The following is a 49,917-nucleotide window of genomic DNA, read 5'->3' on the forward strand; positions in this document are numbered from 1 at the left end:
ATCCAACCCCCGCAACCACCAACTAGTTGAAAACATTGAAGATCATAGCCTCGCTGCTTCCAGCGGGGCTTTTTGCGTTCGCAACTGTAAGCATATGGGAAGCAAAATAGCGGCGGACTGGTCCGTCGTGTGGGGGGCGGCGGGGGCGGCTCGATGGATATAGTTTTTGGTCTTCATGCCGACGCAGGCGCATGGCCGGATCATGGGGGGACCGGGGCGAGTGCCGCCGGAGCGCCGGTGGTGGGGCCTAACGGACTCATTGGAATTCTGGAGACAGCCCGTGGCTTAGGCTCTCCTTCGCCACCCAGCGTAGTCCGCATTGCGGCCTTTCAAGCCGCCCTCGAGCAGCTAAGTAGTGGTCCCCGCTTTTGGGATAAGTCGCTCCATGTGGACGGCTGGGCCACCGCTCGCACTCTCTTGGGTTGGCGAGACGAACTGGTGGATGCCGGCTGGAGTTCTGACGGCAACTGGGTCGAGCATCGGTTGGCAGACCTTGCTGCGGTCGACGCGGCCGCTACGGAACTGCTGCCCGGCCTAACGGATCGCGTTGCTGCGGTGGTAGCGGATCTCGGCGAGTCGCCTGCTTTGCCCATTCAGCGTATTCGGCTCATTGATGCACGTGAGGTCCATTCGGCTGGCTGGCGGAAATTACTCGCCCGCTTGGAGGCTTGTGGCGTTGTGGTTGAGCAGCTCTCGCCAGAACCTGCAGCACGGACAGACACTGCACTTAGGCGATTACAACGTTGGATGACCAGCGGCCAGCCGATCGACGGCGAACCGGACGGAAGTATCACAGTCGCCAGATCAGCAAGCGCGGCGCTCGCGGCCGAGATTACTAGTCCTGAAAGATTGCAGGGAAGTCGTGCATTGAGCGAATGCCTGCAACTGGCCGTTAACAGAGACGTCCGAACGTAGGTGGGAAGCGAAAATTGACCTTGTCGAGCCTAGGCCAGGCGGAGGTTTGAGCGCGAGGGCTGGACCGTCCATTCGCCGCGTTGGACATGAGCACTATCGCTCCTGGAAAATTTGAGCCAGATCAGGGCATGACCTATTCGCCCTTATCCGCGCCGCGCCCCTTGTTCTTGGTGGCAGCCTGTCTCGCTCTGGCCGGATGCGGCGCAACGCTGAGAGATGCCGAGCGTCCGCTTGATGCGCAGGACCGCTTCTTCGCGGCGCTCGCCAGCCATTGCGGCAAGGCCTATGCTGGCAGGCTGGTGTCCGGCGATGCAGCCGATGCGGCCATGCAGGGGCGGCGAATGGTGATGCATATTCGCGAATGCAGCGACACGCGTATCGCCGTACCGTTTCACATACAGCAAGCCGATGGAGAGTGGGACCGTTCGCGCACGTGGTTGATCACGCGCACGGCGGACTTGGATGAAGCGGGGTTGCGGCTGAAGCACGATCACCGGCATGCGGATGGGACGCATGACACGGTGACAATGTATGGCGGCGACACGACCGCAGACGGCACGGCTTCGGCGCAGGATTTCCCAGTGGATGCGGAGAGCATCGCCCTTTTCCGGGCCAATGACCTGACCGCTTCGGTCACGAATGTCTGGCGCGTGGAAGTCGATCCCACCGGCACCGAAGATGCGGAATTTGCCTATCAGTTGAGCCGCGCCGATCGCCTGTTTCGGATCGAATTCGACCTTACCCGCCCCGTGCCGCCGCCTCCGGCGCCATGGGGCTGGGAACAGTAGCCGAACCTTTGGCAGCGCGCGGACCAGAATATGCCTTATCAATGCCGCTTGCCGCTCTGCCCTTCAGCGTGTATTATTGTCATAACACAGCCGGAGAGATGACATGCGTGTAGCCCTTATTCTTTCTTCGTCATTGGCTTCGTCCCTGGCGCTTGGCGCCTGTAACGTGAGTGAAGGACCGGAAGCCATGGCGGCCGGATCCGGCGAGGCGAGCGAGCGCAGCTATTCCGTCGGGCAGTTCGAAGGCGTGTCGCTGTCCGGATCGCAGAATGTGGTCGTGACTGTCGGCGAGGCAACGTCCGTCCGCGCCGAAGGAGGCACACAGGCCCTTGACCGGCTTGAAATCACCGTCGAGGACGGTAGGCTCAAGATCGGTCAGAAAAAGAACGGCAACTGGGCTTTCTCACTTGGCCGCAATCTGCCGCCGACAACGATCTATGTATCCACTCCGACGCTGAATTCGGCGGAAATCGGCGGGTCGGGCGAAATCAGCATCGATCGTGTCGAGGGCGGTGAGTTTACAGGATCGATCGGCGGCTCAGGTGACATGAAAATCGCTTCTCTGCGTGTCACCAATGCGGGCTTCTCCATCGCAGGATCGGGCGGGATCAGCGCTGCGGGGGCTGCCGAAACATCGGACATTTCCGTGGCGGGTTCGGGGGATATCGACCTGTCCGGGCTGGAGACGGAGGACACTTCCATTGCGATCGTCGGTTCGGGAGATGTCAGGGCCAATGCTCGCCGCACCGCCAGCGTGTCGATCATGGGATCTGGCGATGCTCACATTACCGGCACGGCGCAATGCACGGTGAAGAAGAGCGGATCGGGCGACGTGCGCTGCGGGGCATGAGCATCTGAAGCGGTGGATTGCCGCTGTCTCCTCCAGGCCGACGCGGACTTGATCAGAGATGTTTTCCAATGCCGTCTGCGCTCCGGTTCAGGCGTGCGAAAGCAGTGGCAGCGGATTTGCCGCTTCGCAGTTTTGCATCAGGATAGGAAAACCGATGAAGACAATTTTCGTGCTGGCAGCGCTGGGCGCCGCTTTCTCCGCCACGCCCGCCCTGGCCCAGAGCACGGCGCCCGGCGGCCTCTATGTCGGCGTTCTCGCCGGATATGACGGCATCGAGGTCGAATCAGCCGATGGAGCGGTCAGCGCGGACGCCAGTTCTGCCGTATATGGCATCAACGCCGGATACGATCTGAGCCTCGGTGGCGCGTTTGTGGGTGTCGAGGGTGAATACAGCAAGAGCGGCGGCTCCACCGAATTTCCTGACAGCTTTGCCGGTGCCCGCGACGGGCTAGAAGCGGACGGGCAGTATTATATCGGCGCGCGCGCCGGTTTTGCCCTGACGCCCGGCATCGCCGCTTACGGCAAGTTCGGTTACACGGCGCTGGATACGACGGCGTTCACCTCCTCCGGCTCGCTCGGCGAGTTGGAAGGGAATGCGAATGGCCTCCGCTATGGCGGCGGTGTTCAGGTCCAGCTGCCCGGTCCGCTTGAGGGCAGGGTGGAATATCGCCGTTCCAGCTACGAAGATGTCGGCGACGGCACCTTCGGCGACGCGACGACCGATCAGGTGGTCGCGGGCCTCGCTTTCCGCTTCTGAGCCGGGGGGGAGCCGCATTGCGCAATGCGGCTCCCCTCCAATTGGCCGATCAGCTGGCCCGATCGCCCCAACATTCGATATTGTCCCGCCGCTCGACGCGGATCGGCAGGCGCGGGTCTGTCAGTGCCGCAAGGCCATGTTCGGCAAAAAGCGCAGCAGCCGAAGGGTCCCCCGATGCTGCGTCGACGAGCCTCTGCCACAGGAAGAAGGTGTAGGGCTGGACGCCTCCGCGATAGGAGGCACCGCGGAACGAGGTATCGACCTCGCCGATGATGCGCTGGTGCGGTTTTGCCGTGACCGGCTGCCCCACCTCCGCAGCGCCGCTGGCTACATGGTCCTGCAGCATGGCGAGGCGATCGGTCAGGTCAGGGACGATCTCCTCGCCAATCTGCCGCAGCAGCGGCGACAGCGTGGCAGGCACTGCATCATCCGGCAGAAACCCCGCCTGCGCGTCCGCATATTCGACCATATCGAGATCGGGCGCATGCATCCGTTCGACCCAGCGGAACACCTTCGGCGCGCTGCGCTGCATGATGGCGAGCGGAACCGGATCGCGGCCCAGATGCGCGAAGAGCGGGCCGAATAGCGAAAAATCGCCGACCGAAGGCTGATAGCCGAGCAGATAAGGGTACTCGGCGAAATGCGCCTCCAGCCCTTCTAGCAGATCGGCATAGCTTGCTTCGATAAGCGGGATCGTCGCGGCATCGACGCCGAGCATCGGCAGATAGGACTGCATCCGCGCCATCGTCTTGCGCTGACGTTCCGGATCGCTGCCGGCGCCGAACGCATCGGTGAGAAATTTCTCCTGGTCCGCGAAATACGACCAGCGGTAATGCATCGCGTGGCGGGAAAGCCCGACGACGGAATAGAGTTCGAACAGAAGCGCCACGGCGCGCTGCCTAGGCCCGTCGGGATAGGCGCTGAGGCGAACCCCGTCACGTTCAAAGCGGTCGATGATGTCCACCGTGTCCTGGACTACTTCGCCCGTCTCGAACTCGGCGACGGGGATAATCGCGCGCCCGATCCGGGGCATTACATGGCTTGCGAAATGGTCATCGGTAGGAGGGCGCTCCCGATAGGTGATCCCCTGCTTGCGCAGATAGGCACGCACCTTTCCGGTATAGAGCGAATGCGGCAGTCCGTAGAGGGTGATCGGGGGTTCCATCCCCGCAGGCTAGCGAAGATGAAACCCGCATTCAACTCGGCCGGCGAAGCTCAGCGCAAAGCTGCTGCACCCGGTCCGCTGCGGTCACCATCTGCCGAGGCGGGGCGGATTTCCAGCGGCTCCAGGCGCCAGACCTCGCCCATGCCTGCGGTCTTGTTCGTGAGCAGGTAGATCGCTCCGTCCGGCCCCTGTTCGACTTCGCGGATACGCGTGTTGAAGGGGATGAACTCGGTTCCGACGACCCGTCCGTTCTCCATGTCGACACGTTCCAGACCGCCTGCGGACAGGGCCCCGAAGAAGATGTCGCCGCGCCATTCGGGAAACATGTCGCCGGTATAGACGATCATGCCCGATGGGGAGCGTACCGGACTCCAATGATGTACGGCATCCTCGAATTGCGGGAATTCGGTGGGGTCGGGTATCTCCACACCATCGTAATTGATGCCCCAGCTGACCACGGGCCATCCGTAATTCGCGCCGCGCTCGATCACGTTGAGTTCGTCACCGCCGAGCGGCCCCATTTCGACCACCCACAGTTGCCCTGTTTCGGGATGGATGGCCGCAGATTCGATGTTGCGGTGGCCGTAGGACCAGATCGCACCTTCGGTACCGGCTTGCCCGACGAATGGATTGTCGGAAGGGATCGAGCCGTCGTCATTCAGCCGCACGACAGCGCCCAGCGTATTCGACAGATCCTGCGCCGGGCCGAATTGGAAACGTTCTCCCAGGGCAAGGAACACCTTTCCATCCGGTGCGAAGGCGATGCGGTTGCCGAAATGGTTGGGGCCGACCAGCTTCGGTTCCTGCCGCCAGATCACCTCGAAATTCTCGATCTGGTCGCTCACCAGCCTGCCACGCCCGAGCGCCGTTCCCGCCTCGCCGCCATTGCCGGGTTCGGCGAAGGAGAGATAGACCATCTGGTTGCGCGCGAAATCGGGATGCAGCGCCACGTCCATCAATCCGCCTTGGCCTTGCGCAAAAACGGTGGGGGTGCCCTGAACCGGTTTGGAAACGGTGCCGTCCTGCGACACGATCACGAGATTGCCCGGTAGTTCGGTGACGAGCATCCGCCCGTCCGGAAGAAAGGTCATGCCCCAAGGCGTGTCGAGTTCATCGGCCACTTCCTGCGCGGACACGACCACCTCTTCGGTTGCCACGGATTCGACTTGGCTGCGCGGCTGGGCGAAACCTGCGGACCCCACCAGCAGCAGCGAAAGGCCGAGGCTCGCCTTGGCGGTACCGGCGATCAGGGTGGCGTGAGTCTTCATGTCGTTCTCCTTGGCTCCTGTGGATTGAACCGGGCGCGCGATTTTCCGTTCCATTCAGCCGCCGTAAAGGACCAGTTCGTCCGCTTTCCGCAGAAAACAGGCGATGAACAATGAACCGCTCGGCCCCTTGTGCATTGGAGGAATGCACCAAGGAGTAATCATGAAACTGGCTATCAACGGGACCACTCGCACCTTCGACGGGGATCCCCGTACGACATTGCTCGATTTCCTGCGTCGCGATTGCGACCTGACCGGCACCAAGAAGGGCTGCGATCATGGGCAATGCGGTGCCTGCACGGTGCTGGTGAACGGACAGCGCATCAACAGCTGCCTGACGCTGACCGTCATGCACGAGGATGACGAGATCACGACGATTGAGGGCCTCGGCACGCCGCAGGACATGCACCCGCTGCAGTCGGCCTTCGTCGATCACGACGGTTATCAATGCGGCTATTGCACCCCGGGCCAGATCTGTTCGGCGAAAGCGATGCTGGACGAGGCAAAGGCCGGATGGCCCAGCGTCGTCACGGAAGATCTGACTGCCGAGATCGATCTGTCGGGTGACGAGATACGCGAACGGATGAGCGGCAATCTGTGCCGCTGTGGTGCCTACTCCAACATCATCGACGCGATCACCGATGTGAAGGAGGCCGCGCGATGAGACCTTTCGATTACCAGCGGCCCGATGGGCTGGACCATGCCGCCTTGCTGGAACGCGATGGCGGTGCGCTGATCGCCGGCGGCACCAACCTGCTCGACCTGATGAAATTGCAGGTGGAAACGCCGGACACGCTTGTCGACATCAATCGCATCGGCCTGGACGAACTTGAGCCGACGGACGATGGCGGCATTCGCATCGGTGCGCTGGTGTCGAACAGCGTCTGCGCCGCCGACCCGAGGATCAGGGCCGACTGGCCGGTTCTTTCCCGCGCCATCCTGTCGGGGGCCAGCGGGCAGCTGCGCAACAAGGCCACGACGGGGGGCAATCTGTGCCAGCGGACCCGCTGTTATTATTTCATGAACATCGACATGCCCTGCAACAAGCGAGAACCCGGCACCGGGTGCAGCGCGCTGAACGGCCGCAATCGCATCCATGCCGTGCTGGGTGCAAACGAGAATTGCATTGCGACCTATCCCGGCGACATGGCGGTCGCGATGTATGCGCTGGACGCGACGGTCGAGATTGCTGGGCCGGACAAGGCTTCGCGCAGCGTCAAAATTCGCGATTTCCATCGCCTGCCGGGCGACATGCCGCAGAGGGACAATGTTCTCGAGCCGGGCGAAGTCATCACCGGCGTGACCCTGCCTGCACCGGTTGGCGGCACGCAATTGTACCGGAAGGTGCGCGAGCGATCATCCTATGCCTTTGCGCTGGTTTCCATCGCGGCGGTCATCCGCATGGAGGAGGGCGCGATTTCCCATGCCAGCCTCGCCTTCGGCAGCATGGCGCATAAGCCCTGGCACGACCCGCGCATCGATGCGGCATTGACCGGCGCCAAGCCCAGCGACGCGCTGTTCGACAAGGTCGCCGACCTGCTGCTGGAAAATGCGGAAGGCTATGGCGAGAACGATTTCAAGATACCGCTGGCGCGGCGCACGGTGAAGGCCGTGCTGCGCGAAGCGACGGGAGCATCGACATGAGCAAGAGCATCACTCTCGACCAGCCGGATCAGCGAAACCTCCTCGACCGCATGGCGCAGGGCACCATCGGCAAGCCGGTGAACCGGCTGGAAGGGCCGGACAAGGTCAGCGGCGTCGCCACCTATGCCGCCGAATTCTCCGCGCCCGGTGCAGCCAATGGCGTGCTGGTCACGTCCACGATCAGCAAGGGCGAGGTTGCTTTGATCGACGAAGCCTCGGTGATGGGCATGCCGGGCGTTCTGGCCGTCATATCCGACCAGCGGATGATTGCCCGGCCTGCTCAGGGCGGTGCCGGCGAAGCGCCGGTGCAGCAAGTAAAGCAGATCGATTATTGGGGACAGCCGGTGGCCGTCGTGGTGGCCGAAACTTTCGAGCAGGCACGCGATGCGGCCAAGCGGCTGAAGATCACCTATAATGCCGACGATATGAGCGATGTGGTCCTCAACCCCGAAGATGCCGATAGCTGGGAAGAAGGACCCGGCACCGAAACCGTGGAGCAGGGTGCCTTGCCGCAGGCCATGTCCGAAGCGGCTTACTCCGTCGATGCGACCTACACGACCGAAGGGCACAACAGCGCGCCCATGGAGCCGCATGCCGCGCTTGCCGAATGGGATGGCACGAAGCTGACCGTTCACGCCAGCCTGCAGATGTTGAACTACAATATCGACGAACTGGCCGATTCCATGGGGCTCGATGCGGAGAACGTGCACCTGCTGTCACCCTATGTCGGCGGCGGTTTCGGGTCCAAGCTGGGCATCAGCCCCGATGTCGCGGCGGCGTCCGTTGCAGCGATGCAACTGGGCCGTCCGGTGCGGGTCGTCCTGTCGCGCCAGCAGGTTTTTCAGAGTGTCATCCGGCGGACGGAGACCACACAGCGAGTGCGGCTTGCCGCCGATGCCGACGGGCGCTTGCAAGGCTTCGGGCACGAGGCGAAAGTCACGAATCTGCCGGAAGAGGAATTTGCCGAACCCGTCACACAGGCTAGTGCTTTCCTCTACCCAGGACAGGATCGGGTCTTGAAAGTCGAGATGGGGCGTATTCACCGCATGACCGCTGGCTCCGTGCGCGCGCCAGGCGAAGCAGTGGGCATGCAGGCACTGGAAGCGGCGATGGACGAACTTGCCGAAGAAAGCGGCATCGGCCCTGTCGAACTGCGCCTGCGCAACATTCCCGAACGCCACCCTTCCGACGATGTGCCTTACAGTTCGCGCAGGCTGGCCGAATGCCTGAAGGCGGGGGCGGAAGCCTTTGGCTGGGACGATAAGGACCGCAAACCCGCACAGCGCCGCGAAGGCGAATGGTGGATCGGCACCGGCATGGCGACGGCAGCCCGCATCCACAATCTGTCCAAGGCAGAAGCGTCCGTCACTCTGATGGAGGACGGCACGGCCGTGGTCGCCACCGACATGACCGATATCGGCACCGGCACCTACACCATCCTCGGCCAGATCGCGGGCGAGATGCTTGGGCTGGAACCCAGCGACGTACTGGTCCGGCTGGGCGATTCCGATCTTGCAAGGGGCCCGGGATCGGGCGGTAGCTGGGGCGCTGCATCCAGCGGTTCGGCTGTGCAGATTGCCTGCGAGGCCATCCGCGAGGAACTCTGCGACATGCTCGGCTGCGAAGACGAGGATCTGACGCTGAAAGACGGCTTCGCCATTCACAACAACAAGCGCCAGTCGCTGCCGGAACTCCTGAACGGCAGGAGCATCGAAAAGCTGGGCAAGCTTAAGCCAGGTGAAACAGAAGATGATTTCGCGCAGGCGTCCTACGGGGCATTCTTCACCGAAGTCGCCGTCAACGCCTATACGGGCGAAACCCGCATCCGCCGCATGAGCGGGGCATTCGGCATCGGCCGGGTTCTGAACGAAAAAACCGCGAAGTCGCAATGCATGGGCGGCATGGTATGGTGCATCGGCAGCGCTCTGATGGAGGACATGATGTTCGACCACCGGGACGGCCATCTCGCCAATTGCGACCTTGCGGAATATCACGTGCCGGTGAACCGCGACGTGCCGCATCTCGACGTCATCATGGTCGAGGAACGCGACCCCGCCGCCAGCCCGCTTCAGGCGAAGGGTGTTGGCGAACTCGGTATCTGCGGCGGCGCGGGCGCCATCTGCAACGCGATCTACAATGCCTGCGGTGTGCGGCTGCGCAGCTTTCCGATGACACCGGACAAGCTTATCGACCACCTTCCCGAGATCTGAGCAGGCGGGCCGCGCGGGCCAGATCGTCCTGCGTGTCCACGTCGATCAGCATATCGGGCGGCGGTTCCACCAGGGTCAGGTCGTTCCTGCCCGCAAGCAGCGCCGTGGCTCCGTGGTCGCCAGCCAGTTCGAGAAGGTCAGGATAGAGCGAAGCCGGCAGCAGCGCGGGAACCCCCGGTCTGTCCGGCGGATAGCGCGTGGCAGCAGGCGGCACGCTGACGATCAGCTTCATGAGAAAACCGGGCGAGAGCAGCGGCATGTCTGCAAGCACGACCAGCAGCGCCGGAAAACCTCGTGCAGATGCGATCTGGGCAGCGAGAGCGAGCGAACTGCCTAGCCCGCTTTGCGCCCTCTCGTTGACAACCTTCTCCCACTCGGAGGCTGCAGCCGCAAACGTCGGTGTCTCTTCCGGGATGATGATAATGCCGGGCGCGATCCCGGCATCTCCTATTGCAGACAGGACATGCGCTCCGACCGGCTTTCCCGCGCATGTCGCATCCAGTTTTCCGCCTCCGAAACGGCTCGCCCGACCTGCAGCCAGAACGACGGCCAGGAAATTATCCCGCATCGGCAGCCCGGTCGTGCAGGCATTCGTAGTCGGCGATCACATCGGCAAGCACCGACAGGGCGAGTACCTGCGGATCGCGCGCCTTCGGAATGAGGCCGATGGGGCTGCGAACCCGCGCGATCTGGTCCGAAGAAAGGCCCGCCCTCTCCAATCCCGTGCGCCGGGCCTCACGCGCATCCGCGCCGCCCTGCGCACCGATGTAATGAGCAGGCGTTGCGACAGCCCATTCGAGGATCGGCAGTTCCCATTCGTGGTCGTGAAACAGCAGGATAATGGCCGTCTGGGCATCGGCGGAGAGGTTCGTCGGCGTGCGGCCAAGGGACAGTCCCGATGCAGGATCGTCCTTGCGAAAGCTGATGCAATCAATGTCTGACGCGGCGGCAAGGGTGACGAGAGCGTCGACTTCCGGTCCATGTCCGAAGATGAGCAGCCGGGGTGAGGGCATATAGTGCCGCCGGTCGAGCAGGCCTGCGCGCGGGACCGGCAAGCGCAGCGTCGCGCCTTGTCGCGCCTCCAGCAGCGCGACCGCCTGACGCAATTCGGCACGATCGGGTGTCGGATCGATCAGGATGTCGAGGCCGCTGCCGCAGGGGAGGCGAAAATCGATGATATCGGACCCGCTGCCGTAAAGTTGCACTGCGGGCTGACCGTCAGCGCGCGCGCGCGCCATGCGGGTGACGAGTTCCTGTTCGAGGCATCCGTCCGACAGGCTGCCGACGACATCCCCTTGTGCCGTAATCGCCAACTGTGCGCCCAATCGCCGAGAGAAGCTGCCCTCGATGCCGACGATGGTGCAGAGGCCCGCGCCATCTTCGCAAGCGGCCCGAAGGGCAGCGTGATCGTCCAATCCGCCGTTCAGGCCAGCGCTCGCATCAGGCCGGCTTTCGGCAAGAGAAACAGGCATGGCGGGGCGAACACTTTCTACGGAAAAGCCGGGCAGCGGCGAGATGCCTCCATATCGGCATGAACCTTTCTATCGCAAGGCGTTGGAACCGCCTGCCTGCCGGTCTTTGCGCGTCAGTCCGCAATCCGCTCGATGATGATCGCCGGTGCCATCCCGCCCGCTGCGCACATGGTGACCAGCCCGTATCGCTTTTCCTGCCGCTCAAGTTCGTCCAGCATGGTGCCGATCAGGATGGAACCCGTCGCGCCGATCGGGTGGCCCATGGCGATGGAGCCGCCATTCACATTCACCTTGTCCCAGTCCAGCCCCAGGTCGCGCACGAACTTCGCCGCGACCACGGCGAAGGCCTCGTTGATCTCGAAAAGATCGATATCGTCGATAGTCAGGCTCGCTTTTTCCAGCACCTTGCGCGCAGCGGGCACGGGTGCATTCAGCATGAGCGTCGGATCGTCACCCATGTTGGCGGTCGCGACGATACGCGCGCGGGGCCTCAGCCCGTGCTTGTCGGCATAGGCTTTCGAGGTGACCAGCACGGCAGCTGCGCCATCCACCACGCCGGAGGAATTGCCCGCGTGGTGGAAGTGTCCAATTTCCAGATCGGGATATTTCTGATTCACGAGCTTGCGGAAAGTCGTGCCTTTCTCGTCCAGCGGCATGTCGGCGATTTTTGCGAAGCTCGGCTGCAGTTCTGCCAAGCCTTCGCGCGTTGTTTCCGGGCGGGGAAATTCCTCCTTGCCCAGGATCACGCTGCCATCATCCGCCAGCACTGGCACCACGCTGCGCGCGAAGCGATCTTCGCGGATCGCGCGGTCGGCACGCTGCTGGCTGCGATAGCCGACCTCGTCCAGTTCCTCGCGCGTGAAACCTTCCATGCTGGCGATGGCGTCGCCGCAGACGCCCTGATGCGACTGCGGGTGCACTTCGCGCAGGCGGTCGTTGCCCGATCCCATGCCGAGCGGCGCGATGCCGGCCTGCATCTCTTCCTGCATCATCTGCGTGGTCAGGCTCATCATCTCGGTTCCGCCGGCGATGACGCAATCTTCCATCCCGCTCATCACCTGCGCCGCGGCGAAAGCGACCGTGGTGATGCCGCCGCCGCAGAACCGGTCTAGCGTCGTGCCCGAACTGGTGATGTCGAATCCTGCGTCCAGCGCCGCCATCCGGCCAAGATCCCCGCCCTGTTTGCCCTTCTGGGTGGAGGTCGACCAGATCACGTCATCGACGGTCCTGGTGTCGAGATCGTTGCGGGTGCGAATGGCCTTCAGCACCGTGGCGGCCAGATGTTGCGGATGGCTGGCGGCAAGCGAACCCTTGCCTACCTTGCCGATGCCGCGGGGCGTACGAACTGCGTCGATGATATAGGCTTCGGCCATATTCATATCCTCATTGCGCGCAAAATTGCTTTTTCGCGAAAATTATTGACGGCACTCTATGGCTTGGCCAGCATCGGTTGCAAATGAAAATGCAGGTGGCCGCTCGGACGGCCCCGCGGAACATGGAGAGAATGCATGAGCGAAGAACTGATGACCCGCGTGGAAGACGGCGTGCTGATCATGACGATCAACCGGCCCGAAGCGAAGAATGCCATGAACAAGGCGACGTCCGAAGCGATCGCAGCGGCGCTCGACCGGCTCGACTCCGATGACGAACTGCGCGTCGGCATCCTGACCGGCGCGGGCGGCACATTTTGTTCGGGCATGGATCTGAAAGGCTTTCTTCGCGGCGAAACGCCGTTTGTCGAAGGGCGGGGCTTCGGCGGATTGACGGAGCGCAAGCCGGTGAAGCCGCTGATCGCCGCAGTGGAAGGCTATGCGCTGGCGGGCGGGCTGGAACTGATGATCGCCTGCGACCTGGTGGTGGCGCATGAAGGTGCGAAATTCGGCATTCCCGAGGCGAAGCGGGGGTTGGCGGCTGCAGCGGGCGGGCTGATGGTGCTGCCCGATCTTATTCCGCACAAGGTCGCGATGGAGATGGCGCTGACCGGCGAATTCATCGATGCGGCACGGGCGCATGACCTTGGCCTGATCAATCGCGTGGTCACGGGCAGCGTCATGGATGGTGCGATGAAACTGGCGCGCAGCATCGCCGCCAACGGTCCGCTTGCCGTGCGCGTTTCCAAGCAGATCATCGAGGATTCACGCGGCTGGCCGCGCGCCGAACGATACAAGGAGCAGGCGAAGCTGCTGCCGCAGGTCTTCATGTCGGAAGACGCGCGCGAAGGGGCCAGCGCCTTCGCCGAAAAACGCGCTCCCAACTGGAAGGGCAAGTAATGGCCGGTCCGCTTTCCGGCATCACCATCGTCGAATTCGCCGGGATCGGGCCGGGCCCGTTCTGCGGCATGATGCTGGCGGATCACGGGGCCGAAGTCATCCGCATCGACCGCGCAGATGGCCGACGTGGTGGGACGACTCCGGCCAACACGAAGGACGTGCTGGCGCGGGGGCGGCGCTCCATCGCGCTCAATCTGAAGAGCGAGAAGGGCGTCGACTTGGCCCGCAACCTGTGCGGGAAGGCGGACGGCATTATCGAAGGTTTCCGGCCCGGCGTGATGGAGCGGTTGGGCCTCGGACCAGAGGTGCTGCTCGCCCACAATCCCAAGCTGGTTTACGGCAGAATGACGGGCTGGGGCCAGACCGGCCCTTACGCACAAGCCGCCGGACATGACATCAACTACATCGCGCTGGCAGGCGCTCTGCATCATTTCGGTCGGGCAGGCGAAAAGCCGACCCCGCCGATCAACATGGTCGGCGATTTCGGCGGAGGCGGCATGATGCTGGCCTTCGGCATGGTGTCGGCGTTGCTGCATGTGGCGAACGGCGGCGAAGGGCAGGTGATCGACGCCGCGATGACCGACGGCACGGCCGTGCTGATGGGCATGATCCAGGGCATGCGCAACATGGGCGTGTGGAGCGACGAACGCGGCGCGAACATGCTCGACACCGGCGCGCATTATTACGACACCTATGAAACGGCTGACGGCAAATATATCTCTATCGGTTCAATCGAGCCGCAATTCTACGCCGAGCTGCGCCGTCTGGCGGGGCTGGAAGAAGATGCCGAGTTCGACCGGCAGATGGATCGTTCCGCTTGGAGCAGTCTGGCGGGGAAGCTGGCTGATGTGTTCCGCGGCAAGACGCGCGATGAATGGTGCGCGATCATGGAACATAGCGATGTCTGCTTCGCGCCGGTGCTCAGCCTGGCAGAAGCGCCGGAGCACCCGCACAACAAGACGCGCGGTACATTCGTCGAGATCGGCGGCAGCTTGCAGCCCGCACCTGCGCCGCGCTTTGACCAGACGCAGAGCGTAGTGCCAAAGCCCGCCGTCGAATCCGGCCATGACACCGACGCCATCCTTTACGAACTCGGCTTCGACGCCGACGCTTGCACCGAACTGCGCGGCGCTGGCGCCATCGCCTGAACCGCCAAGCGCCTGAACAGGACCGAAACCAATGATGCTCGATACAAGTACCCGCACCGCCTATAACGAAGACCACGCAATGTTCCGCGACACCGTTCGCAAGGTCTTCGAACAGCACATGATTCCGTATCTCGCCCGGCATGAGGAAGAGGGGATCGTCGGACGCGAGGCATGGAAGGCGCTGGGCGATGCGGGCATGTTGTGCCCGACCATTTCCGAGGAGAACGGCGGGTTGGGCCTCGACTTCGGCTACAATGCCGTCATCGCCGAGGAACTGTCCTACATCGGCAGCAGCGCAGGGTTCACGCTGCAGAACGATATCACCTGCAATTATTTCGAACGGCTCGGCACGGACGAGCAGAAGGAAAGATACCTGCCGGGGATGATCACCGGCGATGTCATCACGGCCATCGCGATGACCGAACCCGGCACCGGGTCGGATCTGCAGGGCATCACCACCACCGCCCGCAAGGATGGCGATCACTACATCGTCAACGGCTCCAAGACCTACATCACCAACGGTCAGAATGCCGATGTCGTCATCGTCGTCGCCAAGACCGACCCGGCGCAAGGAGCGAAAGGCACCTCGCTGATCCTGGTCGACGCAGGCACGGAAGGGTTTGAGCGCGGGCGCAATCTCGACAAGATCGGCCAGCATTCCGCCGATACGTCCGAATTGTTCTTCAACGATGTGCGTGTGCCGCAATCGAATCTGCTGGGGCAGGAAGGACGCGGCTTCGTGCATCTCATGGAGGAACTGCCGCAGGAACGGCTTTCCATCGCGATCGGCTGCCAGGCCGGGGCCCAGCGCGCCTTTGACGAGGCGGTCGCCTTCACCAAGGATCGCAAGGCGTTCGGCGGCACGGTGTTCGAATTCCAGAACACGAAATTCACGCTGGCGGGGCTGGCGGCCGAATTGCAGGTCGGCTGGGCGCATATCGACTGGGCGCTGAAACGCCACATCGCGGGCGACCTGACCACGGCGGAGGCGTCATCGGCCAAGCTGTGGCACACCGAATTGCAGGGCCGCGTCTGCGATGCGGCGCTGCAATTGCATGGCGGTGCGGGCTACATGAACGAATATCTGATCGCCCGGCTATGGCGCGACGCCCGCGTCACCCGCATCTTCGGCGGCACCAGCGAGATCATGAAGGAAGTGATCTCGCGCAGCCTGTGACGCCCTGCGCAGCGCGGCCGGTCACGGGGCGATAAAGGCGGATATCTCCGCCACGAACTCCTCGAACCGGTCGTGATGTACCCAGTGCCCGGCCCTTTCGTAGCTGGTGAGCGAGACATTCTCGCCGAAATGCTTCATCCGCCCGTCCTTTTCGGGGTTCGAAGCCCAGCTGTCGTCGCCATAGATCAGGCGGGTAGGGCAGGCGATGCGGCCCCATAACTCGCGGTTCTGGTCGGGTGTGAAATCGTCCGGCGGCCAGGCATGCAGATGCGGGTCGAACTTCCAGCTATAGGTGCCGTCCTCATTATGCAGCACCGCGTGGCGGGTCAGGTGACAGGCCTGGTCGCGGCTGAGATAGCTGTTCGCCTCGTGCATGCGCTCCAGCGCTTCCTCAAAGCTGTCATATTTGCGGATGGAGCGGGCGCTTGCCTCACGCTTCTTGTCGAACCATTCGCGCCAATGTTCGTGAAACGGCTTCTGCGCCATTTCCTCCAAACGCCTGGGGCTGGGGCCGAGCCCTTCAATGGCGACCAGGCGGCGAACCTTGTTCGGGTAAAGCCCGGCGTAGCGCAGCGCGATATTGCCGCCCAGCGAATGGGCGACGATGGTGACCGGCGCGATATCGAGCTGGTGGATCAGCTGCGCCAGATCGTAGACGTAGCCGACCGTAGGGTAATAGCCGCTTTCGTTCCAGCCGCTGTCGCCATGGCCGCGCAAATCCGGGCAGATGACGTGCCAGTCGCCACGCAGGCGTTCCGCCGTCCAGTCCCAGCTGCGGCAATGGTCCCGCCCGCCATGCAGCAGGATCAGCGGCGGTGCGCCCGCATTGCCCCAATCGGCATAATGCAGGCGCGTGCGCTGCGACATGAAGCTCTGCGATGTCGGCCCGATCAGTTCCAAACCCTTAATCCCCTCTGCTGCGCCATTCCGCTTGCACATAGGTTTCAATTCGATACCAGTACAACGTAACAATAATCGACAGGAGAGAAACCGCCATGCCCGTTATCGATATTCCCGAGCCCGATTTCATGGCGGATGAGGAAATCGCAATCTTCCGCGATGCTGTCGGCAGGTTCTTCGAACAGAAGGCACCGGAAAAGCGGGTGCTGAAATGGCGCGAGGACGGCCAGGTCGAACGGGAATTCTGGCGCGAAGCGGGGGAAGCGGGCATTCTGGGCGTCTCCGTGCCCGAGGAATATGGTGGCCACGGGGGCGATTTCCGGCACGACATGGTGGTGGTGGACCAGATCGGCCACAAGGGCGTCGAAGGCTTCGCCGCCAGCCTGCACAATGTCATTATCCTGCCCTACGTCGTGCGTCATGGCACGGAAGAGCAGAAGCAGCGGTGGCTGCCCCGGCTGGTTTCGGGCGAGCTGGTTTCCGCCATCGCGATGACCGAACCCGGTGTCGGATCGGATCTGCAGAACATCACGACCACCGCGTTAAAGGATGGCAACGGCTATCGCCTGAACGGCTCGAAAACCTTCATTTCCAACGGTCAGATCGCCGATTTCCTCGTCGTCGTGGCCAAGACCAATCCCGACGAGGGTGCGAAGGGCATATCGCTGCTGTGTCTGGAAACCGAAGGGCTTGAAGGGTTCGAGCGCGGCAAGAAGCTCGACAAGATCGGGCTGGATGCGCAGGATACGTCCGAACTGTTCTTCGACGATGTTTTCGTGCCGGCAGACAATGTCCTCGGCGGCGAGGAGGGGCGCGGATTCTATCAGCTGATGGGCGAATTGCCGCAGGAACGCCTGCTGATCGCCATGGGCGCGATGGCGACGATCGAGCGCGCGCTGGATGTGACGGCGGAATATGTCAAACAGCGCAAGGCCTTCGGCAAGACGATCTGGGATTTCCAGAACACCCAGTTCACCCTTGCCGACCTGAAGGCGCGGGGCACGGCGGCCAAGGTCTTCATCAACGATTGCGTCGCGAAGCTGCTGGACGGCAAACTGGACGTCACCACGGCCAGCATCGCAAAATACTGGCTGACCGAATTGCAGGGCGAAACGGTCGACAAATGCCTGCAGCTGCACGGCGGCTGGGGCTATATCAACGACTACCCTATTGCCCGGATGTTCCGTGACAGCCGCATCAGCCGTATCTATGGCGGATCGAACGAGATCATGAAGATGCTGATCGCGCGCTCCATCTGAGCGCGCGTGGCAACGGAAATAGAGGCGATTATGGCGGGCAGGTTTTTCGACCAATGGCAGATCGGGCAGCGGATCGAACATGAGATCCGCCGGACTGTCACCGAAACTGACAATCTGCTGTTCACCACCATGACTCACAACCCGCAGCCCCTGCATCTGGATGCAGAGGCTGCGGGCGCCAGCGAATTCGGGCAGATCCTGGTGAACGGCACTTTCACCTTCGCCCTGATGGTGGGCCTCAGCGTCGGCGACACGACGCTGGGCACGCTGGTCGCCAATCTTGGCTATGACGCGCTGACGATGCCGAAGCCGGTGTTCATCGGCGACACGATGCGGGCGACCAGTGAAGTGACGGCTCTGCGGGAATCGAAATCGCGGCCAGGTGCAGGTATCGTCACCTTCACCCATGAACTGCTGAACCAGCGGGACGAAGTGGTGTGCCGTTGCACCCGTTCTGCCCTGCTGAAGAAGGCGCCCGCTGACAGCTAGAGCCGCGCTAGAAATCGGGAAGGCGCTGGGTGGCGAAGCCCCATCCGGCGAGTCCCTTGGACGCGGCGCGGTCGGTGAGCCGCTTGGCATCTCCGATCGTGAAGACATTCGCAGCCTCGAGCTTCTTCAGCTCGCCCCATGACACGGGCACGGCCACCGGCGCGCCTTCGCGGGCGCGGGCCGAATAGGGCACCACGGCGGTCGCGCCGCGCTGGTTGCGCAGCCAGTCGATGAAGATCTTACCCTTGCGCTTGGCCTTGCTCATGGTGGCGGTGAAGCGGTCCGGCTCGGCCACGGATAACGCTTCGGCGAAACGGCGCGAGAAATCCTTGTGCGTATCCCAATCGTGCCCGCCAGCGTCTGCGCCCGGGTTGTCGAGCGGCACGATGACATGCACGCCCTTGCCGCCCGAGAGCATGGCGAAGCTGGTCAGGCCGATATCGGCCAGCTGGTCGTGAATGTCCTTCGCGGCCGATTTGACGTCAGCGAAATCGAGGCCTTCGTCGGGGTCGAGGTCGAAGATCATCCGGTCGGGCGCTTCTACCGCCGTCGAAGGGGCGTCCCAGCCGTGGAATTCGATGCTGCCCATCTGCACGCATTGCAGGATACCGGGCGCATCCTCGAGGTAGAGATAATCCTCGGTTCCGCCGTTCTTCTCGCGAATGGGAACATGATGCACATGCTCGCCAAACGATCCACTGTCATGTTTCTGGAAGAAGCACTTCTTTCCCCGGCCCTGCGGGCACCGCACCAGGCTGACGGGGCGCCTGGCTGCGAAGGGCAGCATGAGGGGAGCGATGGCGGCATAGTAATCCGCTAGTTCGCCTTTGGTCTGGCCGCTTTCGGGAAAGATGACGCGGTCGCGATTGGAGATGACGATCTCTTCCTCGGCGGCAGGCGCTTCTACGGCGCGCTCCGCCTTGACCTCCGCCGCTTCCTTGTCCTCTCGCAGGCCGAGGAACGAGCCGTGCCGAATGTTCCCATCGGCAGTGAATTCGGCGAAGCCTACTTCGGCCACGAGGCGCGGGGTCAGCCAGGTCACGCCGCGCTTCTGCGCCTTGTCAGCCTCGACCGTGGGCGTCTTGCGTTCCAGGCGGCGCATCTTGCCCGCGAGCATCTCCAGATCGTCCGCCGTGTACCCCGTGCCGACGCGCCCCCTGTAGACCAGTTCGTCGCCTTCGTGCTGCGCCATCACCAGCGAGGCGAAAGGGCGCCCCTTCGCGCTGGACTTCGTGTATCCAACGATAACGAATTCCTGCCGCCGGGTGCATTTCACTTTCACCCATGCCTTGCTGCGAGCGTGCCGATATTTGGCGTCGATCTTCTTGGAGATGATGCCTTCCTGCCCGGCGTCGCACATGGTCTTGAGTAGCTTCTCGCCCGCACCGATGACATGTTCGGCCACATGCAGGGGCGGGGCGGCCTCGGCCAGCAACGCCTCCAGCCTTTCCTTGCGTTCGATATTCGGCTCGTCCGCCAGATCCTGGCCATCTACCTCCAACAGGTCGAAGGCGTGGAAGGAAAGCGCGTCCTCTGCGGTTTGCGAGCCGTGTCCACGCTTCAGGACCGATTGCAGGGCCGAGAAATCGGGATTGCCATAGGGTCCATAGGCGACGATCTCGCCGTCGATCAGGCAGGGCGGGAGACCGAGAGCGGCGAATTCATCCACCAGCGGAGCGAATTTGTCGGTCCAGTCCTTGCCGCTGCGGGTGAAAATTGTGACCTTGTCACCGGCGATCGCCACCATGGCGCGGTAGCCGTCGAATTTGATCTCGTGCATCCAGCCATTGCTGGCGGGCACATTGTCGACCAGCGTCGCGAGTTGCGGCTTGCGGAACTCCGGCGGCTTGCCGGACTTTGCCGCGGTTTTCTTCCTCACGCCCCTGTTTGCGGATTTCGCAGGCGCTTTGGCCTTCATCTTTGCGGCGACATTGTCCACCTCCTTGCCGCTGGCGATTTCGGCCATTGTCCGTCCGGTCGAGATACTGGTCAGACCATGCTGGACCAGTCCGTCACCCGCTTCGGCGAATTCGTCTTGCAACTTGCGCAGCAGCCAGTTTTCACGCTTCTCGTTACCCCGTGGCTTGAGGCGGATCAGCAGCCATTCGCCCTTCATCCTTTCACCATCAAGGGTGAAATGCAGGTGACCGTCTTCGAGGTCGCTCGCCTTCTTGCCCTTGATCGGCGCCCAATGGCCACGGTCCCACAGCATCACCGTGCCGCCGCCATATTCGGCCTTGGGAATGGTGCCTTCGAATGTCGCATAGGCAAGCGGATGGTCTTCGGTACGCACCGCCAGCCGCTTGATGTCGGGATCGGGCGAGGGGCCCTTGGTCACGGCCCAGCTTTTCAGCACACCGTCCACTTCCAGCCGCAAATCCCAGTGAAGGCGGGTCGCATCATGTTTCTGTACCATGAAGATGTTGCCGCTTTTACTGCTCTCCACCTTGCCTGCTGGTTCGGCGGTCAGCTTGAAGTCGCGCTTGGCGTCGTAAGTGCCTAGCGACCCTCTGCTGGCAGAGGATTTCTTCGCCACCTCAAGCGCTCCTCTTCTTTGTCGCCGGTTTTCGGGCAGGCTTGTCGGCCTTCTCCTCGCTTACCGATTTCTTCAGCGCCGCCATCAGGTCGATGACGTTGCCGCCAGTTTCACCGGCAGGCTCCTCGACATCCACGATGCGCGCCTTGCCGCCTTTCGCCTTGGCCTTGCGGTCGATCAGCTTGCGCAGGGCTTCGGTGTAATGATCTTCGAAGGCATCCGCCTCGAACGGTGCGCTTCGCTGATCGATCAGGGTTGTCGCCAGATCCAGCAGGTCCTTCTTCGGTTTGGCTTCGGGTATCTCTTCGAAGAAGGTCTGACCCGCGCGGACCTCGTCGGCATAGCGCAAGACCTCCAGCAACAATCCCTTGCCGCAGGGCTTCAGCGCGACCAGCTTCTCGCTCCCGCGCACGGATAGCTGACCGAGTGCTACCTTCTTCGCCTTGCGCAAGGCTTCGCGCAGGACGATGAAAGCTTCCTCCGCCAGATTGTCGGACGGGACTACGTAGTAAGGTTTCTCGAAATAGAGCGGGTCGATTTCGCAGGCATCGACGAATTGCACGAGTTCCAGCGTCTTGCGGCTCTCGATCTTGACCGAGTCGAAATCCTCATCGTCAAGCAGGACGTAATTGCCCTTCGAAATCTCGTACCCCTTGATGATCTCTTCCCGGTCGACGGGGCCAATGCCTTCGACGGTCTTTTCATAGGAGATGCGCTTGCCCGAAGGTTCGTGAATCTGATTGAAGCGTAAGCGGGCGCCGGATTTCGTGGCGCTGTAAATTTCCACGGGAATCGAAACCAGCGCCAGCCTGATCTGCCCCTGCCAATATGCCCTTGCGGCCATGTGTCTGTCTCCCGATGATATTTCGGCATCCTGCCTCATCTGAAACAGCGTTTGCCGCAGCATTTGGTTTCAGCGCGCCAACAGGGCCGAAGTACCTCACGGCGAGGTGCGTGTTATCTTGCCATTCACCCGGCACGACCTACATATCCTCAGGTACGAAAGGATCATGCTTCGATGAGCGATAACAAGGAACCGCAGGACCCGAATGCCGGCGGGCCGAATCCCTGGGTGAAGAGCCTGATGGTATGGGGCGGCATATTCCTCGCCCTGTTGCTGGTCGTGTCGATGTTCGGCGGGGCCGGGCAGAATGCGGGCACGCAGATCCGCTATTCCGATTTCCGCGATCAGGTCGCGGCGGGTCAGGTGCAGGAAGTGCAAATCGCCCCCGACAAGATCACCGGTGAGCTCCGCAATGGCGAGGCGTTCACGACCGTGCCGGTGGCAGGCGATTCCGACCTGACGCAATTGCTGGATGAAAACGACGTCGAATATTCAGGGCAAGCTCAGGAGCAGATGAATTTGCTGCTCGCGATATTGCTGAATTCGCTTCCCTTCATTCTGATCATCGGCATCGCCTTCTTTGCCCTGCGTCAGGTGCAGAAGGGCGGCGGCGCCGGCGGAGCGATGGGCTTTGGCAAATCCAAGGCCAAGATGCTGACCGAAAAGCAGGGCCGCGTAACCTTTGCCGACGTCGCCGGTATCGACGAAGCGCGCGAGGAACTGGAAGAAATCGTCGAATTCCTGAAGGATCCCTCGCGCTTTTCCAAGCTGGGCGGCCAGATTCCGAAGGGCGCGCTGCTGGTCGGCAGCCCCGGTACCGGCAAGACCTTGCTCGCCCGCGCCATTGCGGGTGAGGCAGGTGTGCCGTTCTTCACCATTTCGGGCTCCGACTTCGTCGAAATGTTCGTCGGCGTCGGTGCATCGCGTGTGCGCGACATGTTCGAACAGGCGAAGAAGAACGCGCCCTGCATCCTCTTCATCGACGAAATCGACGCCGTTGGCCGCAGCCGTGGCCATGGCATGGGCAATTCCAACGACGAGCGCGAGCAGACGCTGAACCAGCTGCTGGTGGAAATGGATGGTTTCGAGGCCAATGAAGGCATCATCATCATCGCCGCGACCAACCGGCCCGACGTGCTCGACCCCGCTCTGCTGCGTCCCGGCCGTTTCGACCGCCAGGTCGTGGTGCCGGTGCCCGATATCGAAGGCCGCGAGAAGATTCTCGACGTTCACATGGCGAAGGTGCCGCTGGCACCCGACGTCAATGGCCGCACCATCGCGCGCGGTACGCCCGGTTTCTCGGGTGCGGATCTTGCCAATCTGGTGAACGAGGCTGCCCTGCTGGCCGCCCGCCGCAACAAGCGGCTGGTCGCGATGCAGGAATTCGAGGACGCCAAGGACAAGGTCATGATGGGCAGCGAACGCCGTTCCATGGTCATGACCGAGGACGAGAAGAAAATGACCGCCTATCACGAGGCGGGTCACGCCCTTGTCAGCATCAACGAGGAAGCTTCGGACCCCATCCACAAGGCCACCATCATCCCGCGTGGCGGCGCTTTGGGCATGGTCATGCGCCTGCCGGAGCGCGACAATTACTCCTACCACCGCGACAAGATGCACGCCAATCTGGCTGTCGCCATGGGCGGCCGCGTGGCGGAGGAGCTGATCTTCGGATATAACAAGGTCAGTTCCGGTGCGTCCTCCGACATTCAATACGCCACCGACCTCGCCCGCAACATGGTGACGAAGTGGGGCATGTCGGACAAGCTGGGGCCGCTGCAATATGAGCATAGCCAGGAAGGCTATCTCGGCATGGGCCAGACCAGCCGCACGATGGGCTCGGACGAAACCAACAAGCTGATCGATTCCGAGATTCGCGAACTGGTTGAAGGGGCGCACAAGCGTGCCACCGATCTGCTAACGGATCAGGAAGACAAGCTGCATCTGCTGGCACAGGCGATGCTCGAATATGAGACGCTGACCGGGCAGGAAATCGACCAGCTGCTTGAAACCGGCGAAATCGATCGGCCGGATGAACCCAAGGGTCCGCGTCAGGTGCGGCCTGTACGCGGTTCCGCCATTCCCAAATCGGGCAAGCGGTTCGGCGGTGCGGGAGGCGCAGCGCCGCAGGGCGCTTAATTGTGGGCCTCCAAATCGGCGATAGAACGGCCCCGGCGATGCAAATCTCCGGGGTCTTTTCTTTGCCCAACACGCATCAGCGGAGCGGGAACAGTCCGTGAACACAGGGGTTGTATGGACAAAGGAGAATTGCGATGAGTTCCACCACGCCGAGCGAGAACCCGAAGTCCGATCCGGTGTCCAATGCGGAGAAAAACCCCGACAACTGGACCACCGGTGACGAGAAGATGACCGGCGCACAGGCCAGCTATCTGAAAACCTTATGCGAGGAAGCCGGGCAGCCTGAGAAATATGATAATGAATTGTCGAAAGCCGACGCTTCGAAGATGATTGATGCGCTTCAGGAAGAGACCGGGCGAGGCCAGTAGGCCTGTCGTAAACTGTTTTGAGTAGCAGATACGAAAAAGGCCGCTCTTCCAAAGGAGGAGCGGCCTTTCCTGTCAGGACAAAAGATATTAGCCCTCGTAATCGGATCCGACAGAGGTCGAGCGTGCCGGCGCAGATGCGGTGATCCGCAGCGCTTCGGCGGACTGGCTCAGCGAACCGATTTCGTCGGCTTCATCCTCGTCATCGGGCAAGATGCGCTGCAGGCCCGTAATAACGCTTTCGTTCAGTTCCTTCGGCTTCACGGTCTGTTCGGCGATTTCGCGAAGCGCCACGACCGGGTTCTTGTCCCGATCACGGTCGAGGGTCAGTTCGGCACCGCCGGAAATCTCCCGCGCGCGCTGGGCTGCCAGCAGCACGAGATCGAAACGGTTGGGGATCTTGTCGACACAATCTTCGACGGTAACGCGCGCCATATGGCACTCCAGATAACGGATATTTCGAGAAAGTCCGCGACCTATTCGGAAGACCCGCGAAAGTCAACAAATTTACCGAGGCTTGCAGGACCACGCCAGCCGGTCCAGAGGTGATCCGCATGACGGGGCAGAACATTCACGCGGCGGACGACCGGGAGGCGGAAGCGGCAGGCACGGCCTATCGCGATCCGGAGCCTTTCGCCCTGACAGCGCAGGGGCATGAACTGACCTTCTACCCCGGCGGGCAGGGCCGCCTGGATTGCCTGATCCGCCTGATCGACGAAGCCCGGCAGTCGATCCGCATGTGCTTCTACATATTCGCCGAAGACGACACGGGCCGCCTGGTGCGCGAGGCACTCACCCGCGCGGCTGCACGCGGCGTGCGCTGCACGCTGGTAGTGGATTGCTTCGGGTCCGAAGCCGAAGAGGATTTCTTCAAGCCCTTCACTGCGGCAGGTGGCACGCAATGCAAGTTCAGCTCGCGATGGACGCATCGCTATTTGATACGCAATCACCAGAAGATCGTGGTGGTGGACGATCAGACCGGCATGATCGGCGGCTTCAACATACAGGATGATTATTTCGCCCTGCCGCAGGAAAATGGCTGGAGCGACCTTGGCATCGTCATCGAAGGTCCTGTTGTCACCGATCTGGTGACATGGTTCGACAAGCTGGCCGCGTGGACTGAAGACCCGCAGGCCAAATGGCAGGCCATACGGCGGATCATCAAGGGCTGGGAGCCGGGCGACGGGCCTGTTCGCCTGCTGGTCGGCGGGCCGACCAAGGGTCTTTCGAGTTGGGCCGCCATTGTCGGGCGGGACCTTGCCTGCAGCCGCAGACTCGACATGGCCATGGCCTATTTTTCGCCGCCCAAGCGGCTGCTGCGGCGTGTTGGACGGATCGCCAGGGACGGTGAGGCGCGCCTCGTGCTCGCCGGAAAGTCGGACAATGCCGCGACCATAGGCGCGACGCGGCTGTTGAATTCCTATCTGCTGAAAAAAGACGCCCAAATCTGGGAGTTCGATGCCTGTAAATTGCATACCAAGCTGATCGTGCTGGACGATGCCGTCTATATCGGCAGCGCGAATTTCGACATGCGCAGCCTGTATCTCAATCTGGAGTTGATGCTACGGATAGAGGATGCCTCCCTGGCCGCCAGGATGCGTGAGTTTGTCGAATGGCAGATGAAGGGCGCACGGAAAATCACGCCGAAACTGCATGCGGAGCGCGCGACTGTGTGGAACCGCTTTCGCTGGGGCCTCAGCTGGCTGCTGGTCTCGGTTCTGGATTACACGGTATCAAGACGGCTGAACCTCGGCCTCTGACGCATAAGACAGGCTCACTCGTAGGAACTGTCGTATTCGCCTTCCGCCAGATCGGAGAATTTGGTGTAACGCGGTTCAAATTTCAGGCGCACCTTGCCGGTCGAACCGTGGCGCTGCTTCGCCACGATAAGCTCCGCCAGGCCGAAGACCCGCTCCATGTCCGCCGCCCATGCCGCGTGGGCATCATGCGTCGCCATGTCATCGCCTTCCACAGGACGTTTCGGTTCGCGTGAGCCGACGTAGTAATCCTCGCGGAACACGAACCACACCATGTCGGCGTCCTGCTCGATCGATCCTGATTCGCGCAGATCCGACAGCATCGGCCGCTTGTCGTCCCGCTGTTCCACGGCGCGCGACAATTGCGACAGGGCGATCACCGGAAGTTCGAGTTCCTTTGCCAGAGTTTTCAGGCCCCGGCTGATTTCCGAAATCTCGTTCACCCGGTTGTCCGTTGCGCGGCCCGAGCCTTGCAGCAATTGCAGATAGTCGACGACGATCAGGCCGATGTTGTGCTTGCGCTTCAACCGCCGTGCACGGGTCCGCAGGGCGGCAATGGTCAGCGCTGGCGTGTCATCGATGTACAGCGGCAGTTCGGCCAACGTCTGGCTGGTGAACGCCAGCTTCTGAAACTCTTCGCGGCTGATTTTGCCCATGCGCAGCGCGGAACTGGAAATGCTGGACTGTTCCGACAGGATACGCGTGGCCAGCTGGTCGGCGCTCATTTCCAGGCTGAAGAACGCGACGCCCGCGCCGACGCTTTCCTCGATCCCGTCCTGCCGGTCATCGAGGAAGCGCTTGGCGCAATTATAGGCGATATTGGTGGCGAGAGAGGTCTTGCCCATGCCCGGACGCCCGGCGAGGATGACGAGATCGCTGTCATGCAGCCCCCCGATCTTTTCATTGATGCTGGACAGGCCAGTGGTCTTGCCGCTGATGCTGCCGCCGGAATTGATCGCCCGCTCGATCATGCCGAGCGCCTTGTGCGTCGCCATGCCGAAGCTGGAGGCTTCATTGTTGGTGGAGGCGCCTTCCGCCACCTTGAACAGGTCCTGTTCGGCCTTCTCGATCTGCTTCAGCGGGGCCACTGCGTCGGACGTGTCCAGCGCGCCTTCGACCAGATTGCGGCCGACGCTGACCAGCTCGCGCAAGAGGGCCAGATCGTAGATCTGCTCGGCCAGTTCGCGCGGTGCGAGCAGGCCCTGTCCGTCGGCGGTGAGCCGGGCGAGATAGGTAATTCCGCCCAGTTCCTTCAGGGCCTCGTCCGCTTCGAAATAGGGTTTCAGCGTTACCGGCGTGACCACCGCATTGCGGTCGAGCAGAGTCACGATACGTTCGAATACGCGCGCATGGACCGGTTCGAAGAAATGCTCGGGCCGAATCGGCGTCTGCAATTCCTCGACCACCCGATTATCGATCAGAACCGCGCCCAGAAACGCGGCCTCGGCCTCGATGTTCGCGGGCAGGGTTCGGCCCTGTGCATTGTCCGTTCCAGCGGAGGCGTCGGGGCGGAGAAGAAGTTCGAGATCGGCCATGCGCGCTGCAATGGGCCTGCTGCCTGCCGGATGGCAAGAGGAGGAATCGCGAGGTGCCCTGTGGATAGCGTGGATGAATGCCAAAGCCCTTGCGCGCAACGCATGCGATCTGCGAAAGCAGGCCTTCCATGCCCGAAACCGCCACCGATTATCGCATCAGCCATATCGCCCTCGACGAGGATACGATCCTGTGGCGCAATGCCGATGTCGAACAGGAGCGGCGCGTGGCGATTTTCGATCTGATCGAGGAAAATACCTTCAAGCCCGTGCGCTCGGTGCAGCGCGGGAACCATGGCCCCTATCGGCTGCAACTGGCCGTTCGCGACGGGCGGCTGGCGATGGACATCGCCGACGAGGCGGGCGAGCCGCTCGAATCTCTGTTGATCGGGCTTGCCCGGTTCCGCCGGCCGATCCGCGAATATTTCGCGATCTGCGATTCCTATTATCAGGCCATTCGCAAGGCGACGGCGGCCGAGATCGAGACGATCGACATGGCCCGGCGCGGTATTCACAATGAAGCGGCGGAAAATCTGCAGGAACGGCTCGAAGGCAAGGTGGAAACGGACTTCGCGACGGCCCGCCGGTTGTTCACCCTTATCTGCGTCCTGCACATCAAAGGTTGAGGGGCGCTATGGCACGCAGGAAGGCACAGGGACGCGGCTGGAAGCTGCGCATCGCGCTGCTGCTGGTGGTTCTGGCTGCGGCTTCGGCGGCGTGGCTGTGGTGGGATCTTCGGCACTGGACACCCGACCCCGCCGCTTATCCGGATCAGGGTGTCGAAATCGGTTCGGAAGACGGAGCAATCAACTTCCGCACCCTTCGGGCCTTGGGAGCGGGTTTCGCCTATCTGGACGCGAGTTCGGGCGCAGCGGGGCAGGACCCCAGCTTCGTTCGCAATCTGGCGGATGCGCGCGATGCCGGACTGATGGCTGGTGCGGTGCATCGCTACGATCCATGTGTCATGGCGGATGCGCAGACGGCCAATTTCGTCACCATGACGCCGAGGGAAGACACTTTGCTCCCGCCCGTCATCCACCTGGCCGAAACGGCGGAAAATTGCCCTGAAAGGGTGAGCGAGGCGGCAGTCGAGAGCGAGCTGACCACGCTGATAAACCAGATCGAAACCCACACCGGCAAGCCCGTCCTGCTGAAGGTCGATGAGGCATTCGAGGATGAATACGGCCTCGCCGCCCGCTTCGAACGGAACCTCTGGCTGACGCGCACACGCTTGCAGCCCGAATATGCCGGACGGCCCTGGCTGCTCTGGACGGCGAATGAATATTTCCGCAGCCCTGCGGCCGATGCGCCCCTGCGCTGGGTCGTGGCGCAGAATTGAGCGAGAGAATGCAGAAGCAGACCGAAAACGAAGCCCTGATTGCCGCTGCCCGCGAGGCGGCAGCGCATTCCTATGCCCCTTATTCGAATTTCGCCGTGGGTGCTGCTCTGCGCTTTGCGGATGGTTCGGTCGTGACCGGAACCAATATCGAAAATGCCAGCTACGGCCTTGCGCTCTGCGCCGAGACTGTCGCGGTGGCGAAGGCCATGGCCGAGGGCAGGCGCGGAGGCCTGACGGCTGTTGCCGTGACCGGACCGGGTACCGATCCCATCACGCCGTGCGGGCGGTGCCGACAGGTGTTGAACGAATTGGCGCAACTCGGACGCACGGACCCGGCGATCCTGTGCGTCGGGCCGCAGGAAATCCGCACCACCACACTCAGCCGCCTGCTGCCCAACGCTTTCGGTCCGGCGAGCCTGGACTGATTGATAAGCACCCTGCCGCGCCTCTCGCTTGAGCGGGCGGCGGGGTGCTGTGAATCTCGCGGACTATTCCCCGCGCGTCTCGATCCATTCCAGCAGGCTGGCGAGGCAGTCGCGCGCCAGCATCTTCGACCGTTCCGGGCTCCAGGCCTGTTCGGTGTCGGGCAGCGAGGCGTTGTCCTTGAAGGGCATCTCCAGCGTCATGGCCACTGCGCCGAAGCGTTCCGCCACCTGGTTGGTGCTCATGGAAAGATTGGCCGTGCCGGGCTTGGCGATGCTGTAGCCTTTCTCCGTCTGGAAATCGGGCGTGCGGCGGTCCAGAATGGCGCGGTAGCGCTCATAGCCGTCGCCCTGTTCCTGTTTCCACGACGGAATGCCCTCAAAACCGGCAAGGAATGCGGCTGCGATCGCCTCGTCGCCATGAACGTCCATGGCGAAATCGACACCGGTCTCGTCCATCGCGTTGCGGATCGCCAGCACTTCGGGAGCCTTGTCGGCGGCGGGATTGTCCCACTCGCGGTTCAGATTGGCGCCGCAGGCATTGGTTCGCAGATGTCCGCGCGACGATCCGTCGGGATTGCAATTGGGCACGACATGAAACCGGCAGAGATCGCGCAGCTTGCGGCCCACGGGGTCGGCAGGGTCGGTCAGCACTTCCAGCGCGCCTTCCATCCACCATTCGGCCATGCTTTCGCCCGGATGCTGGCGGGCATAGAGCCATACCTGCATATCGCCATCACCCGTCGACAGGCAATCGAGCGGCTGGCCATCGAGCGTCCGGCCGAGACTACGCCATGAAACACCGTCCGACGCGGCGCTCTCGGCGATCAGATCGTGATGCCGTTCCATGGAATAAGGCGCGAAATAGGAAAACCAGGCAAGATCGCTCGCGGGGGTATAGCGAATGGTCAGCGTGCCGCCGTCTTCCGCCTTGTCATAGGACGATGGCGCGCGGCCCCAATATTCGCGGTCTTCGCTGACGACCGAATCATAGTCGGTCCAGCCGCCCGGATAAGCGCTTTCTTCGAGGCCCGTGATCTTCAGCTCCAGTTCCCGCCCCGCCGCACCGGCGACCCGGAAATGGTACCACTGGCGGAAATCGGAATTGTTGTCCTTGCGCAGCGCAAGGCGCGCGCTCGCTCCGTCGATGGAGACAATTTCGATATTGCCGCTGTCGAACTGACTGTCGATCTGGATGTCTGTCACCTGTTAACCTTTACTTCCACGGTTTCGCCGCTCTCTCCGGGGAATTCGCGGAACAGTGCGTTCGCGACCGTGGCGGCATTGGCGTTCGCCTGTGCGAGTGGAGAGTCCGGGTCAACCGCAAATTCGGCGCGGCCTTCCCAAAGCGGCTGGCCTCCGGTCCGGTCGCGGATGGTTACGCCCAATTGGGTAAGCACTTCCTCGTCGCTGCCGCCGCCAAGGTTCAGGCCAAGGCCGACGCCGACACCCGAACCATAACCGCCGGTGCCGCCCCCGACACCGACGCTGACCGGCCCGCGCCGCTGCCCCCGGGCGAGGATCTGACGGTCGAGCCGCACTTCTGCCACCTGTCCAGCTTCGCCCCGGGCGACTTCGCGATAACCGAGGCGGCGCAATTCCTCGGCCACTGCCGCCTTGTAGACCGAGAGCTCCAGCGCGCCAGCAGGTTGAGCGCTGAGCCCATCATCGTTCCAGCCAGCCCCGGGAACCTCGTTTCCATAGGCCGGTGCGCTGTCGATGAAGATGGTGCCGCTTCCCAGCTGGTCCAGCACTGCCGGTGCATGAAAGCGCGTGACCTCGACAGGGCCGGGCGCGGTGGCGCAAGCCGCCAGCGATGCTGTGGCTGCAGTGGCGAGAGCAAGCTTGAAAAGTCGGTTCATGGCTGGGTTCCTGTCGAAGCGTCAGGAGCTTAACGCATCAATAGCGCTGCGGGTCCGGATGGTCGCTATAAGTGAACTGCCGTCATGCTGTGACCAGGCTGGCAGGAGCACCTCGCAAATTAGCGTTATGGCTTGTTCGGTTTCGTGGTGGCGCGTGCCCATGAACAGGATCCCCACCGCGAAATGCCCCGTCCTCGTTACCGGGGGGGGCAGGATATATCGGCAGCCATGCCGTGCTGGCCTTGCGCGATGCAGCATGGCCGGTCGCGGTACTGGATAATCTGGCGACGGGGTTCCGCTTCGCAGTGCCCGATGATGTGTCCTTCTATGAAGGCGACGTCTCCGATGCCGAGCTTGTCGCGCAAATCATTTCCGAACAGGGAACGCGGGCCGTCATGCATTTCGCCGGCAGCGTGGTGGTGCCGGAATCGGTTGCGGACCCGCTGAAGTTTTACGCCAACAACACCGCTGCCAGCCGCGCCCTGATCGAAGCGGCGGTGAAAGCGGGCGTTCCGCACTTCATCTTCTCCAGCACGGCAGCGACCTACGGCGTGCCCGAAGCTTCGCCCGTAAGCGAGGATATGCCGAAGGAGCCGATCAATCCCTATGGCTGGTCGAAGCTGATGACCGAACGGATGCTGGCCGATGTCGCAGCGGCGCACCCGATCAATTATGGCGCGCTACGCTATTTCAACGTCGCGGGCGCTGACCCGCAGGCGCGCAGCGGCCAATCGACCGCAGGCGCGACGCATCTGATCAAGGTCGCGGTGGAAGCGGCGACGGGCAAGCGTGACCGCGTCGCGATCTTCGGCACCGATTACGATACGCCCGACGGAACGGGGGTTCGCGACTATATCCACGTCAGTGATCTGGCTGCGGCCCATGTGCTGGCGCTTGAAGCATTGATCGCGCATCCAGAACGGTCGCTCACCATGAATTGCGGCTATGGCCGCGGTTTCTCCGTGACAGAGGTGCTGGACGCCGTGGACAGCGTGACCGGCGCCCGCATCACCCGGACGCATGAACCGCGCCGCCCCGGCGACCCGGCCTCGCTGGTGTCGGACCCGTCGCGTATTCGCGCTACCCTGCCGTGGCAGCCGCAATATGACGACCTCGGCACCATCATCGCCCATGCAATGGCTTGGGAGCACAGACTTGCCGAAATGCGCTCTGCCAAGGGCGACAATGGTTGACTCGATCAACCGGGCCGCATAGGTGCGCGCCTTGAATTTTCGGCACGGAGATCTATCTCCGGAGCCAATCTTTTCGGGAACTGACATGAAAATCCGCAACAGCCTCAAGTCGCTGAAGAACCGCCATCGTGACTGCCGCGTGATTCGCCGCCGCGGTCGCACCTATGTCATCAACAAGACCAATCGCCGCTTCAAGGCCCGCCAGGGCTGACGTAGCTGGCTCCGGCCTGATTGGCCGGGCCTTGGGCAAGATCGGCTCGCCTCCTTTCAGGAGCGCGGGCCTTTGCCGTTTCGGACTCAGCAACAGGCAAGGATTGCAATGACAGATCGAATCGAAGCAGTCGTATTCGATGTCGGCCGCGTGCTGGTGCAGTGGGAAATGCGTGCGCTGTTCGTCAAGCTGATTGACGATGCCGAAGCGCTCGAATTCTTCCTGATTAACGTACTGCCCGAAAGCTGGCACTTCCAGCACGATGCCGGACGGCCGATTGCCGAGATGGTTGCCGAGCGCAAGGCCGAGTTTCCCGAGCACGCCCATCTGATCGAAGCCTATGCGCAGCGCTTCCTCGAAACCATTCCCGGGCCGGTGGCGGGCACCCATGAACTCGTCCAGCGGCTGGATGAAACCGGCATTTCCCTGTTCGCGATCACCAATTTCGGTGCCGATTTCTGGGCCTTGTTCCGGCCAACAGCGCCGGTGCTCGACAGGTTTCGCGACATCGTCGTTTCGGGTCAGGAGAAACTGGTGAAGCCGGACCCGGCAATTTACCGCCTTGCGGCCGAGCGGTTCGGCTACTCGCCGAGGGCCATGCTGTTTATCGACGACAACAGGGACAATGTCGCCGCGGCACGGCTGGAGGGATGGCGCGCGCATCACTTTACGGATGCTTCGGCGCTTGAGGCGGAACTGACTGCCCTGGGCCTCTTGGCCTGACATATTGCGCGGCTGGCCCCGACAGGTCTAACGTGACCGTTGGAGGAACTGCCGATGGCCATCTTGCGCGAACCACTACGGGAATTGACGGCCTGCGGGCTGCCGGATGCGCTGGAGGTCATGGGCGAACGCTGGTCCTTCATGATCCTGCGTGCCAGCTTCAACCGTATCCATCACTTTGAAGACTTCCTCAACGAACTCGGCATTGCGCGCAACATCCTCAGCAACCGGCTGGGCAAGCTGGTCGAACACGGCATTCTCGACCGGAAGCCATGCCGCGACGACAGGCGCCGGGTCGAATATCGGCTGACCGAGAAGGGATACGATCTCCTGCCGGCCATGCTGGCGCTGCGGCAATGGGGGCAGAAATATGGAACGCGAGTACCGGAAAACCCGGTTCTGGTGGATGACCGCGATCGCCTGCCGGTCGGGCAGGTATCGATCCTTGCACATGACGGGCGCATCCTGACGCATCGCGACCTGCGCTTTGCCGACCGCAGTCAGGTCGGCGTGAAGGATGACGCGGCCTGAGCCAGTCCGCCGCACCGCCGAGAACGCCGGACGGGCGCTACATCGTGGTTCGCGGCAGATTGTGGCGAGCCAGCAATCCCGCGCTCTCCGAAGCCGAGCGGCAACGGCTGGTCGATAAACTCATGGATGCGCGCAGGGCCGTGCGCGCCGCCGGGGGCGATCCTGAAGCCATGAAACTTGCCCGCGCCGGAGTGCAGGCGGCGAAGGAAGCGCTCGGCGAAAGAGGGCCGGTCTGGTGGACCGATCGCGCACCCGATTACAACCGCCGCATGGCGCGCAACACGCCCTACGCCGATTGGTGGGAGGAAACCGCTGTTTGAGCCTTCGCTGGAGGCGAGGGGAACCCTAGCCGTGGCCGCCCGGAGCCGTACCCGGCCTCAGGTAAGGAAACATATGCCCGACGTAATCGGCCTTGCCGAGCTGGACGCCGTTGTTCCGCAGAATCGCATAGGCTGTCATCACGTGAAAGTAGAACTGCCCGATCGCCCAGTCGCGGGCATATTGATCGACAGTGAGATCGAAGACCATCCCGTTCGGCAGTTCATGCGCAATGAACCTGTCGGGATCGGCAGGCGCGGGCCTGTCGGACAAGGTGCGGACCAGCGCCAGCGTCTCTTCGATGCGGCTCCGGGCGTCGGCCATCGTTCCGGGATGCTCACGCGCGTTGCGCCCTTCATCGAGCAGAACCTCGATCGAGCGCGGAAATTCTTCATCTTGCAAGCGATACATGCCCTCCTGCGCCTGAGCACAGGCGAAGCGGATCTGCGTCGATAGAGGGAACATGTCGGGCGCGAGTTGCGCCAGAAGCAGGCCTTCCGCCTTGTCGGGCATCTGTGCCTCCGCCTTTTTCAGCCACGCGGAAAGTGCGGTCAACATGTGGCGATAGGTCGGTGCGAGGAGGTTTGTTGGGTTCATATCAGGCTTTCGGAAAGTGCTTGGCAGGGGAAACGCAGGCGATGGTAGCAGGCCGATTTCACGTGCCAAGCCGATCGTTCAGGCACGGGGCGGTTGGCGGCGATAGCTCAGCGCTTCTGCGATATGAATGCGGCGAACTTGCTCCGATTGCGCCAGATCGGCGATAGTGCGCCCGACGCGCAGGATGCGCGTATAGCCGCGGGCCGACAGGCGCAGCTTCTCTGCCGCCTGCATCAGCAGGGCGCGCGCATCCTCGTCCGGCGTCGCGAAACGCTCCAGCGCCTCCCCCTCCAGTTCGGCATTGGTGCGGGCGCGGCTTTCTTCGCTGCGCGCCGTCTGGATGGCCCTCGCCGCCGCGACCCGCGCGGCGACTTCGGCGCTGCCTTCGGCGGGCGGGGGGAGGGCGAGGTCGGCGGCGCTGACGGGGTCCACCTCGATATGCAGGTCGATCCGATCCAGCATCGGGCCCGACACCTTGCTCTGGTAATCGGCGGCGCATTTGGGCGCCCGGCTGCAGGCAAGGGCGGGATTGCCCAGATGCCCGCAGCGGCACGGGTTCATCGCGGCGATCAGCTGGACTCTCGCCGGAAAGCTGACATGGGCATTCGCCCGCGCGACATCGACGCGCCCGGTTTCAAGCGGCTGCCGAAGCGAATCGAGAACGGCGCGCTGGAACTCCGGCAATTCGTCCAGGAACAACACGCCGAGATGCGCGAGACTCACTTTGCCCGGCTTCACCTTCAGTCCGCCGCCGGTCAGCGCGGCCATGCTGGCTGAATGATGCGGAGCGCGGAAGGGGCGAGTGCGGCTGATCTGCCCGTTCTCAAGGGTTCCGGCGACCGATTGCACCATCGATACTTCCAGCGCTTCGGCAGGAGTCAGGTCCGGCAGAATGCCGGGCAGGCACGATGCGAGCAGAGACTTGCCCGCGCCAGGCGGGCCGTTCATCAGCAGATTGTGCCCTCCGGCGGCCGCTATCTCCAGCCCGCGCTTGGCGGTTTCCTGCCCCTTAACCTGCTTCAGATCGGCGACGGGCGGGGCTGGCGCTACTTCCCCGCGCGCGGGTTCGGGCAGCGCCTGCGTGCCTTTCAGATGATTGAGCAGGCTGACGAGATCGGGCGCGGCGCAGACCGGAACGCCGCTGGCCCAGCGCGCCTCCGCCCCCTGCGCGGCGGGGCAGATCAGACCGACATCCTGTTCGGCGGCATGCATCGCCGCCAGCAGAACGCCAGGGGAAGCGACAATGCGCCCGTCCAGCGCCAGCTCGCCCACCGCCACCCAGTCGGTCATCTGTTCGGCATCGCACACGCCCATGGCGGCGAGCAGCGCGAGAGCGATGGGCAGATCGTAATGCGAGCCTTCCTTGGGCAGGTCGGCCGGCGAGAGGTTGATGGTGATACGCTTCGGGGGCAGGGCGAGGCCCATGGCGGAAAGGGCCGACTGCACGCGTTCGCGGCTCTCGCCGACTGCCTTGTCCGCCAGCCCGACCACGGCGAAGCGCGGGAGTCCGGAGGCGATCTGGCATTGCACCTCGACCTTTCGGGCTTCCAGACCCAGATAGGCAACCGTGCCGATAAGGGCGACCATGCCCGTTTCCCCTTTTAAACGCCTGTTCGTTTCGGCCCGTCCTTTGCCGCCAAATGACGGACGGGTCGAGGGGGCGTGGTGCTGCCACGGAGTAAAAGGACCTATTCTTCCGTGGTGAACGGATCGGAAAGCATCTTGCTTCGGCTTTCGGAAAGAGCTTCGCAGCCATGCTCTGCACCATGCGGAGACTTGCCTGTCATCTATTCGCCCTTGTCGCTGCTGCGGTTCCACCGGCGGCGTATGGCTCCATCGTCGCCACGGATCTGGCCCCGACTGTCGCTCGCACGACGCTTGCAGTGGCGGATTCGGAAAGCAGCCGGTACGGACCTTTCCAGGTGCTTGACGCAAGACGGGTCGCTCTCATCGATGTGACGGATGAAGACAGTCCGGCTCAATTCGCGGCATTGCTGCTGGAACACCCCGAGATAGAAGTCATCGAAATGGTCGAATGCCCCGGCACCGATCACGACATCGCGAATATGGAGCTCGGCCGGATGATTCGCGCGCGCGGCATTGCGACCTATGTGCCGCGCGGCGGTTCGGTTCGATCGGGGGCGGTCGAATTGTTCCTGGCAGGCGGGCAGAGGCAGATCGCCGAAGGCGCGGAATTTGCCGTGCACGCCTGGATGGATGCTGACGGGAGGCAGGCGTCGGACTTTCCCGCCGGAGCGCGCGAACATCGCTTTTACCTCGACTATTACGAAGAGATGGGCTTCTCGCCCGCTCAGGCACGCGCCTTCTATGCCATGACAAACTCGGTCGGGTTCGAGGATGCGCTGTGGCTCACCGGGGCTGAGATGCGCCGCTGGCTGCAGCCGGAGCGGGGCGCCGCGATGGCGAAAGCGGAGATGGCCGGTGCAAATGCCGGCCAACGCCTCGGCTATCTTGACTTGGGCGCGCCGCTGCCGTAGTTGCGCGCACCATACAGGCGGTCGCCTTCTTGAAGGGCGGCCATTTTTTATTTAGCCTATCCATGGCGCGGGGCCGACCTGCACCGTCGCAATTTTCGAGGACGTTATGAAGCGGACATTCCAGCCCAGCAATCTCGTGCGCCAGCGGCGCCACGGCTTTTTCGCCCGCAAGGCGACTCCCGGCGGCCGCAAGGTGCTGCGCAATCGCCGCCGCCGCGGCCGGAAGAATCTCTGCGCCTGATCGCTACGATCTGATGCTGGCTGGGTCGAGGGCGGTGCACGCCTCGACTCCGGCTCGCAACTGCTTGCTTGAAAGTGGCGGCTGATGTGAACGACCCTGCGAATTACGATTCGGCGGTTGATGCATCCGAAACAGGCGCAATGCCGGCCGTCATTCGCAAGCGCTCGGATTTCCTGGCCGCCAATCGCGGGCTACGGGTCGCACGACCCGGATTTGTCCTGCTCGTCCATGCCAATGGCGGGAAGGGCAAGCGTTACGGGATCACCGTGACCAAGCGCATCGGCAATGCCGTGGTCCGCAACCGGATGAAGCGGCGCTTTCGCGAATTGCTGCGCTTCGCTCTGCCGGAAGGCGGTCTTGCCGATCATGATCATGTCCTCATCGGCCGCGAAGGCGGTGTCGAACGCGACTTTGCCAAGCTGCGCATGGAATTGAGTGCGGCGCTGGAGCGCCTGCGAGAAGGCAAGGGCGATCCGCCGCGCAAGGGCCGGCCCGGATTGCGCCGCCCCCGCCGCTGATGCCGATTTCCGGCCCGAGTAGAACAATCCACACAATCCGCTATGATCGCCAGGCATGAAACAGGCTCTCATCCTTGTCGCGCGGCTATGGCAGATTGGCCCCTCGCGCATTTTGCCGCCGTCTTGCCGCTTCTCTCCGTCCTGCTCGCAATATGCTATCGAGGCGCTGGGCAAATATGGCGCAATCAAGGGTAGCTGGCTGGCGACGAAGCGTATACTGCGCTGCCATCCATGGGGGGGCCATGGATATGATCCGGTGCCATAGGGCATCGCCCAAACAAGAATTCTGACGGGACCGGTTACCTTGGACAATCAGCGCAATATCATTCTGGCCGTCGTTCTTTGCGGCCTGATGCTGCTCGGCTGGGAGCTGGCGATGAGCCAGTTCTATCCGCAGCCCGCAACGGTGGGGCAGGCGCAGCGCGAAGATGCGCCGGTAGATCGCGCCTTGCTGGCCGATGGCGATGACGGGGCAACGCCTGCCGTCCACACGCGCGAAGGCGGTCTGACCGATCCGGCGGATATTGCGCGGGAACGTGCCGATATCGGCACCCTGCTCGCCGACGGTGCGCGCGTGCCGATCGACGCGCCGAGGGTAGCCGGTTCGGTGAATCCCGTGGGTGCGCGCATCGACGATATCGTCCTCAAGACGCATCGCGAGACGGTGGACGAGGATAGCGGCCCCATCCGCATCTTCAGCCCGGCAGGAACGCCGGCCCAGCAATTCGCTCAGTTCGGCTGGGTCGCCGATGCGGCGGGCGGCAATATTCGCGTGCCCGACGCGCGCACGCGCTGGGAGGCCAGCGGCGGGCCTTTGGCCGTGGATTCGCCGGTGACCCTGCGCTGGAACAATGGGCAGGGACAGCTCTTCACCATCACGCTGTCGATCGACCGCTATTACATGATCACTGCGGAACAGACGGTGGCCAATACCGGCGGCGGGGCCGTGGCCTTGCAGCCTTTCGCGACCTTGAACCGCACCGATCGCACGGCGAGCGTGGATACCTGGACCATCCATTCCGGCCCTATCGGTGCCTTTGGCGACGGTGTGCAGTTCGGCCCCGACTATGACGATCTGACCGACGCACAGCGTGCATCGGGTGAAGGTGCCGCCCATTGGATCGGTTTTACCGACATCTACTGGCTTGGCGCGTTGATTCCTGAGGACGGCGCCGCGACTGCCGCCGACTTCCGCTCGCTTGGCAACAATATATTCCGAGCCGATGTCATCTATGATCCTGTCTTGGTCCAGCCGGGCCGCCAGGTGACCCGCACCACGCGCCTGTTCGCCGGAGCGAAGGAGAGCGCCGTTCTCGACGTCTATGAAGACGGCGGCGTCGAGAAATTCGGTCTTGCAATCGACTGGGGCTGGTTCCGCTGGTTCGAAAAGCCGATTTTCTGGCTGCTGCGCCTGCTTTACGATCTGGTCGGCAATTTTGGCGTCGCAATCATCCTGCTGACCGTCGTCATTCGCGGGCTGATGTTCCCCATCGCGCAGAAGGGCTTTGCCTCTATGGCCGCGATGAAGGCCATCCAGCCAAAGATGAAGGCGCTGCAGGAACGCTACAAGGACGACAAGCAGAAGCAGCAGCAGGAGATCATGGCGCTCTACAAGTCGGAAGGCGTCAACCCGCTGGCCGGGTGTCTTCCCATGCTGCTGCAGATCCCCGTGTTCTTCGCTCTGTACAAGGTGCTGATCCTGGCGATCGAGATGCGGCACAAGCCCTTCGTGCTCTGGATCCAGGATCTGTCCGCGCCTGATCCGGCGACCATTCTCAATTTGTTCGGCCTGTTGCCGTTCACGCCGCCCAGCTTCCTCGCCATCGGCGTGCTGGCGGTGCTGCTCGGCTTCACCATGTGGCTGACCTTCCGCCTCAACCCGGCGATGACCGATCCGGTCCAGCAGCAATTGTTCAACATCATGCCCTGGGTGCTGATGTTCGTCATGGCGCCGTTCGCCGCAGGCCTGCTGCTTTACTGGACGACGTCGAACATCCTGACGCTGGCGCAGCAGAAATATCTCTATTCCAAGCACCCGCAATTGCGCGCGCAGGCGGAAAAGGATCGTGAGGACAAGTTGCGCGCCAAGGAAGCGCCCGCAACCGGCGCGGCCAGCGATGCAGGTAAGGGCAAGGGCAAGGCATGACGCCCGAGGAAGAAGCGATCCGCGAAGAACGCGAGGCGCGCGAGCGGGCCGAACTGGCGCGGCAGGCGGCGAAGCTGTTCTCGGGCCGGGTCGACTTTCTGCTGTCGGCCCCGCAGCTGAAGTTCCTGCCTGAACCGACGGTGCCGGAGATCGCTTTCTCTGGTCGCTCCAATGTGGGCAAGAGTTCGCTGCTCAACGCTCTGGTGGGCCGGAAAGCGATCGCACGCGCTTCCGTGACGCCGGGGCGGACGCAGGAGCTCAATTTCTTCGAGGTCGGCGAACCGACGCAGTTCCGTCTGGTCGACATGCCGGGCTACGGCTTCGCCAAGGCGCCGCCCAAGGTGGTCGACAGGTGGAAGGCGCTGGTCCGCACCTATCTGAAAGGCCGGCAGGTGCTGAACCGAACGCTGGTGCTGGTCGACAGCCGCCACGGGCTGAAGGATGTCGACCGCGAGATGATGCGGATGCTCGACGAGACCGCGGTCGGTTATCGCATCGTTTTGACCAAGGCAGACAAGGTGAAGGCAAGTGCGCTGGACGAAGTGGCTGCGAAGGTTGCCGACGAGGCGCGGAAGCATCCGGCCGCTTTCCCCGTCCTGCATCTGACCAGCGCCGAGAAGGGCATGGGCATCCCCGAGCTTCGCGCCGCGATCCTTGCGGATGCGGGTTTATGACCGGTTTTGCGCAGCCGTCTTGACCCATGATGGGTACAGCTTGCTCGACAGGGCACTCCGCCTTCCCTAATTCGTTAGACCCGAGACGCTCCCGGCGCAGGGAGTGACAAAACGACAGGGCAACAGGGAAAAACTTCGATGAAGCTGATTATCGGCAACAAGAATTATTCCAGCTGGAGCCTGCGCGGCTGGCTGGCGATGAAGCAGTCCGGCCTGTCCTTTGAAGAACTGACGGTGAATATCGGCGGTGAGGAATGGGATATCGCCAAGCAGACCTCCGAAGACATCATGCCATCGGGGAAGGTGCCGATCCTGTGGGACGGCGACACGGTGATCTGGGACAGCCTCGCCATACTCGAATATCTGGGCGACAAGGTCGGGCGTGACCGGTTCTGGCCCAAGGATGATGCGGCGCGCGGCATGGCGCGATCCATCGTGGCGGAGATGCATTCCTCCTATCGGTCGCTGCGGGCCGAATGCCCGATGAACATCCGTCGCCGCGTCGAAAATGTCCGCCTGTCCGACGATTGCCGTGATGACGTCGTCCGCATCCTGCAACTTTGGGCCGAGGCGCGGGCGCGTTTCGGCACCAGCGGACCATTCCTGTTCGGCACCTTCGGCGCGGCGGACATATTCTATGCACCCGTCGTCAGCCGCTTCCTGACCTACGGCATCGGCGTTCCGGGCTTCGCGCAGGCGTACATGCAGGCGGTTTGGGAACATGAATGGATGCAGGGCTGGATCGCAGCTGCCGAGGACGAGGACTGGGTTCTGGCGCAATATGAAGGCGCACCGGCCTGATGCCGATGATGAGAAGCGAATTGCGGGCTGGCCTGGTATCATGAGCGTCCTCGACCTTGCCAAGGCGCTGATGGCAGCGCCAAGCGTCACGCCCGCTGTGGGTGACATATTCGACAAGATGGCACGGCTGCTGGAGCCGCACGGCTTTGCCGTCCATCGCTTCATCGCCGGGGAAGAGCCGGACGGTCCGGTCGAGAACCTGTTCGCCATCCGCCACGGCCCTGCCGGATCGCGCCACTTTGCCTTTGCGGGCCACCTTGATGTCGTACCGCCGGGTGAGGGATGGACCAGCGGCCCTTTCGCGCCTGAAGTGCGGCAGGCACCTGGTGGCGACTTGTTGTTCGGCCGCGGCGCAGTGGACATGAAAGGCGCCGTCGCTGCCATGGCGGCGGCTGTCGCGGACATCCCAGCCGAAAGCGGCACCATCAGCTTCATCATCACCGGCGACGAGGAAGGCCCGGCCCTTTACGGCACCCGCGCTCTTATCGATCATATCCGGGCAGCAGATGCGATCCCCGACCTGTGCCTCGTGGGGGAGCCCACTTCGGTCAACCGGCTGGGCGACATGATGAAGATCGGGCGGCGCGGTTCGGTCAACATCTGGCTGAAAGTCGAAGGCGTGCAAGGCCATGTCGCCTATCCGCATCTGGCCGACAATCCCATTCCCTCGCTTGTCGCCATTCTCGCCGAATTGCAGTCACTGGCGCTGGACGAAGGCACCGACTGGTTCCAGCCTTCCAATCTCGAGATTACCGATCTGGCTGTCGGCAATCCGGCGCATAATGTCATCCCCGCCAAGGCCGAAGCGCGCATCTCCATCCGCTTCAACGATCTGCACAAGGGCGAAGATCTGGTGCGCCGCATAGAGGAGGTGGCCGAACGCCACGGCGGTACAGCGAAAGCGATCATATCCGGAGAGAGTTTCCTCACCATGCCGGGCGAGTTTTCCGAACTGGTGGCCTCTGCTGTCGAAGCCGAGACCGGCATCCGCCCAGAGGCAAGCACCAGCGGCGGCACATCGGACGCGCGCTTCCTCAAGGATCTGTGTCCGGTAATCGAATTCGGCCTCGTCAATGCGACCATGCACAAGCGTGACGAGGCGGTGGCGGTGGACGATCTGGTGGCGCTGACGCGAATATACCGGCGGATCGTGCAGGCGGCGCTCGCCTCCCGATAAGCGCGCCAGTCACCTTGCACTATGGCCCGCACAAGGGCAGAAGGCGTCGGCAAAAGAGGATGCATGCGGGCCGCTTTGCGGGCGCTGCGATGGGGGTATATCCGCAGAATGACACGTACATGGTTCGCCATCCCCTTGTGGCAGCGCGTCATTGCCGCCCTCATCCTCGGCATTGTCACCGGGCTTGTCTGGGGACCGGGCGCGGAAAGCATCAAGATCATCGGCGACATCTTCATCGCCTTCATCAAGATGCTGGTCGTGCCGCTCATCTTCTTCAGCCTCGTATCAGGCGTCGCGGCCATTGGCGACTTGCGAAAGCTTGGCTCGGTCGGCGGCCGTGCCGCGCTGCTGTTCCTGGTGACCGGGCAGATTGCCGTCTGGCTCGGCCTGCTCATGGGGACGCTGCTGGCACCGGGTTCCGGTCTGGACGTCGGCAGTATCGAACGCGGCGCCATACCCGAGCCTCAGGACACCGGCTGGCGCGACATGCTCCTGTCCATCGTCCCGCAAAGCCCGGTGCAGGTCATGGCCGACGTAAACGTCTTGCCGCTGATCGTCTTTGCCATGCTGATCGGCATCGGCATTCTGATGGCGGAAAAGGACGGTGAACCGGTCGCGAAGATCTTCGATTCCGGCTCCATCGTGATGCAGAAGGTGACGGCGGTGGTGATGGAACTGACGCCCTTCGGCGTGTTCGCGCTGATGGCCTGGGTAGCGGGCACGCAGGGGTCGGATGCGCTGATCGCACTCGCCAAGCTGGTCGGGCTGAACTATCTCGGCTGCCTCATCATCATCTTCGTCATGTATTCCGCGATGGTGAAGTTCCTCGCGCGATTGCCGGTGCGCGACTTCTTCCGCGGCATCATCGATGCGATGGCGGTGGCCTATTCTACGGCCTCCAGCAACGCGACGCTGCCGGTGACGCTGCGCTGCACCCAGCGCAATCTCGGCGTCTCGCCAAGCGTTTCCAGCTTCATAGTGTCGCTCGGCGCCACGGTGAACATGAACGGCACGGCTATGTATCTCGGCCTCGCCACTCTGTTCGGTGCTCAGGTGTTTGGCGTTTCACTCGACTGGGGCGATTATTTCGCGATTTCCGTCCTCGCGACCGCCGGTGCGATCGGCGCAGCGGGTATTCCCGGTGCCGGCCTCATCATGATGGCGCTGGTGTTCGGCGCTGTCGGCGTGCCGCTCGAAACCATCGCCCTTGTCGCAGGGGTCGACCGGATCATGGACATGATGCGCACGGTCACCAATGTTTCGGGCGATGCCGCGATCACGATGACGGTGGCATCCATGACGGGCGAGATCGACCGCGAGGAAATGATCAGCGCCGACGACATCTGAGACCGCACCCGGGAGATCAGTTCATTCGATCAGCTCCGGTGTATTCGACGGGTACGAAATTGCCGATCGCGCAACCCGCACCGCGCTCGATCGTGCCTGCGGTGTCGCGCAGGACGTAGATTATTTCGGGATTGCACAGCCGACCGATGGTCGTGTCGTAGGAGAAGGCGCGTTCGAACCCCAGGCCGGGGCAGCGATTGGGCAGAGTATTGCGATAGACCCGGCCACGCGTCATCTCGAAGTCGATCACACGGTCGCTCTGCACCCTAGTATCCCTGATGTTGCGTGTGCTGATGCAGTTCTCTGCCGCCCCGGTCACGCGCACCGGCGGCAAATTATCTGGTGCGTCAGATGTCTGCATTTGGCTGGAACATGCTGATAGAGAAGCTGCGGCGAGCAGGGCGGCGCAGGCAGTAAGGGCAGGGCGGCGCATGGCTTTACCTCCGTTGGCTGCGGGGCATGCCAAGGCGGTGTCCGCGGCGCCCCGTGCAAGTTCAACGAGGAAGCCTGCGCCCTGTTCCTAACCGGCCTTGCCGCCGGTGCTGCGAGCCTTCGGCGGAGACATGATTTTCTGCCGAAAGGAACACAGGTCGACAATTGGGCAGCGCCAGCATTCCGGAGTTCGCGCCTTGCAGACATAGCGGCCATGCAGGATCAGCCAGTGATGCGCGTCGCGCCGGAAAGGCTGCGGAACCCGCTTTTCCAGCTTCGCCTCGACCGCTTCGGGCGTCTTGCCCTTGGCCAATCCGGTCCTGTTGCCGACGCGGAAGACATGCGTGTCCACGGCGAAGGTCTCCATCCCGAAGGCGCAGTTCATGACGACGTTGGCGGTCTTGCGCCCGACACCCTGCAGCGTGATGAGAGCGTCGCGATCCTGAGGAACTTCACTGTCATATTCGTCGATCAGGCGCTGCGACAAGGCGATCACGTTCTTCGCCTTGGAATTGAACAGGCCGATGGTGCGGATATGCTCCTTCAGCCCTTCTTCGCCCAGAGCAATCATGTCTTCGGGTGTGCGCACGTGAGCGAACAGATCGCGAGTCGCCTTGTTCACGCCCACATCGGTCGCCTGGGCAGACAAGGCAACCGCGACGACCAGCTGGAAAGGATTGTCATATTCCAGCTCGGTTTCGGGGGAGGGGTTGTCCTCGGCCAGGCGCCGGAAGAGTTCGAAGATCTGGTCCTTGGTCACGCAAAACCCGCATTCTGGCGCGAGCCGAGGCCGAGGACATCTTCCATGCCATAGCGCCCCGGGGCACGACCGATCAGCCATTCCGCGCCGCGCAGCGCTCCGCGTGCGAAGATGCTGCGGTCTTCCGCATGATGCGACAGGGTGATGCGTTCCTGCTCACCCGCCAGGATGACACTGTGATCGCCCGCGACGGTACCGCCGCGCAAGGCAGCGAAGCCGATCGTGCCCGTCTCGCGCTGGCCGGTGTGCCCGTCCCGTCCGCTGCGCGAATTTACGGAAAGGTCGATGCCGCGCCCCTGCGCCGCGGCTTCGCCCAGCAGGAGGGCAGTGCCGGAGGGCGCATCCACTTTCATCCGGTGATGCATCTCGAGGATCTCCACATCCCATTCAGGGCCGAGCCGCGCCGAGGCTTCGCGCACAAGAGATGCCAGAAGCGTCACCCCGAGCGAGGTATTCCCTGTCTGCAGAACGGCAATTTCCTGCGCCCGGCCGTCGATCAGGGCGTGGTCGGAGGCGGATAGCCCTGTCGTTCCGATGAGCATGGGCGTGCCTGCCGCTGCAGCTGCCGCCAGATTGGCGGGAAGGGCTGCCGGTGACGAGAAATCAACCAGCACGTCGCAACGTCCGGCAAGGTCACCTGCGTCGCCTGCACGGTCCACGCCGCCTGCCAGTTCATGCCGGCTTGCCGCGACGGCTTCCGCGATGGCGCGGCCCATGCGTCCTTCGCTGCCGATGATTCCGATACTGGCCATTGCGCTTCTCCCGAGTGGCGTGTTTCATGGCCTGCATGGCTTCCGATCTCAACCGTCCAGTAGGCAATATCGTCATCCTGACAGGGGCAGGCATCTCCGCTGAAAGCGGCATCGACACCTTTCGTAATGGTGGCGGATTATGGGAAAAGCACCGGGTGGAGGATGTCGCGACGCCGCAGGCATTTCGGCGCGATCCCGATCTGGTGCAGCGTTTCTACGACATGCGCCGCAGCGCAATCGCGGACAAGCAGCCCAATGCAGCGCATCATGCCTTGGCGAAGCTCGACCGGGAATGGCATGGCGAGAGGCGTGACCTGCTCATCGTCACGCAGAATGTCGACGATCTGCATGAGCGGGCGGGCGCAAAACGCGTACTGCACATGCATGGCGAGGCGCTGAGCGCGCTTTGCTCCAGCTGCGGGAGCCGTCACCCCTGGCGCGACGACCTGCAGCACGGCCCGGCTTGCCCGTCCTGCGGTGAACAGCGCCTGCGGCCAGATGTCGTCTGGTTCGGCGAGATGCCCTATGGGATGGACCGGATCGAGGCTGCTTTACGGAAGGCCGATCTGTTCGTCTCCATCGGCACGTCAGGGGCTGTCTATCCGGCGGCGGGCTTTGTCGCCCAGGCGGCACAGGCCGGCGTTCCGACGCTGGAACTGAACCTGGAACGCAGCGAAGGGTCGGACTGGTTCGACGAAAGCCGCTTGGGTGCGGCAAGCAGGATCGTGCCGGAATGGGTGGAGGAACTACTTGGCGGTTGAGGGCGCGGACATGCTGCAAGCGCGGCACTGCGGGTCCTTGGCAATGGTGAGCGTCCGCATGCCGGGTGCCAGCCCGTCCAGAATGTGCAGCCGCCCCCATTGCGGGTCCCCGAAAGCCGCCTTGCCTTGCAAGATGATGCGCAAGGCCTGCATCGCGGCGAAGGTGCCTGCCCAGCCCGCCATCGCGCCGAGCATGCCATCCTCGGCACAGGTATCACAATCATCGGCATCAAAGGCGTCGCCGACATAGCAGCGATAGCAAGGCGAATCAGCGTGGTGCCCGGCAAAGGCGGCAACCTGCCCCTGAAAGCGTCCGACTGCAGCGCTGAGCAGCGGAACGGCCTGCTGCACGCAGGCATCCGAGATCGCCAAGCGGGTGGCGAAATTGTCGGTGCCGTCCAGAACGACCATGGCTCCTTCGACGAGACCGGCAGCATTGCCCTTATCGATTCGCGTGTCCCGAATTTCAGCTTTGATCTGGCTGTCGAAATTGGCCAGCCAGCGCCGTGCTGCCACCGGCTTTGCATGGCCGACATCGCGCTGGGTATAGAGCGTCTGCCGCTGCAGGTTGGACAACTCCACATCACCGTCATCGACCAGAGTCAGCCGCCCGATTCCGGCAGCAGCGAGATACTGCAAGGCCGGCGAGCCGATGCCGCCGAGGCCGATCAGCGCGACATGCGCTTCGGCCAGAGCGGCCTGACCTGCCCCGCCGATTTCCGGCAGGATGATATTGCGGGCAAATCGGTCGAGGCGTTCGGGTTCAAGCGGCATCGGCGCGCCTTACGACGCAGGCGCACGCCCTGTCGACAGGTCTGTGGAGAATGGGTGGACAGCTGGCTGGCAAGCAGTGGAAGACTGGCTGAGCCGCCTCAGCTTTCCAGCTGGCGCAGCAGGCTGCGCACATCGCCATCCATATCGGCATCCCGTCCGCGCAAATCCTCGATCAGGCGCACGGCATGGATGACGGTGGAATGATCGCGCCCGCCGAACTTGCGACCGATTTCGGGATAGCTGCGCGGCGTCAGCACCTTGGCCAGATACATTGCCACCTGACGCGGACGGACAACTGCACGGGCGCGGCGCTTGGACGACATTTCGCTGCGGTCGATCCGGTAGAACTGGCAGACGGTGCGCTGGATCTCGTCGATGGTGATCCGGCGGCGATTGGCCGAAAGGATGTCGGTCAGCTGTTCCTCGGCCAGGTTCAGGCTGACTTCCTGACCGGTCAGCTGCGCATAGGCGATCAGCTTGTTCAGCCCGCCGACCAGTTCGCGGATGTTGCGCGTGATGGTGCGGGCGAGGAAGTCGATCACATCGGCTGGAACATCAAGCGGTGCGAAGCGGGTCAGCTTCGATTCGAGAATGGCGCGGCGCAGTTCGATATCGGCCGGGGCAATGTCCGCCACGAGGCCCATGGAAAGGCGGCTGAGCAGGCGCGGTTCCACCCCGTCGAGCGCCTGAGGCGCGCGGTCGGCGGCAAAGACCAGGCGTTTGCCTTCGGCCAGCAGCGCGTCGATCGTGTAGAGCAGTTCTTCCTGTGCGCTGGCCTTGCCGATGATGAACTGGATATCGTCCACCAGCAGCAGGTCGAAACTGCGCAGCCGGCTCTTGAATTCCATCATCCGATTCTGCTTCAGCGCCTGGACGAACTCGATCATGAAGCGTTCGGCGCTGCAATAGAAGATGCGCGTGCGCGGGTGATCCGCGAGATAGGCATGGCCGATGGCGTGCAGCAGATGGGTTTTGCCCTGGCCTGTCGCGGCCTTGAGATAGAGCGGCGAGAATTGCGGCTTTTCCGGCGCGGACATGCGCTGGGCGGCATTGCAGGCGAGGATGTTGGATTCGCCTGTGACGAAGGCGCCGAATGTCAGCGACGCGTCGAGGCCGACCGGGGCGAAGGTGGGGTCGTCGAACGCCGCCTGTCCATAGCCGCCAGCAGAAAAAGCATTCCCCATCGAGGCCGCAGACGGCGACCCGCTATCATTGGCGGCAATCCGCTTGCCACTGTTGTCGATCCGCAGTTCGGGCAGTTGGCGACGTCCGGGATGGACGGCGACGCGAACCTGGCGCACCTCGCTGCGGGCGATTTTCCAGGCGAGCGACAGGCGGTCGGCAAAGCGATCCTGCACCCAATTGGCGGAAAATTCCGTCGGCAGGTAAAGGTCGAGCGTTCCGGTGGCCTTGCAGAAGCCGCCAAGCTGGATCGGCTTGATCCACTGGCTGTGCAATTGCTGGCCGAGATCCTTGCGCAAACCCAGGCTGATGTCGGACCAATCGGCCGCGAGGTTTACCGCTTCGAGATCTTCCATCGCGCTGTCATCCGCCTTGCCCATCAACATCCCCTCCCCAAAAACAACCCGGCCTGCTGGTTGCAGACAAAGCTTCGCCGGATTCCGGAATCGCATTGTCGATTCGGAAGGCCCCCCGGCTTTTCGTCGGTAATTGGCGGAGCCGTTCGGGGCCCTGCCGAGGCATGGTTTATGACCGGCCGGGGCGCCGAGTAAAGGGCCGGACCTGCAAAAAATCTGAAATAATTCGATTGACTCGACCGACCCCGCAGAAGCCCGTGAGAGCACCGGATTTCCGCCATTTTCAAGCCCTGCCGCGACACGAATCATGAAGAATCAAGGCGATCGTATGATGACTGGGGCGTCAGTCATGCAGACAACAAAAAGGCCGGCGCGAAATGCGCCGGCCTTCCGGTAAACAGTCTGGGTTAATCGCTGCCTTCGCCCGGGCCTGGATTGCAGCCCGAAACGATTCGTCAGCCGCCCGTCAGGGCTCCATTCAGAGTGCGGCGACCCGCTTCGACAGACGCGACATTTTCCGCGAGGCCGTGTTCTTGTGCATCACGCCGCGCGCGACACCGCGAGCCAGTTCGGGCTGGGCATCCTTCAGCGCAGCCTGCGCCGCATTCTTGTCGCCACCTTCGATGGCGTTCTCGACCCGCTTCACATAGGAACGGATGCGGCTGACCCGCGCACCGTTCACTTCGGCGCGGGCGTTGTTGCGGCGGATGCGCTTCTTGGCTTGCGGCGTATTGGCCATGTTCGTCCTTATCTCGTGAAGGTCGCCCGCAGGGCGAAGCTTCCTGTAAACTGATTGTAACCTGCGCATCCCGGGCCCTGT

Annotated in this window: 51 protein-coding genes and 1 pseudogene; 32 read left to right on the forward strand and 20 right to left on the reverse strand. The window is 62.8% G+C overall.

Annotation, left to right across the window (positions count from 1 at the left end; genetic code table 11):
• Nucleotides 1-1,043 precede the first annotated feature (1,043 nt).
• The 3 genes from G7A66_RS08290 to G7A66_RS08300 all read left to right on the forward strand — a co-directional run bounded on the left by G7A66_RS08290 (nucleotide 1,044) and on the right by G7A66_RS08300 (nucleotide 3,310).
• Nucleotides 1,044-1,703 (forward strand): hypothetical protein, encoded by a 660-nt coding sequence (locus G7A66_RS08290; protein WP_174295303.1) that lies wholly within the window; start codon nucleotides 1,044-1,046, stop codon nucleotides 1,701-1,703.
• Nucleotides 1,704-1,890: 187 nt separating this feature from the next.
• Nucleotides 1,891-2,553 (forward strand): head GIN domain-containing protein, encoded by a 663-nt coding sequence (locus G7A66_RS08295; RefSeq protein ID WP_174295230.1) that lies wholly within the window; start codon nucleotides 1,891-1,893, stop codon nucleotides 2,551-2,553.
• Between the two features lie 154 nt (nucleotides 2,554-2,707).
• Complete coding sequence (locus G7A66_RS08300) at nucleotides 2,708-3,310, forward strand: outer membrane protein (RefSeq protein WP_174295231.1); 603 nt, start codon at nucleotides 2,708-2,710, stop codon at nucleotides 3,308-3,310.
• Nucleotides 3,311-3,359: 49 nt separating this feature from the next.
• Here the strand turns inward: G7A66_RS08300 and G7A66_RS08305 are convergent, their stop codons facing one another.
• Both G7A66_RS08305 and G7A66_RS08310 read right to left on the reverse strand, forming a co-directional pair.
• On the reverse strand, nucleotides 3,360-4,475 hold the full coding sequence (locus G7A66_RS08305; RefSeq protein ID WP_174295232.1) for a glutathione S-transferase C-terminal domain-containing protein: 1,116 nt from the start codon (nucleotides 4,473-4,475) through the stop codon (nucleotides 3,360-3,362).
• 50 nt (nucleotides 4,476-4,525) lie between these two features.
• Nucleotides 4,526-5,743 carry a PQQ-dependent sugar dehydrogenase gene (locus G7A66_RS08310; RefSeq protein WP_174295233.1) on the reverse strand — a complete coding sequence of 406 codons (1,218 nt, stop codon included), beginning with the start codon at nucleotides 5,741-5,743 and terminating at the stop codon, nucleotides 4,526-4,528.
• A gap of 160 nt (nucleotides 5,744-5,903) precedes the next feature.
• Here G7A66_RS08310 and G7A66_RS08315 point away from each other — a divergent pair, with 160 nt between their 5' ends.
• The 3 genes from G7A66_RS08315 to G7A66_RS08325 are packed head-to-tail and all read left to right on the forward strand — an operon-like array spanning nucleotide 5,904 to nucleotide 9,594.
• A complete protein-coding gene (locus G7A66_RS08315; protein ID WP_174295234.1) occupies nucleotides 5,904-6,404 on the forward strand; it encodes a 2Fe-2S iron-sulfur cluster-binding protein in 501 nt (166 codons plus the stop codon).
• Entirely contained in the window at nucleotides 6,401-7,384 is a 984-nt protein-coding gene (locus tag G7A66_RS08320; RefSeq protein ID WP_174295235.1) for an FAD binding domain-containing protein, read from the forward strand. Before G7A66_RS08315 ends, G7A66_RS08320 begins: the two co-directional genes overlap by 4 nt.
• Nucleotides 7,381-9,594 (forward strand): xanthine dehydrogenase family protein molybdopterin-binding subunit, encoded by a 2,214-nt coding sequence (locus G7A66_RS08325; RefSeq protein WP_174295236.1) that lies wholly within the window; start codon nucleotides 7,381-7,383, stop codon nucleotides 9,592-9,594. The genes G7A66_RS08320 and G7A66_RS08325 overlap by 4 nt, the downstream gene beginning before the upstream one ends.
• Here G7A66_RS08325 and G7A66_RS08330 read toward each other — a convergent pair.
• The 3 genes from G7A66_RS08330 to G7A66_RS08340 form a co-directional block, all read right to left on the reverse strand.
• Nucleotides 9,569-10,162 carry an NTP transferase domain-containing protein gene (locus G7A66_RS08330; protein ID WP_174295237.1) on the reverse strand — a complete coding sequence of 198 codons (594 nt, stop codon included), beginning with the start codon at nucleotides 10,160-10,162 and terminating at the stop codon, nucleotides 9,569-9,571. The genes G7A66_RS08325 and G7A66_RS08330 overlap by 26 nt on opposite strands.
• Entirely contained in the window at nucleotides 10,152-11,066 is a 915-nt protein-coding gene (locus G7A66_RS08335; protein ID WP_174295238.1) for an XdhC family protein, read from the reverse strand. Before G7A66_RS08335 ends, G7A66_RS08330 begins: the two co-directional genes overlap by 11 nt.
• A gap of 113 nt (nucleotides 11,067-11,179) precedes the next feature.
• Nucleotides 11,180-12,439, reverse strand: a complete 1,260-nt coding sequence (locus G7A66_RS08340; RefSeq protein WP_174295239.1) for an acetyl-CoA C-acetyltransferase — start codon at nucleotides 12,437-12,439, stop codon at nucleotides 11,180-11,182.
• A 135-nt stretch (nucleotides 12,440-12,574) separates the two neighbouring features.
• On the opposite strand from G7A66_RS08340, the gene G7A66_RS08345 reads away from it, so the two are divergent.
• The 3 genes from G7A66_RS08345 to G7A66_RS08355 are packed head-to-tail and all read left to right on the forward strand — an operon-like array spanning nucleotide 12,575 to nucleotide 15,661.
• Nucleotides 12,575-13,336 (forward strand): crotonase/enoyl-CoA hydratase family protein, encoded by a 762-nt coding sequence (locus tag G7A66_RS08345; protein ID WP_174295240.1) that lies wholly within the window; start codon nucleotides 12,575-12,577, stop codon nucleotides 13,334-13,336.
• The gene (locus G7A66_RS08350) at nucleotides 13,336-14,484 is read left to right on the forward strand and encodes a CaiB/BaiF CoA transferase family protein (protein ID WP_174295241.1); all 1,149 of its coding nucleotides are present in this window, start codon (nucleotides 13,336-13,338) and stop codon (nucleotides 14,482-14,484) included. Before G7A66_RS08345 ends, G7A66_RS08350 begins: the two co-directional genes overlap by 1 nt.
• A gap of 34 nt (nucleotides 14,485-14,518) precedes the next feature.
• Complete coding sequence (locus G7A66_RS08355) at nucleotides 14,519-15,661, forward strand: acyl-CoA dehydrogenase family protein (RefSeq protein WP_174295304.1); 1,143 nt, start codon at nucleotides 14,519-14,521, stop codon at nucleotides 15,659-15,661.
• Between the two features lie 21 nt (nucleotides 15,662-15,682).
• Here G7A66_RS08355 and G7A66_RS08360 read toward each other — a convergent pair whose 3' ends face one another.
• A complete protein-coding gene (locus G7A66_RS08360; protein ID WP_408609251.1) occupies nucleotides 15,683-16,600 on the reverse strand; it encodes an alpha/beta fold hydrolase in 918 nt (305 codons plus the stop codon).
• 56 nt (nucleotides 16,601-16,656) lie between these two features.
• Here G7A66_RS08360 and G7A66_RS08365 point away from each other — a divergent pair, with 56 nt between their 5' ends.
• Both G7A66_RS08365 and G7A66_RS08370 read left to right on the forward strand, forming a co-directional pair.
• Complete coding sequence (locus tag G7A66_RS08365) at nucleotides 16,657-17,820, forward strand: acyl-CoA dehydrogenase family protein (protein ID WP_174295243.1); 1,164 nt, start codon at nucleotides 16,657-16,659, stop codon at nucleotides 17,818-17,820.
• A 30-nt stretch (nucleotides 17,821-17,850) separates the two neighbouring features.
• Nucleotides 17,851-18,309: a MaoC family dehydratase gene (locus G7A66_RS08370; RefSeq protein WP_174295305.1), complete on the forward strand. Its 459-nt coding sequence runs from the start codon at nucleotides 17,851-17,853 to the stop codon at nucleotides 18,307-18,309.
• A 7-nt stretch (nucleotides 18,310-18,316) separates the two neighbouring features.
• Here G7A66_RS08370 and ligD read toward each other — a convergent pair whose 3' ends face one another.
• Nucleotides 18,317-20,845 (reverse strand): DNA ligase D, encoded by a 2,529-nt coding sequence (gene ligD, locus G7A66_RS08375; protein ID WP_174295244.1) that lies wholly within the window; start codon nucleotides 20,843-20,845, stop codon nucleotides 18,317-18,319.
• Between the two features lies 1 nt (nucleotide 20,846).
• Entirely contained in the window at nucleotides 20,847-21,689 is an 843-nt protein-coding gene (gene ku / locus G7A66_RS08380) for a non-homologous end joining protein Ku (RefSeq protein ID WP_174295245.1), read from the reverse strand.
• Nucleotides 21,690-21,863: 174 nt separating this feature from the next.
• Here ku and ftsH point away from each other — a divergent pair, with 174 nt between their 5' ends.
• Both ftsH and G7A66_RS08390 read left to right on the forward strand, forming a co-directional pair.
• Nucleotides 21,864-23,828, forward strand: a complete 1,965-nt coding sequence (ftsH, locus tag G7A66_RS08385) for an ATP-dependent zinc metalloprotease FtsH (RefSeq protein ID WP_174295246.1) — start codon at nucleotides 21,864-21,866, stop codon at nucleotides 23,826-23,828.
• A gap of 134 nt (nucleotides 23,829-23,962) precedes the next feature.
• Nucleotides 23,963-24,196 (forward strand): DUF3072 domain-containing protein, encoded by a 234-nt coding sequence (locus G7A66_RS08390; protein ID WP_174295247.1) that lies wholly within the window; start codon nucleotides 23,963-23,965, stop codon nucleotides 24,194-24,196.
• An 87-nt stretch (nucleotides 24,197-24,283) separates the two neighbouring features.
• Here the strand turns inward: G7A66_RS08390 and rpoZ are convergent, their stop codons facing one another.
• A complete protein-coding gene (rpoZ, locus tag G7A66_RS08395) occupies nucleotides 24,284-24,628 on the reverse strand; it encodes a DNA-directed RNA polymerase subunit omega (protein ID WP_174295248.1) in 345 nt (114 codons plus the stop codon).
• Nucleotides 24,629-24,747: 119 nt separating this feature from the next.
• Between rpoZ and G7A66_RS08400 the strand changes: the two genes are divergently transcribed.
• Nucleotides 24,748-25,953, forward strand: coding sequence for a phospholipase D-like domain-containing protein (locus G7A66_RS08400; protein WP_174295249.1), 1,206 nt, complete (start codon nucleotides 24,748-24,750; stop codon nucleotides 25,951-25,953).
• Nucleotides 25,954-25,967: 14 nt separating this feature from the next.
• Here the strand turns inward: G7A66_RS08400 and G7A66_RS08405 are convergent, their stop codons facing one another.
• Nucleotides 25,968-27,485: a replicative DNA helicase gene (locus G7A66_RS08405; protein WP_174295250.1), complete on the reverse strand. Its 1,518-nt coding sequence runs from the start codon at nucleotides 27,483-27,485 to the stop codon at nucleotides 25,968-25,970.
• Nucleotides 27,486-27,613: 128 nt separating this feature from the next.
• On the opposite strand from G7A66_RS08405, the gene G7A66_RS08410 reads away from it, so the two are divergent.
• Genes G7A66_RS08410 through G7A66_RS08420 form a run of 3 tightly spaced genes read left to right on the forward strand, consistent with a single transcriptional unit; the run spans nucleotide 27,614 to nucleotide 29,246 of the window.
• A complete protein-coding gene (locus G7A66_RS08410; protein WP_174295251.1) occupies nucleotides 27,614-28,108 on the forward strand; it encodes a UPF0262 family protein in 495 nt (164 codons plus the stop codon).
• Between the two features lie 8 nt (nucleotides 28,109-28,116).
• Nucleotides 28,117-28,821 (forward strand): glycoside hydrolase family 25 protein, encoded by a 705-nt coding sequence (locus tag G7A66_RS08415; RefSeq protein ID WP_174295252.1) that lies wholly within the window; start codon nucleotides 28,117-28,119, stop codon nucleotides 28,819-28,821.
• Nucleotides 28,822-28,829: 8 nt separating this feature from the next.
• Nucleotides 28,830-29,246 (forward strand): cytidine deaminase, encoded by a 417-nt coding sequence (locus G7A66_RS08420; RefSeq protein ID WP_174295253.1) that lies wholly within the window; start codon nucleotides 28,830-28,832, stop codon nucleotides 29,244-29,246.
• A 63-nt stretch (nucleotides 29,247-29,309) separates the two neighbouring features.
• Here the strand turns inward: G7A66_RS08420 and G7A66_RS08425 are convergent, their stop codons facing one another.
• Both G7A66_RS08425 and G7A66_RS08430 read right to left on the reverse strand, forming a co-directional pair.
• Nucleotides 29,310-30,449, reverse strand: coding sequence for a M14 family metallopeptidase (locus tag G7A66_RS08425; protein WP_174295254.1), 1,140 nt, complete (start codon nucleotides 30,447-30,449; stop codon nucleotides 29,310-29,312).
• A complete protein-coding gene (locus tag G7A66_RS08430) occupies nucleotides 30,446-31,105 on the reverse strand; it encodes a hypothetical protein (protein ID WP_174295255.1) in 660 nt (219 codons plus the stop codon). The genes G7A66_RS08425 and G7A66_RS08430 overlap by 4 nt, the downstream gene beginning before the upstream one ends.
• 160 nt (nucleotides 31,106-31,265) lie before the next feature.
• On the opposite strand from G7A66_RS08430, the pseudogene galE reads away from it, so the two are divergent.
• From galE to G7A66_RS08455, 5 genes and pseudogenes are all read left to right on the forward strand, one after another.
• Nucleotides 31,266-32,298: pseudogene (gene galE, locus G7A66_RS08435) on the forward strand (UDP-glucose 4-epimerase GalE).
• Between the two features lie 85 nt (nucleotides 32,299-32,383).
• Entirely contained in the window at nucleotides 32,384-32,509 is a 126-nt protein-coding gene (ykgO, locus tag G7A66_RS08440) for a type B 50S ribosomal protein L36 (protein ID WP_007165381.1), read from the forward strand.
• 108 nt (nucleotides 32,510-32,617) lie between these two features.
• Complete coding sequence (locus tag G7A66_RS08445; RefSeq protein WP_174295256.1) at nucleotides 32,618-33,232, forward strand: HAD family hydrolase; 615 nt, start codon at nucleotides 32,618-32,620, stop codon at nucleotides 33,230-33,232.
• A 54-nt stretch (nucleotides 33,233-33,286) separates the two neighbouring features.
• Entirely contained in the window at nucleotides 33,287-33,763 is a 477-nt protein-coding gene (locus tag G7A66_RS08450; RefSeq protein WP_174295257.1) for a winged helix-turn-helix transcriptional regulator, read from the forward strand.
• A gap of 44 nt (nucleotides 33,764-33,807) precedes the next feature.
• The gene (locus G7A66_RS08455; protein WP_332310521.1) at nucleotides 33,808-34,083 is read left to right on the forward strand and encodes a hypothetical protein; all 276 of its coding nucleotides are present in this window, start codon (nucleotides 33,808-33,810) and stop codon (nucleotides 34,081-34,083) included.
• A gap of 25 nt (nucleotides 34,084-34,108) precedes the next feature.
• Here the strand turns inward: G7A66_RS08455 and G7A66_RS08460 are convergent, their stop codons facing one another.
• Nucleotides 34,109-34,678, reverse strand: a complete 570-nt coding sequence (locus G7A66_RS08460) for a DUF1993 domain-containing protein (protein ID WP_174295258.1) — start codon at nucleotides 34,676-34,678, stop codon at nucleotides 34,109-34,111.
• 78 nt (nucleotides 34,679-34,756) lie between these two features.
• Complete coding sequence (locus G7A66_RS08465) at nucleotides 34,757-36,265, reverse strand: YifB family Mg chelatase-like AAA ATPase (RefSeq protein ID WP_174295259.1); 1,509 nt, start codon at nucleotides 36,263-36,265, stop codon at nucleotides 34,757-34,759.
• 179 nt (nucleotides 36,266-36,444) lie between these two features.
• On the opposite strand from G7A66_RS08465, the gene G7A66_RS08470 reads away from it, so the two are divergent.
• From G7A66_RS08470 to G7A66_RS08510, 9 genes are all read left to right on the forward strand, one after another.
• On the forward strand, nucleotides 36,445-37,176 hold the full coding sequence (locus tag G7A66_RS08470) for an alpha/beta hydrolase (protein WP_174295260.1): 732 nt from the start codon (nucleotides 36,445-36,447) through the stop codon (nucleotides 37,174-37,176).
• Nucleotides 37,177-37,282: 106 nt separating this feature from the next.
• On the forward strand, nucleotides 37,283-37,417 hold the full coding sequence (gene rpmH, locus G7A66_RS08475) for a 50S ribosomal protein L34 (RefSeq protein ID WP_170005129.1): 135 nt from the start codon (nucleotides 37,283-37,285) through the stop codon (nucleotides 37,415-37,417).
• Nucleotides 37,418-37,557: 140 nt separating this feature from the next.
• A complete protein-coding gene (gene rnpA, locus G7A66_RS08480) occupies nucleotides 37,558-37,935 on the forward strand; it encodes a ribonuclease P protein component (protein ID WP_174295308.1) in 378 nt (125 codons plus the stop codon).
• 55 nt (nucleotides 37,936-37,990) lie between these two features.
• Complete coding sequence (yidD, locus tag G7A66_RS08485; RefSeq protein ID WP_174295261.1) at nucleotides 37,991-38,200, forward strand: membrane protein insertion efficiency factor YidD; 210 nt, start codon at nucleotides 37,991-37,993, stop codon at nucleotides 38,198-38,200.
• 39 nt (nucleotides 38,201-38,239) lie between these two features.
• Nucleotides 38,240-40,081, forward strand: coding sequence for a membrane protein insertase YidC (gene yidC / locus G7A66_RS08490; RefSeq protein ID WP_174295262.1), 1,842 nt, complete (start codon nucleotides 38,240-38,242; stop codon nucleotides 40,079-40,081).
• Nucleotides 40,078-40,755: a ribosome biogenesis GTP-binding protein YihA/YsxC gene (gene yihA, locus G7A66_RS08495; RefSeq protein ID WP_174295263.1), complete on the forward strand. Its 678-nt coding sequence runs from the start codon at nucleotides 40,078-40,080 to the stop codon at nucleotides 40,753-40,755. The genes yidC and yihA overlap by 4 nt, the downstream gene beginning before the upstream one ends.
• 138 nt (nucleotides 40,756-40,893) lie before the next feature.
• Entirely contained in the window at nucleotides 40,894-41,556 is a 663-nt protein-coding gene (locus tag G7A66_RS08500) for a glutathione S-transferase family protein (protein ID WP_174295264.1), read from the forward strand.
• A 40-nt stretch (nucleotides 41,557-41,596) separates the two neighbouring features.
• Nucleotides 41,597-42,733 carry a succinyl-diaminopimelate desuccinylase gene (gene dapE, locus G7A66_RS08505; RefSeq protein ID WP_174295265.1) on the forward strand — a complete coding sequence of 379 codons (1,137 nt, stop codon included), beginning with the start codon at nucleotides 41,597-41,599 and terminating at the stop codon, nucleotides 42,731-42,733.
• 108 nt (nucleotides 42,734-42,841) lie between these two features.
• On the forward strand, nucleotides 42,842-44,080 hold the full coding sequence (locus tag G7A66_RS08510) for a dicarboxylate/amino acid:cation symporter (RefSeq protein ID WP_174295266.1): 1,239 nt from the start codon (nucleotides 42,842-42,844) through the stop codon (nucleotides 44,078-44,080).
• Nucleotides 44,081-44,096: 16 nt separating this feature from the next.
• On the opposite strand, the gene G7A66_RS08515 is transcribed toward G7A66_RS08510, so the two are convergent.
• The 3 genes from G7A66_RS08515 to dapB form a co-directional block, all read right to left on the reverse strand.
• Nucleotides 44,097-44,441, reverse strand: coding sequence for a hypothetical protein (locus G7A66_RS08515; protein WP_174295267.1), 345 nt, complete (start codon nucleotides 44,439-44,441; stop codon nucleotides 44,097-44,099).
• Nucleotides 44,442-44,600: 159 nt separating this feature from the next.
• Nucleotides 44,601-45,272, reverse strand: coding sequence for an endonuclease III (gene nth / locus G7A66_RS08520; RefSeq protein ID WP_174295268.1), 672 nt, complete (start codon nucleotides 45,270-45,272; stop codon nucleotides 44,601-44,603).
• A complete protein-coding gene (dapB, locus tag G7A66_RS08525; RefSeq protein WP_174295269.1) occupies nucleotides 45,269-46,024 on the reverse strand; it encodes a 4-hydroxy-tetrahydrodipicolinate reductase in 756 nt (251 codons plus the stop codon). The genes nth and dapB overlap by 4 nt, the downstream gene beginning before the upstream one ends.
• A 35-nt stretch (nucleotides 46,025-46,059) precedes the next feature.
• On the opposite strand from dapB, the gene G7A66_RS08530 reads away from it, so the two are divergent.
• On the forward strand, nucleotides 46,060-46,785 hold the full coding sequence (locus tag G7A66_RS08530) for an NAD-dependent deacylase (protein ID WP_174295270.1): 726 nt from the start codon (nucleotides 46,060-46,062) through the stop codon (nucleotides 46,783-46,785).
• Here G7A66_RS08530 and G7A66_RS08535 read toward each other — a convergent pair.
• The 3 genes from G7A66_RS08535 to rpsT all read right to left on the reverse strand — a co-directional run bounded on the left by G7A66_RS08535 (nucleotide 46,771) and on the right by rpsT (nucleotide 49,836).
• Nucleotides 46,771-47,559 carry a HesA/MoeB/ThiF family protein gene (locus G7A66_RS08535; protein ID WP_174295271.1) on the reverse strand — a complete coding sequence of 263 codons (789 nt, stop codon included), beginning with the start codon at nucleotides 47,557-47,559 and terminating at the stop codon, nucleotides 46,771-46,773. The genes G7A66_RS08530 and G7A66_RS08535 overlap by 15 nt on opposite strands.
• A 98-nt stretch (nucleotides 47,560-47,657) precedes the next feature.
• Nucleotides 47,658-49,121, reverse strand: coding sequence for a chromosomal replication initiator protein DnaA (gene dnaA, locus G7A66_RS08540; protein WP_232366754.1), 1,464 nt, complete (start codon nucleotides 49,119-49,121; stop codon nucleotides 47,658-47,660).
• A gap of 454 nt (nucleotides 49,122-49,575) precedes the next feature.
• Complete coding sequence (gene rpsT, locus G7A66_RS08545; RefSeq protein WP_174295273.1) at nucleotides 49,576-49,836, reverse strand: 30S ribosomal protein S20; 261 nt, start codon at nucleotides 49,834-49,836, stop codon at nucleotides 49,576-49,578.
• Nucleotides 49,837-49,917 lie beyond the last annotated feature (81 nt).

Source organism: Alteripontixanthobacter muriae, assembly GCF_013336795.1.
In the GTDB taxonomy this organism is placed as follows: domain Bacteria; phylum Pseudomonadota; class Alphaproteobacteria; order Sphingomonadales; family Sphingomonadaceae; genus Pseudopontixanthobacter; species Pseudopontixanthobacter muriae.

Bases quoted from the DNA above. Each gene is read 5' to 3' on its own strand.
- G7A66_RS08290 (WP_174295303.1), top strand. From the start codon at position 1,044: ATGACCTATTCGCCCTTATCCGCGCCGCGCCCCTTGTTCTTGGTGGCA.
- G7A66_RS08295 (WP_174295230.1), top strand. From the start codon at position 1,891: ATGGCGGCCGGATCCGGCGAGGCGAGCGAGCGCAGCTATTCCGTCGGG.
- G7A66_RS08300 (WP_174295231.1), top strand. From the start codon at position 2,708: ATGAAGACAATTTTCGTGCTGGCAGCGCTGGGCGCCGCTTTCTCCGCC.
- G7A66_RS08305 (WP_174295232.1), bottom strand. From the start codon at position 4,475: ATGGAACCCCCGATCACCCTCTACGGACTGCCGCATTCGCTCTATACC.
- G7A66_RS08310 (WP_174295233.1), bottom strand. From the start codon at position 5,743: ATGAAGACTCACGCCACCCTGATCGCCGGTACCGCCAAGGCGAGCCTC.
- G7A66_RS08315 (WP_174295234.1), top strand. From the start codon at position 5,904: ATGAAACTGGCTATCAACGGGACCACTCGCACCTTCGACGGGGATCCC.
- G7A66_RS08320 (WP_174295235.1), top strand. From the start codon at position 6,401: ATGAGACCTTTCGATTACCAGCGGCCCGATGGGCTGGACCATGCCGCC.
- G7A66_RS08325 (WP_174295236.1), top strand. From the start codon at position 7,381: ATGAGCAAGAGCATCACTCTCGACCAGCCGGATCAGCGAAACCTCCTC.
- G7A66_RS08330 (WP_174295237.1), bottom strand. From the start codon at position 10,162: ATGCGGGATAATTTCCTGGCCGTCGTTCTGGCTGCAGGTCGGGCGAGC.
- G7A66_RS08335 (WP_174295238.1), bottom strand. From the start codon at position 11,066: ATGCCTGTTTCTCTTGCCGAAAGCCGGCCTGATGCGAGCGCTGGCCTG.
- G7A66_RS08340 (WP_174295239.1), bottom strand. From the start codon at position 12,439: ATGGCCGAAGCCTATATCATCGACGCAGTTCGTACGCCCCGCGGCATC.
- G7A66_RS08345 (WP_174295240.1), top strand. From the start codon at position 12,575: ATGAGCGAAGAACTGATGACCCGCGTGGAAGACGGCGTGCTGATCATG.
- G7A66_RS08350 (WP_174295241.1), top strand. From the start codon at position 13,336: ATGGCCGGTCCGCTTTCCGGCATCACCATCGTCGAATTCGCCGGGATC.
- G7A66_RS08355 (WP_174295304.1), top strand. From the start codon at position 14,519: ATGCTCGATACAAGTACCCGCACCGCCTATAACGAAGACCACGCAATG.
- G7A66_RS08360 (WP_408609251.1), bottom strand. From the start codon at position 16,600: ATGTGCAAGCGGAATGGCGCAGCAGAGGGGATTAAGGGTTTGGAACTG.
- G7A66_RS08365 (WP_174295243.1), top strand. From the start codon at position 16,657: ATGCCCGTTATCGATATTCCCGAGCCCGATTTCATGGCGGATGAGGAA.
- G7A66_RS08370 (WP_174295305.1), top strand. From the start codon at position 17,851: ATGGCGGGCAGGTTTTTCGACCAATGGCAGATCGGGCAGCGGATCGAA.
- ku (WP_174295245.1), bottom strand. From the start codon at position 21,689: ATGGCCGCAAGGGCATATTGGCAGGGGCAGATCAGGCTGGCGCTGGTT.
- ftsH (WP_174295246.1), top strand. From the start codon at position 21,864: ATGAGCGATAACAAGGAACCGCAGGACCCGAATGCCGGCGGGCCGAAT.
- G7A66_RS08390 (WP_174295247.1), top strand. From the start codon at position 23,963: ATGAGTTCCACCACGCCGAGCGAGAACCCGAAGTCCGATCCGGTGTCC.
- rpoZ (WP_174295248.1), bottom strand. From the start codon at position 24,628: ATGGCGCGCGTTACCGTCGAAGATTGTGTCGACAAGATCCCCAACCGT.
- G7A66_RS08400 (WP_174295249.1), top strand. From the start codon at position 24,748: ATGACGGGGCAGAACATTCACGCGGCGGACGACCGGGAGGCGGAAGCG.
- G7A66_RS08405 (WP_174295250.1), bottom strand. From the start codon at position 27,485: ATGGCCGATCTCGAACTTCTTCTCCGCCCCGACGCCTCCGCTGGAACG.
- G7A66_RS08410 (WP_174295251.1), top strand. From the start codon at position 27,614: ATGCCCGAAACCGCCACCGATTATCGCATCAGCCATATCGCCCTCGAC.
- G7A66_RS08415 (WP_174295252.1), top strand. From the start codon at position 28,117: ATGGCACGCAGGAAGGCACAGGGACGCGGCTGGAAGCTGCGCATCGCG.
- G7A66_RS08420 (WP_174295253.1), top strand. From the start codon at position 28,830: ATGCAGAAGCAGACCGAAAACGAAGCCCTGATTGCCGCTGCCCGCGAG.
- G7A66_RS08430 (WP_174295255.1), bottom strand. From the start codon at position 31,105: ATGAACCGACTTTTCAAGCTTGCTCTCGCCACTGCAGCCACAGCATCG.
- ykgO (WP_007165381.1), top strand. From the start codon at position 32,384: ATGAAAATCCGCAACAGCCTCAAGTCGCTGAAGAACCGCCATCGTGAC.
- G7A66_RS08445 (WP_174295256.1), top strand. From the start codon at position 32,618: ATGACAGATCGAATCGAAGCAGTCGTATTCGATGTCGGCCGCGTGCTG.
- G7A66_RS08450 (WP_174295257.1), top strand. From the start codon at position 33,287: ATGGCCATCTTGCGCGAACCACTACGGGAATTGACGGCCTGCGGGCTG.
- G7A66_RS08460 (WP_174295258.1), bottom strand. From the start codon at position 34,678: ATGAACCCAACAAACCTCCTCGCACCGACCTATCGCCACATGTTGACC.
- G7A66_RS08465 (WP_174295259.1), bottom strand. From the start codon at position 36,265: ATGGTCGCCCTTATCGGCACGGTTGCCTATCTGGGTCTGGAAGCCCGA.
- G7A66_RS08470 (WP_174295260.1), top strand. From the start codon at position 36,445: ATGCGGAGACTTGCCTGTCATCTATTCGCCCTTGTCGCTGCTGCGGTT.
- rpmH (WP_170005129.1), top strand. From the start codon at position 37,283: ATGAAGCGGACATTCCAGCCCAGCAATCTCGTGCGCCAGCGGCGCCAC.
- rnpA (WP_174295308.1), top strand. From the start codon at position 37,558: ATGCCGGCCGTCATTCGCAAGCGCTCGGATTTCCTGGCCGCCAATCGC.
- yidD (WP_174295261.1), top strand. From the start codon at position 37,991: ATGAAACAGGCTCTCATCCTTGTCGCGCGGCTATGGCAGATTGGCCCC.
- yihA (WP_174295263.1), top strand. From the start codon at position 40,078: ATGACGCCCGAGGAAGAAGCGATCCGCGAAGAACGCGAGGCGCGCGAG.
- G7A66_RS08500 (WP_174295264.1), top strand. From the start codon at position 40,894: ATGAAGCTGATTATCGGCAACAAGAATTATTCCAGCTGGAGCCTGCGC.
- dapE (WP_174295265.1), top strand. From the start codon at position 41,597: ATGAGCGTCCTCGACCTTGCCAAGGCGCTGATGGCAGCGCCAAGCGTC.
- G7A66_RS08510 (WP_174295266.1), top strand. From the start codon at position 42,842: ATGACACGTACATGGTTCGCCATCCCCTTGTGGCAGCGCGTCATTGCC.
- G7A66_RS08515 (WP_174295267.1), bottom strand. From the start codon at position 44,441: ATGCAGACATCTGACGCACCAGATAATTTGCCGCCGGTGCGCGTGACC.
- dapB (WP_174295269.1), bottom strand. From the start codon at position 46,024: ATGGCCAGTATCGGAATCATCGGCAGCGAAGGACGCATGGGCCGCGCC.
- G7A66_RS08530 (WP_174295270.1), top strand. From the start codon at position 46,060: ATGGCTTCCGATCTCAACCGTCCAGTAGGCAATATCGTCATCCTGACA.
- G7A66_RS08535 (WP_174295271.1), bottom strand. From the start codon at position 47,559: ATGCCGCTTGAACCCGAACGCCTCGACCGATTTGCCCGCAATATCATC.
- dnaA (WP_232366754.1), bottom strand. From the start codon at position 49,121: ATGGGCAAGGCGGATGACAGCGCGATGGAAGATCTCGAAGCGGTAAAC.
- rpsT (WP_174295273.1), bottom strand. From the start codon at position 49,836: ATGGCCAATACGCCGCAAGCCAAGAAGCGCATCCGCCGCAACAACGCC.